The sequence below is a fragment of the Methyloversatilis universalis FAM5 genome (genome assembly GCF_000214035.2).
In the GTDB taxonomy this organism is placed as follows: domain Bacteria; phylum Pseudomonadota; class Gammaproteobacteria; order Burkholderiales; family Rhodocyclaceae; genus Methyloversatilis; species Methyloversatilis universalis.
This window is the reverse complement of sequence record NZ_AFHG01000029.1, coordinates 228,455-284,022: the sequence shown is the minus strand read 5'-3', so window position 1 is coordinate 284,022 and position 55,568 is coordinate 228,455. Positions and strand designations below refer to the sequence as shown.

Sequence of the window (55,568 nt, the reverse complement as noted above, 5' to 3'; positions counted from 1 at the left end):
GTCGATGAGCTCCTGGTCTTCCGGCAGCTCGCCCTTGTATTCCCAGCAGCGGCCGAGCGACGAGTTCCAGAAGGCGATCATTTCGCCCGGGTCGCCAGCTTCCAGCTTTGCCTGGGCTTCCAGGAACTTGCGCGCGAGCACCGGCACACGCGAGCCGACGAAGGTGCTGCACAGCTCGCTCAGCTCATGGAAGCCGGCGATGCCGTTGAAGGGCTTGGTGGCCACCCAGCCGTAATCGGGCCGGCGCGAGGCGGCGAGGATGTTGGCCTCGCGCTGCTCGTCGGTCCAGACCGAGCCGCAGTGCGGGCAGCTGTAGAAGGCGCGCGAGGGGTCGGACCGGCCATAGACCTCGTGCGCGGGCTGGTCGGCCGGGATCTCCGGAATGGTCACGTTCTCCCACTGCGGGGTGTGCGACTCGCCGCAGTCGTGACAGGGGATCATCGGCACCCGGGCATCGCTCACCGCGATCTCGGCTTCGATGTTCGATGCGCCCTTCGCGGTGGGCGTACCGCCGATCAGGATGAGGTGGTCCTCGTAGGTCTTGGCGCGCTCCTCGACCAGCTTGATCACGTCGCCCTGCCCCTTCACGTTCTGGCTGGCGTCGTCCGGCTCTTCGACCACCACGATGCGCGCGCTGGTGGATTTCACGTCCGCCGGGCTGTTGGCGCCCACCAGCTTGATCAGGCCGCCGGCGTAGCGCTTGCGCAGCGTGCTGTTGCCCTTCGCGCGGCTCTTGAGGCTGATGCACGCGGACAGCGCCTTCGTGGCGCGCACCATCGGGTCGAACTTCTCATCCGCGAAGTCGCGGGCCGACTGGGCACGCGGGAACACGGCCACCTGCACGCTGGGCCGGTGCGCAGCGTTGTAGCCCATCACGCTGCACACGACGCCGGCGGTGTAGCCGATCTGGGCAGGCTTCTGGGTGGCGATCTTGCGCACCGCGGGGTCATCGCACGCGGCCAGGATGCCGCGCAGCATCGGGGTGTTGTCGAGCGAGTACGGGCCCGGCAGCGCGCTTTCTTCGGGGCTCAGCTCGCGCTCCGATTCCGCCCACTCGGCGTACGACAGCGGCTTGGGCGGCGCCCAGTTCGCCCAGGCACGCGCCAGCATCTCAGCGAGCGCGGCCGCGGCCTGCTCGAGGTCGAGGAACCCAGCGAGGAAGTCAGGCGCCGGTTGCATCCTCGTCCTCATCCTCTTCGTCGTCGGACACGTCGCCGGCCTGCGCGGTGGCCACGCGACGCAGCGCCGCCTCAACGATCTCGCCGCGCAGCGCTTTCCGGCGCACCGGATCCTGTTCGGCGTCGTGCTCGGCCCAAGTGCGGCCGCGCAGCAGCAGTTCGCGCGTGGCGATGATCCGGGCAGCCAGGGCGCTTTCGACTTGGCCGGCCGGCACCAGCATCTTCTGGTCCTTGGCGATCGCCATGGCCAGCTGCTGCGACTTGAGCCGGTCCAGCTGATCGCGCGGCGACTCTTCGCGCACCCGCTTCAACTCGCGATCGACGCGCCACACGATGGTGTCCGCCAGGCGGTACCGGTTCGGCCGGCCCTGGCCACCGCGCTCGAGCACCGGCATGCCCTCGGACTCCCACGCCTGGATGGTCACATCGGACACCCCGTGCGCCAGGGCCAGCTGCTGCTGCCCGCTGATGTACCCGTCGCTCATCGGACCAACCAACCCCATGAACCGGCCACAACTGGCGAAAAAGCGCGGTCTTCTTCACCGTATTGCGGATTTGCCAGGAAGGACCCGCGCATCACGCGACCCTCCGCCACGGCTGCAGGCGCGCGTTCGCCTCACGCGCAAGGGCGGCGGCCTCGACTTCAAGCCGCCGCACCATGGCACTGCGGTCGCGGGCATGCTGGGCGTAATCGCCGAGCCACGCGGCCCACAGGTCCAGGTGCTGGCCAGCCTTCACGGCCTTGGCCACCGCCTCTCGAAGGTCGGCGATGTCCGCATCGGTCCAGTCATGGACGGCGCGCAGTTCGCGCACCGCGTCCGGGAAGCCCCGGCGCATCTGATCTAGGCTCATGTCCGACCTCCTCTCAGGGTTGGACGAAAGGTTGGACGGCTGAAACCCGCGCCAATCCTTGATCTGTCCAACCTCCCAACGAGGGACAACGTAGCTGCGCGCGTGCACGCGTATGCACGCGCTCGCCCGCCCCTGCGCGCCCTCGTGCGGGCGGCAAGGTTGGCCGACGTTGGGAGGTTGGACGGATGGCGGCGGCAAGCCGTTTGCGCCGTCCAACCTTCGTCGAAAGGTTGGACGAGGTTGGACGTCAGATCGGAACATCGTCGCCCTCCCATGGGTCGCGGGCCGGCTCGTTCGCCTTCACACCCGCCTTCCATGCCTCAGGTCGCATCCAGTAGCGCTCACGCGCACCGGTGGTGTCCCGTCCCTTTGTCCAGCCCAGCCGCTTCATCACGATGCCGATACGTGTCGGCATCTGCCGCGTGTTGTCGATCTTCGACGGCTCGACCTTCAGGCAGTCGAGCAGCACGTCGAGCGCCGTCACCCGGTCCTTCGTGACTTCCTTCAGCCACTTGGCCAGCTGCGCTTCCCACGGATCATCGATCTCGCGCTCACGCTGCTCCGGCTCGAAGAACGCCTCCTGCTCCTCGCGCGTCGGGTGCCATCGCTCGTCCTGCTGCCAGCGCCAGAAGGCCTCAGCGAAGAGCTGGTCGCGGTCGCGGGCCAGCGCCTCCAGGTTGATCCGGCCGACCGCCTGGGTGCGCCACGGCCAGTACCGTGTGTTCCCGGTGCTGTCCTTGAAGTACTCGTCCTGGTTCGTCGTGCCCATGAACACGGTCTGACGCAGATGGTCGGCCGGCTCGCGGTCATAGGGCGCCCGGAAGCGGTCCCGCAGCGACGAGATGAATGCCTTGATGCGTGTGCTCTCGGCCTTATTGAAGGCGTCCAGCTCGGCGATCTCATAGACCAGCACGCCCTGGATGTTCTGATAGACGTCCTTGCTGTTCAGATCGAGCGGCGTGTCGCTGTACCACTGGCCACCGATGATGCGCACCACCGTCGACTTGCCCTGGAACTGCGGCCCTTCAAGGATCGGCATCGAGCGCACCACCGCACCCGGCTGCATGATCCGGGCGATCAGCGACACCCAGAAATACGTGCCCGACAGCGTCGCGTACGTCGACGGCGCCACGCCCAGGTAGTCGGTCAGGAAGCTCGGCAGGCGCTCCTGCCTGTCCCATTCCACCGCTTGGACGAAATCCTGCACCGGGTTGAAGGGCGCTTCGCGCGCAACCCAGCCTGCGGCGAGGGCCAGCGTATCCACGCTGCGGATGACGAGCGACTGCGTCTCGCCCAGCCACATGCCCAGCCGGTAGTTGTGATCCTCGCGCCACTCCTCGCCGGGCACGAACGGCCCCGAGTGCCACGGCGGCGGCCGCATGATGCGGATCTTCCGCGCAAACGTATCCGCCGCCAGCATGCCCGCCAGTTGCGGGTGGTGGTTCAGGAACAGATACACGTTCTCGCGGCAGTCCATCAGGAACCTGCCGCGGAAGAACAGCCGGTCAGCCCACGGCTTCGGGCTGTCGGGCACCTCGATGTCAGGCGGCGGGCCATCCTCACCACCGCCCCCACCTGCGGCCTGCGCAGCGGGTTCGGGGTCTGGCGCCGTCCCGGCCGATTCATCCACCGCCGGTGCCGGCGGTGGATCCGCCATCGGGCGCTGCTTGCGCGGCGGCTGCCAGCCGCCCAGCATCGCCAGGCGGAAGATCACGCCATCACCACCGGGCGCGCGCCCGCCGAATGACCGCCAGTGCGGGATCAGCGAGTCAGCGCCTTGGTACTTGCCCCCCTTGCTGCTCCAGTAGTCCCACACCGAGAAGCCCGCCTGCTCACCCAGCGCGTCATACAGCGCCATGCCGATGGCCAGCCAGTCGTTGTAGCCGATGTCCGCATCCACGTACGCCAGCGCGCTCTCGATGCGCGCACGGTCCGCGTACCCGCTGCCCGCCGGTGCCGGTGTGGCCGCCCGCTCACGCGCGGGTGCCGCTGCGCGCTCAGGCTTCGCCTTCGCCTGGGCAATCGTCGCGTGCAGGCGCCCGAGCACCTCGGGCGATATCGGCTGCGCGTCGGGTGGCGTGTCACTCAGCCGCCGGCCCGTCACCGTGAAGAACTGGCGACCGCAGAAGACCTCCACACCGATGTCGTTGCTCTTCGCGCTCTGCGTCTCGCCCAGCACATAGATGTGCAGGCCGGTGCCTGACGGTGAGTACTCCGTGAACGACGCACACGCCTGCACGATGGCCAGCGCGCGGTCCTGCATCTCGCCCGTCTCGGGGTCGATCACCTTGTCCAGGTCGATGCCAATCAACCCATCGCCCGGCAGGAAGGCGAAGCCGATGCCCGCCCAGCGATCCGGCGCCGTCAAGAGTGCGCTGACCACGTCATCCAGCTGCACCAACTGCGCGCGGTCCGCCTCGTTACCCTGTTTGCCGGTGCGCCGCTTGCCGTTCGCGTAATACGGCACCTTGCGCGGCTTCTTGTCACCCGGCTTCTCTTCGAAACGCCACAGCAGCCACTGCCGCCGCTCCGCCAGGGCATACGGAATGTTGTCCCACTCGATCGCCGCGCTCATGAGCCCTTCCGCGCGCGCCGTGCTGTCCAGTCTTCCTGGCACTCGATGCAGCACCAGCGGTCGGCAATCGCCTCGCCGGCCGCGTCAGCTTCCGCGATGTCGTCACCGCAGTTCAGGCATCCGCCCGTCGCATCGGGCAGGGTCGGCACCGGCCGGCGCGCCGCGGCGATCGCCAGCTCGCGGTCGTGCTCTTCGCGCTCGGTCGCCTGGTCGTAGAGATCAGCCACGCGACACCCCACGAAGCCCCACCACACGCGCCCGCTCCACCACCATGCTGCGCGCCTGCTCCAGCAGCTCCAGGTGCGCGGCGATGCTCTCGTTCACCTGCACCTGCAGCCGCTCGAACTCATGCGCCCGCAGCTTGCCGTCGCGCATGTCTTCCTGCAGCTCCGCGAAGACATCCGCGAATTCCTTGTTGCAGGTCAGCACGTGCTGCAGCAGGTCTTGCCGCGAGCACTCAGGCACCTCGGGCAGGCGCACCACCACCGCGCCCTGCTCCGCCGCCAGCGCCTCGATCACCCGCAGATCGCCGGTCAGCGCCGTCACCTTGCGCACATCCGACAGCGTCGGCTCATGCCCCAGCTCATTCGGGTTCGCCTTGTTGAGCAAGGCCTTGTATCGCCGGCCCATCGCATCGGCCAGCGCCTTCGCGCCCGGCGCGTAGTCCGACACCACGTTGTAGAACGCCTGTTCAGGAGTCATCTGGGAATCCTCGGTCACTGTCCCGTGGAAGGCCCCGCCCCGCTGCGCGAGACTGAAGGCAAAGAAAAGCCGACCGGCCAGGCCGGTCGGAAACCCGCCGCCTGCTGTCCGGTTCCAGGCGGTGAGGAGGAGACGAAAAGGGAGGCGCGCCCCATGCGGATAGAATCAGGGTTCCAGACCATCATCATCACCACAGGAGCGCACCATGATCGAGAAGCCCGTCGAGTTCGACCCCGACAACATGGACGATTTCGACAAGAAGCTGACCGCGTCGAAGTACATGAACGTCGTGATGCAAGAGTTCGCCCTTGCGCATGCCGAAGCCATATCACTCGTTATTTCAGCACTTGGCCGTCAAGTCGATCTGCCACGGCTCTCAAAAGACCTGCGAGCTGCGATCGAAATCGGACAGCAGCACCAGGCCTTCCATCCGGTTGCGCTGAAGATGGCCGCGAGCGTGTACAAGACGATCGACGCGCAAGCTCGAGTGCAAACAACCGATCGCGCTCCTCGCGACCGGGGACACTGAGAAATGCCGACGCCATCACCACGCGGACGTTTTCGCGCATCTCCGCACTGGCTTCACGCGTTGCCACCTTGGCCAGCTCATCCTGCTCAACGAGGCGGTCGATATCGGCCGGCATCAGCCTTTGAATACACGCGCATCCGTGCTTTTGCGCCGCACCGCATGTGCAGTCGATCCAGACGCGGGTGTACGGAATACGGACGCGCCTCGGCGTCGCGGACACAGGTGTGCTCACGGCTCTCTCCTCATGGGTGAATCGGACTGGTTTGCCGAGGCCAGGCACGCGTCCACACGAGGTGCGCTGTCCCTTACGGCGGTTTCGAGATGCGCCCGCGCGCTCTCAACTTCGGCGCTCGCCAGCAGCATCGCCGGCGTGTCGTACCACTCAGGCCGCGTCACGGGTCACCTCGCCTTCCATCAAAGAAAGGACATCAACATGAAGTGGATCTTGATTCTGGGCATTCCGTGGGGCAGCGCCCTCAGCGTCGACGGCGTGTCGCTCACTACGGCCACGTTCGACGACCAGCGTGCTTGCGAAGCAGCGCTCGACAAGGCCAAGGCCGTGCGCCGCTGGAAAGATCGAGCGACGCCGGACGGCCTGTGTGTGCCGAGTGCAAGCGAAGAGAAGAAGAGCAGCTGACTTCATGAGGCGCGTTCCTGCTGAACGGCATCGACCGCCGTGACGCCCGGGAACCACCCAAAGTAGCTCGCGAGATGCGCGACTTTCGAGTAACCGGGGTCGCCCTCGCCGTTCTTGATCCGCAACAGCGTGTCGTAGGCGATGCCGGTTTCCTCGGCAATGCGCCGAAGCGACCCGTTTCGCCCTGCCAACTCTCTCCTGACGAAGGAAATCATGTCCATGCGCACCACTTTAGGCTTTTTTGCCTCGTTTGAAAAGGCACAAATGCCTTTCGCGCGGTTGCACACTAGCCACATGAAGAAAGATGCAGCGACCGTACTGGCGGAGAACCTCGACCGCTTGATGAATTCCAGACCACCGCGCCCCAGCCAGAAGGCCGTTGCGCAGAAGGCTGGCATCGACCAGAAGACGGTAAGCCGCATCCTCAGCAAGTCTGTTTCGACCTCCATTTCAGCCGTGGAAGCCCTCGCCCGAATATGGGAGCTGGAGCCTTGGCAGATGCTTTTCCCGGACTTGGACCCGAAGGCGCCGCCCGTCGTGCCGCGGACAACTGCCGAGCGGCGCCTGTACGCCCAGGTACGCGACGCCGCTCTTGAGTTCGCCGCCGAGCCACCCGCCGACTACCATGACCGATAGCGTTGCTCGCCGACTCACCGAGGCATCCGAAACCGGTGAAGTACTCATCGTCGCCTATGACGGCGGACTCGAGCCCGGCACATTGCGGCAAATCTATGTCATCGCCGTTTCGGGTGACCGAGCTCGCGTTCGCGAAGCCAACGAGCAAGGACCACGGACATACCTGATAGATCGCATCAGCCTGGTCACCGACACAACCGGTTACGACTGGAAGCACCGAAGCGAGGCCCCCAAGGCCAAGAAGGGCCGGCGAAGAGCCCAGGATCTGGAGCCAGCCAAACTGTTCCGATACTGGGCATATGCGGTCGAGCCCCACCACTGGCCAATATTCGGAATCGCCTTGCGCGAGTACATCAACCCCGAGCGAACGAAGATCGCCCGGAACTTGGCCGCGCTTTCCGGCACCCCGCCGGGCGACGTATCGCGGATCGCCATCCGCGACCGACTGTGGACGCGACCTCAGCAGCCTATCGACGTCTGCGAAGGCGACCTCTTCTGGGCGCGTGATCGATCATCTGCTATCGAAGTTGTTGCCGTCCGCGACACGATCGAGATTCACATCGTTACGCGAGACCCACGCCGCCGATTTGCATACCTCCTCACTGAAGCCCAATTCACACACTGTCTAGAGCACGGCGAAGTCGAAGAAGAGCTGCGAATACCTCCCGCCCTAAGCTACAGCGACACCCTTCGTTTCCTGATCACCCAACCCTAGAAGACCCGCACGCAATCACCCTTTTGGATGACCCGGCACCAGTAAGGCACTTTTGCCTTGCGAGAAAGGCATAAATGCCTTATCTTGGATTTCAAGGCGACATTTCTGCCTTGCCAAGGAGGTCACCATGCCCGAAGCAGCACCCACCACCTCGATCACGCTCGACGAGCTGCTGCTCATCGCGCACGAGGCCAATTCCGCCGCACCCGGCGACAGTAGCCAAGCGCGGAACGACCGCGCCCGCAGCTTCTTCGCCCGCCTGTTCGTCCTCCTGCCCGACGAGGCCGCCGTCCAGCTCGCCCGCGCCATGAACTACCCGCATCTGGTGAAGATCGCCGAGCGCCTGCGCGACGAGGTGATGGCATGAGCGCGCTGCTGGTCATCCTCGAAGGTCCGCAGGGCTGCGGCAAGACGACGGCCGCACCCTTCATCGCGCAGGCCTTCGGCTGCACGGATATCTATGCCGATGAGCCGAGCCGTCGTGCCGTCGAAACCGCCCTGTATGAAGGCCGGCGCGTGCTGGCGTGCGTAAGCGGCAACTTCTTCTTCGCGCCGACCGACGAAGCCGCGCCCGTGATTCGCATCAGCATCGAAGGCGATCGCCCGACACCCACGCTGATGACCTTGCTCGCGGCGCTGGAGCAGCCCGCTGGATGCATGGCCTTGCAGACAATTGCGGAGCGCCACGCATGAAGCCCCGCGACACCCTCACCCGCCGCGAGCTCGCGTTCTACCTGCTCGTCATCCTCTGCGGCCTGCTCATTGTCGGCCGGCTCGACTACGCCGACGCCGTCATGGTCGAGAACGAGCGCCTGCAGTCCGCCCTGGTCGCTGAACGCGCCGCGCTGGCCGCCGAGTGCAGCGCCGACATCGAGCACCTCGACCGCACCGTCACCCCCCGCCCCACCCAACTGGAGATGTGACCCATGCGCGAGCTGCTCTTCACCCCCATCCCCATCACCGTCTGGCAGATGCTCTGCCTGCTGGCCTTCGCCGGCTTCATCGGCTGGGTCGTCGCCGTCACCCTGCACTACGACCGCGTCGACGAAACGCTCTGCCAGCTGCACGCGACCGACCCGGCGCCCAACACGGCGCCCGCGCTGACCGTGGTGCTCGACACCCTCAGCGGCCTGTTCACCGCCCACCGTGAGCTCATGTGGCGGCACGCCGTGCTCAAGGGCAAGCCGCGCGACGGCAGCGTGAGCCTCACCAGCACCGCCGCCCTCGCCCGCGCCTACACCGTGCTGCGCGCGCACGGCCGCACGCCCAGCACCGCCGAATGGCCGGCCGACCTGCGCGAGCGCGCCACCGACGAACCGCTGCGGAGCGCCGCCCGATGAACGCCCCCGGCACCCTGCACAACCCCTTCCTGTTCGAGCCGGACAACCGCACGCCGGTCACCGTGATGCTCGACCCCGCCACCGCCACGCGTCTCGAAGCGGCCATGGCCGAGCACCGCGAAACCCACCCGCACGCCGATGACGACGCCCTGTGCGACCTCATCTTCAGCACCGGCCTGCACTGCTTCGAGCAGGCGCTGAAGGGCATGCGCACCGCCACCACTTGCCCGGAGGGCAGCACCCATGCCGAGCACCCGTGATCCGCGCCAGGTGCTGAAAGAGGCGCGACAGATCGCCCACGACCACGGTTGTTTCGTGAGCGAGAAGAAGGAAGGCAACGGCACAACCTACCTGCTCTACCGCAAGACCGAGCCGCCGACCTACGTCGGCAAGCGCTCATCCATCCAGGGCCTGCACTCGATGGTGTGCAAGGCCTGCAACTTCCACTGAACGAGGACCGCAACATGTCGCTCATCAACGACCTGCTGACCTCGATCAGCAAGAACCCCGGAATCACCGCGCAGGAGCTGGCCGACGAGTTGAAGCAAGACCTCAACCGCGTGCGCAACAACCTGTACGTGAACACAAACCTCGTCACCAAGAAGCGAGACGACGTCACCCGCCGGCCCGGCTATCACCTCACGGCCGAAGGCAAGGCGAAGCTGAAGACCGGCGGCGCAGACCTGGCTGATGCGCCCGAGCCGACCACGGCCGCGGCGGCGGTGGTCACGACTGAGCCCGCCACTGCGTCCGCGGTGGAAACGATCCCGCCCAAGGCCGAGGTCTCGCCCATCACCACGTTGCAAACCCGCATCGAAGAGCTGCAGGAACAGCTCAGCACGATGCACGCCGAGAACGTGCGCCTGCAGGCTCAGCTGCGTGCCGCAGAAGCTGCACGCCACGCGCCCGCCGCCACGGTGGCCACCCATGCCCCGGCCGGCTACCTCATCACCGCGCCCAAGCGCACACCCCGCCGCTTCACGTCAGACGCCACCGCTCGCGCCACCGCCCTCAAGGCCGTGCGCGCCGGCGCTGCCCGGGCAGACGTGTTCGCCCTCATCCCCGTCGGCACCGCGCGTCGCGGCGTCGAATGGGCCGACCCGCAGGAGCCCTGACATGATCACCGATCTCTCCCGCCCCCTCGACTACGACACCAAGTCGCCCGAGTACCGCGCCTGCATCACCCAGGCGCTGGGCGTGCGCACGCTGCACGCCTCGCCCACCAACCCGCGCAAGCACTTCGACGAAGCTGCGCTCGCCGAGTTGGCCGAGAACGTGCGTCAGCACGGCGTGATGCAGCCCATCCTGGTGCGGCCGTGGCCCGCCAATCAGCCGATATCGGCCGACTTCACCGGCGGCTTCCCGCTGTACGAGGTGGTGGCCGGCGAGCGCCGGTACCGGGCCGCACTGCGTGCCGGGCTCGACCTCATACCCGGCCTCGTCCGGCACCTCACCGACCGCGAAGTGCTCGAGCTGCAGATCATCGAGAACCTGCAGCGCCGCGACCTCACCGAGTTCGAAGAGGCCGACGGCTACCGCCTCATGATGAAGGACCACGGCTACACCGCCGACGAGCTCGCCGCCCGCATCAACAAGAGCAAGGCCTACATCTACGCCCGGCTCAAGCTGTGTGACCTCGACTTCCGCGCCCGCAAGATCATCGACGAAGCAGGGCTTTCGGCGTCCATCGCGCTGCTCATTGCCCGCATCCCGGTATCGCCGCTGCAGAAGCAGGCGGCCGAGGAGATTACCCGGCGCAACATGAGCCACCGCCAGGCGCAACAGCACATACACGAGCAGTACATGCTGGATCTGCGCAAAGCCCCCTTCGACCGCAAGGACGCCAGCCTCACCGACGCAGGCAGCTGCACCGACTGCCCCAAGCGCACCGGCAACCTCGCCGACCTCTTCACCGACGTGGCCAGTGCAGACGTGTGCACAGACCCGCACTGCTACCGCGACAAGAAGGTCGCCAACATGCGCGCCACACAGCGCAAGCTCGAAGAGAAGGGAAAGACCGTCGTCACCGGCGACGACGCGAAGAAGATCCTTCCCAGCGACTACCACGACCGCCCGACCGACGGCTACGTCAGGCTCGACCAGCAGGACTGGCGCGCCCGCGACGAAGACGGCAAGGCCCCGACCTACGGCCAGCTGGCGAAGCAGGCCGGCATCGAGCCCATTCACGTCGTGCATCAGGCCACGCAGACCGTCGTGGCGGTGGTGAAGGAAGCCGACCTGAAGAAAGCGCTCAAGCAGACCGGCGACAACAGCCTGAGCAAGGCCGACGACGCCGCCCGCGCCGAAGAACGCAAGCGCAAGGAAGCCGCCGAGTTCCGCCAGCGGCTCTATGCCGAAGTGCGGCAGGAAATCGTCGCGCACCTGGGCGCCGGCAACCCGCTCGACTCATGGCACCTGCGCACCATCGCCCGCCAGACCTACTGGGGCGCCGGTTTCGAAGCTTGCCACCGCATCACGCAGAACTGGATCCCGCGCGAAGAGATCGGCGACGGCCACGAGCGTCACCGCGCGCTCGGCGAGCGCATCGCATCGATGAGCGACGCCGACCTCATGCTGCTCATGATCGACTGCTGCGTAGGTGGCCACCTGCATGTCGCGGGCTACTCCACCGGCTACGCCGAAACCCCGCCCGTGCTTGCCGAGCTCGCCGTGCGCTGGGGTGTCGATGCCGACGCGCTGAAGAAAGACCTGAAGGCCGCCGCACGCGAGAAGTCCAAGGGCACCAAGGCCGGTACCGCCCGAAAAGTGGCGGGAAGAACCGCCGAAAAGGCCCCTGACCCCGAACCCGCTGCGCGTGCGAACGAGCCTAAGCCGGCGCCGAAGCGCAAGGCCAAGGCCACCGCCCCCGAGGGCGGTGGCGAAGCCGGCTCGATGATGACCGAATGGCCCTTCCCGGCTGCGGGCGCAGACCCCAACCCGGCTGCGCCCGCAGCCGCTGGCCAACCCAATGAACAGGCCGCTGGCGCGGCGAAGAAACCCCGGGGAAAGACAAAAGCAGCTGCCGGGCAAGCCCGGCAGGAGGAAGGAAACACCCCCGCGACTGACGACGCCGGCGAAGGCGCGATCGAGCGCTGCACGCGCACGATCGACATGCTCAGCGGCCAAGCGGCGTGCGAAGAAGGAGCGGCGGCATGAGCGCAATCTGCATCTACCACGGTAACTGTGCTGACGGTTTCACGGCCGCCTGGTGCGTGCGCCGCGCACTCGGTGATGGCATCGAGTTCCACGCCGGCACCTACGGCAAGGCGCCGCCCGACGTGCGCGGCCGCGATGTATTCATCGTCGATTTCAGCTACCCGCGCGCGGTGCTCGAACAGATGGTGAGCCAGGCGCGCAACATCACCGTCCTCGACCATCACAAGACCGCCCGCGAAGACCTCGAAGGCCTGCAGGGCGCCCTCACCGTGTTCGACATGGAGCGGTCCGGCGCCCGCATCGCATGGGATCACTTCTTTCCGTTCGAAGTACCGCCCAAGCTGCTGCTGCACGTCGAAGACCGCGATCTGTGGCGCTTCGCGCTGCCCGACACCCGCGAGATTCAAGCGAACGTGTTCAGCCACGCATATGACTTTGCGGTGTGGGACCAGCTCATGGCCACCGATCCGGCCGTGCTGGCGGCCGAGGGCCGCGCGCTCGAGCGCAAGCACCACAAGGACATCGCCGAGCTGCTCGGCGTGGTCACGCGCCGCATGTTCATCGGCGGCTACCTGGTGGAATCGGCCAATCTCCCCTACACCATGTCGAGCGACGCCGGGCAGGCTCTGATCGCCCGAGGCAACGCCTTCGGCGCATGCTACTTCGACACGCCCGACGGCCGGTGCTTCAGCCTGCGATCGACCGAGGCCGGCCCGGACGTGGGCGCGATTGCTGCGCACTACGGCGGTGGCGGCCACCGCAACGCGTCCGGCTTTCGGCTGCGGTATGACCAGCTTCACCTGGTCGAGATACCCGAAGGCGGTGCCTGATGGCCAGCGTCAACAAAGTCATCCTCGTCGGCAACCTCGGCCGCGACCCCGAGACGCGCTACGCCCCCAACGGCGACGCCATCTGCAACATCACCGTGGCCACCACCGATACCTGGAAGGACAAGCAGACCGGCGAGAAGAAAGAGCTCACCGAGTGGCACCGCGTCAGCTTCTACGGCCGCCTGGCCGAGATCGCCGGCCAGTACCTGAAGAAGGGCTCACCCGTGTATGTCGAGGGCAGCCTGCGCACCCGCAAGTGGCAGGACAAGGAAGGCATCGACCGCTACACCACCGAGATCCGCGCCGAGCAAATACAGATGCTCGGCACCCGCCCCGCTGGCGGCGACACCGCCCCCGCACGCCAGGCGCCCGCCACGCGGCCCGGCTCGGGTGCGAGCGCAGGCGGCCACCCCGATGACGACATCCCGTTCTGAGGCCGCCATGCGAAAGCTCACCGAAGCCCAGATGCACGACCTCGCGCACAAGCTCACCCGCCTGCGCGCGATCGACGACGAAGTGCGCCGCCACGCCGACGCCGCCATCACCACCGGCATCCGCCTGCAGGACGCCCGCAACCGTTACCACGCCCTGCACCAGGTCATCACCGGCAACTACGGCCGCGAGAACGCTCCCGCGCCCGACCTCGCCATCCATGGCCCGCGCCCCGGCCGCCCCAGCACCCGCCCGTCCGTCACCGTGCTCGACCCGTACGAGCAGACCGACGCCACCGCGCGGCACACCGACCCGACCAGCCAGGAGCGATGAGATGAAGGAACGCCCGATGCTCATGAGCGCGCCGATGGTGCGCGCGATCCTGGCCGGCACGAAGACGCAGACGCGGCGGGTGGTGAAGCCGCAGCCGCAGATGGTCACCGACCGCACGATCAAGCCGTGGGACGGCGATGCTGACGCGCTGCTGAGCCTGCTGACGAAGACTGGAAAATCCTGCCCCTACGGACAGCCCGGTGACCGGCTGTGGGTGCGCGAGGCCTTCTGCGACGCCAGAAAGGCTTTGCTCGGCCGAGTTCTTTATCGCGCAAGCGGTGATGTGGCCTGCGGCTGGCAGCCCAGCATCCACATGCCCCGGTGCGCCAGTCGCATCACCCTGGAAGTGACCGCCGTCCGCGTCGAGCGGCTGCAGGACATCAGCATCGAGGACGCCAAAGCGGAGGGCGCTTGGCCTGACTCATCCGTCGTTGGCAGATGCATGGCGTACTTCGGTATTGATGCACTGGCGGTCAACCCGCGCCTTGCGTTCCGCATGGTATGGGAGCAGATCAACGGCCCCGGCTCTTGGGACGCCAACCCCTGGGTGTGGGTCGTCGAGTTCAAGCGGGTGACGCCATGACATACCGCGCCGCCACCGACCCGCTCTACGACATCTGTCTCGTCTGCCTGCAGCGCGGCCACTGCTCGGGCAGCTGCCCGAGCTGGAAACGGAAGGACACCGAGCTTTGACCCACGTCATTGAACACACAATGGACGCCGTGACGTCAGCTATCAATTCACCGGCACTGCGCTACCACGGCGGCAAGTTCCGCCTGGCGCAGTGGGTGATGCAGTTCTTCCCTCCGCACCAACGCTACACCGAGGCCTTCGGCGGCGCCGCTGGCGTGCTGCTTCAAAAGCCGCGGGCATACGCAGAGATCTACAACGACCTCGACGACGAGATCGTCAATTTCTTCCGCGTGCTGCGCGACCCAGTCCAGTGCGCCCAGCTGCTGCAGGCCCTCCATTTCACACCCTACGCGCGCGCCGAGTTTGATATGTCGTGGACGCCGGCGGCCGACCCGGTCGAACAGGCCCGCCGCACGGCTGTGCGCGCCGCTATGGGCTTCGGGAGCGCAGGCGCGACCAAGGGCTCCACCGGCTTCCGCATCGACAGCAAGCGGGCACACGGAACGGCGCAGATGCTCTGGACGCGCTACCCGGAATCGGTCATGGCAGCAGCCGAGCGGATGCGCGGCGTGCTGATCGAGCACCGTCCGGCGATCGAGGTGCTGACCCAGCACGATGGCCTGGATGCCCTGCATTTCGTCGATCCGCCCTACGTGCTCGACACCCGGAACATGCGTGCATCGACGCGCTGCTACCGCTACGAAATGAGCGACGACGATCACCTCCAGCTGCTGCATACCCTGCGGCAACTGAAAGGTGCGGTCGTGCTGTCCGGCTATCCGCACGCCCTGTACGACGACACGCTCCACGACTGGGCGCGCCACACCACCAGCGCCCGCATCTCCGCCGGTCGTGGAACTGGGTTGCGCACCGAATGCGTGTGGCTCAACCCTCAGTGTGCGCGGGCGCTGGCCGGCAAGACGGGAGGACTCTTCGCATGACCACGCCGATCTACCTGGACCGCGCCGGCGCTGCGGCGTGCGTGAGCCTGTCGGAATCGACGATCGAGCGGATGGTGCGCGAGGGCAAGTTCCCGAAGCCGCGGCAACTGTCTGGCGCGCGCGTGGGCTGGCTCTACCGCGAGCTGCTGGAATGGGCCGAGGCGCGCCCGGTCTCCGAACTGCCACCGCCGGAGAACACCGGCGCCCGCAAAGGCCGCCGCGCTGCTCAAGACGACGCCGCGAGCTGCTCCCAGTAGTCAGCCACTCTGGTCAGCCACTCGCGTCGCTCGTTGTCGTACTGGTGCAGGTTATAGACACCCTTGACCCCTTCCTGCATGTGCCCCAGCACCGCCTCGGCCACGCTGTCGGGGCACCCGAGCGAGGCCAGCGTCGTGCGCACCGTGCGGCGCAGATCGTGAGGCGCCCAGTGCGTCACCGTCAGCCTGGGCTGCGTCGGCGACGTGAATGTGCAGTAGGGCTGGCGGTAATACACGCCCTCGGTGATCACCTTCTGCTGCACGTGGCCAGCAACGCCGCGCACCGGCCGGAACAGCCAGCCGGTCGGGTACATCTTCAGCCGCCGCCGCACCACCCGCTCAGCACGCCCGATCAGCGGCACGCGCAAGTCACCGGCGCCGGGGTGGCGCGCGTTCTTCGTCTTGGCCTTCGGCACCGTCCACCACAGACCCGTCGGCTCGTCGGTGATCTCCTCGGCTTCCATGGCCACGATCTCCGCACCGCGGGTGCCCGTCCATAGATAGACCGTCAGCACGTCGTCGAGCAGCTGGCTGAAGTTCGGCAGCCAGTTGATCAGCTCGCCAACCTCGCCCGGCTTCAGCACACGTTTCGACGTGCCCACCGCCTCGCCGGCGATCTGCTTGCCCTTCGACCGGAGCTTGCCGCGCATGATCTGCCGCCACCAGTTCGGCGTGTCTTCGGGTAGTTCGCCGGCGTCGATCGCGTAGTCCCACGCCGCACCCAGCTCGCTCCGCAGCTTCGACGCCTGGACGGGCGCACCGGCCCAGCGCTCGATCAGCGCAAAGGCCTGCCGGCGCGAGTAGCTGGCGGCATCGCACTGGCCATCGTCACCGAGCATGGTGTCGAACATGCGCCGCACCTCGGTCGCGCCCTTCGCCTTGCGATGGCGATCGACGTGGCCATCGAGGTACAGATCCGCCACACGCCGCACGGTGAGCGGCCCGCGCCGCTCGACCACCAGGCGCGCATGCGTCTGCACCCGCTCCGCCCGCCGCTCTGCCGCCGGGTCGCGACCCGCGTCCCGAACGGCGCGCGCCTCTTCCCACGCGGCCAGGGCTGCGGCGTACGACATCGCCGGCCAGGCGCCCAGCTTCACCTGGCGCATCTGCCCGCTGGCGTTCTTGTACCGGTAGATCCACGCGCGCCGCGTGGCCGTGGCTTCGAGCCTCAGCCCCGGCGCGCCGGCAATGGTAAGGTGCTCGCCTGGCGCGAGCAGCCGAGCTGTACGAGCATCGAACATCTGGCGTAGGTTTTCCCGCTGCAGCCGCAAGCGAGCGGCGTAGGTTTTCGAAAAGCTGCGCCGAAATCCTACGCCAAAACCTGAAGTGCAGTGCATTCCGATGACGTGCCGTGACAAAACACGCGCGGTCTAGCACTGCCGATAAGCCACTGATTCAGCAGATGGAAGTTAGAAAAGACACACCAAAACAAGCGCCTGCGGACGGTCCGGATTCAGGACATACGCCGATGATGCAGCAGTATCTGGGGTTCAAGAGACAGTACCCCGATCTGCTGGTGTTCTACCGGATGGGGGATTTCTACGAGCTGTTCTTCGAGGACGCAATCCGCGTCGCGCGGCTGCTCGACATCACCCAGACCCACCGCGGCCAGTCCGCCGGCCAGCCGATTCCGATGGCCGGTGTGCCCTTCCACGCGGTCGAGCAGTATCTGGCCCGGCTGGTGAAGATGGGCGAGTCGGTGGTCATCGTCGAACAGGTCGGCGACCCCGCCACCTCCAAGGGCCCGGTCGAGCGCGCGATTTCGCGCATCGTCACCCCAGGCACCCTGACCGACGCCAGCCTGCTGGACGAACGCTCGGATTCGCTGCTGATGGCGCTGCACGTCGAGCGCGCACGCGCCGGCGTGGCCTGGCTCAATCTGGCCAGCGGCGAACTGAAGCTGACCGAAGTCGCGGCCAATGTGCTGCCGTCGCTGCTCGACCGGCTGCGCCCGGCCGAACTGCTGGTCGCCGACACCGAGGGCGCGCCGGAAGGCAGCTGGGCGCTCACGCCGCGCAGCGCCTGGCAGTTCGATGCGCTCGAAGCCACCCGCCTGCTCACCGCCCATTTCGGCAGCCGCGACCTGTCGGCCTTCGACGTGGCCGAGGTGCCGATCGCGCTGGCCGCCTGCGGCGCGCTGTTCAGCTATGCACAGGCCACCCAGCAGCGCGCACTGGCCCACGTCACCACGCTGGCGGTCGAGCACGATTCGAACTGGCTGCGCATGGACGCCGCCACCCGGCGCAACCTCGAACTGACCGAAACCCTGCGCGGCGAAGCCGCGCCCACGCTGCTGTCGCTGCTCGACACCTGCGCCAGTTCGATGGGCTCGCGCTGGCTGCGCCGCGCGCTGCACCACCCGCTGCGCGACCGCGCGCGGGCGGACGCCCGTCAGGAAGCGGTGGCCGCGCTGCGCGACACTGACCGCGCCGACCTCGTGCATGAGGCGCTGCGCGGCATCGCCGACATCGAACGCATCGCCGCCCGGGTGGCGCTGCGCACCGCCCGGCCGCGCGACCTGTCCAGCCTGCGCGACTCGCTGGCGAAGCTGCCGGCCATCGCCGACGCGATTCCGCTGGACCGCGGTCTGCTCGACCAGGCACGCGCCACGCTCGCGCAGCCGCCGGCTGCCGCCGCACTGCTGGCACAGGCGGTGATGGACGAACCGGCGGCCCAGCTGCGCGACGGCCGGGTGATCCGCGCCGGCTTCGACGCAGAGCTGGACGAGCTGCGCGGCCTGCAGGACAACTGCGGTGAATTCCTGCTGGCGCTGGAAGCGCGCGAACGCGAACGCACCGGCATCGCCAATCTGAAGGTCGAGTACAACCGGGTGCATGGCTTCTACATCGAAGTCACCAACGCCAACGCCGGCCGCGTGCCGGACGACTACCGCCGCCGGCAGACGCTGAAGAACGCCGAACGCTACATCACGCCCGAACTGAAGGCCTTCGAGGACCGCGCGCTGTCCGCCGCCGAGCGCGCCACCTCGCGCGAGAAATTCCTGTACGAACAGCTGCTCGACGCGCTGGCACCGGAGCTGCCGCAGCTGGGCGACATTGCGCGCGCACTGTCCGAACTGGACGGCCTGATCGCCTTCGCGCGCGCCGCCCAGCGCCACGACTACTGCCGGCCGCAGTTCGTCGACGAACCGGTAATCACGATAGAGCGCGGCCGCCATCCGGTGGTCGAACAGCAGGTGGACAGCTTCATCGCCAACGACACGGTGATGCACGACGCACGCCGCATGCTGCTCATCACCGGCCCGAACATGGGCGGCAAATCGACCTATATGCGGCAGGTGGCGCTGATCGCGCTGATGGCCCACTGCGGCTGCCCGGTGCCGGCGCGCGCGGTGCGGCTGGGTCCGCTGGATGCCATCCATACCCGCATCGGCGCCTCCGACGACCTGGCGTCCGGCCGCTCAACCTTCATGGTCGAAATGACCGAGGCGGCGGCCATCCTGCACGGCGCGACCGAGCGCAGCCTGGTGCTGATGGACGAAATCGGCCGCGGCACCTCGACCTTCGACGGCGTGGCGCTGGCGCAGTCCATCGCCCGCCACCTGCTGACGCGCAACCGCAGCTGGACGCTGTTCGCCACCCACTACTTCGAACTGACCCAGCTCGCCGCGACGCATCCGGTGTGCGCCAACATGCATCTGGACGCGGTCGAGCACGGCAACCGCATCGTATTCCTGCACGCGATCGAAGAAGGCCCGGCTTCGCAGTCCTACGGTATCGAAGTGGCGGCGCTGGCCGGCGTGCCGGGCACGGTGATCCGCGACGCACGGCGCGCGCTGCAGCAGCTCGAAGCCAGCCGCGTCAATGCCGGCCCGCAGGCCGACCTGTTCGCGCCGCCCCCGCCGCCGCCCGAACCGGTGACGCATGCGGCGGTCGACGCGCTCGGCGCGCTCGACCCCGACAGTCTCAGTCCGCGCGAGGCGCTGGACGCCCTGTACGCGCTGAAAAAGCTGCTCTGAGGAGACCGTGATGGCTCACGCCGTGATCTGGATCATCGTTGCGCTGATGTTCGGCCTGTGGACGCTGATCGCCTGGACCGCCGACAGCGTGCTCGGCTGGCCGGGCTGGAGTGCGCACACGCTCGCGGAATGGCCGCTGTGGCTGGACAGCCTGCATCCGCCGGTCTGGCTGGCGCCCTGGCTGCCCGAAGCATGGCTGGATGATGCCCGCGCCTGGCTGCTGGACGCCGGACCGGAAATCGAGGAGGCGCTGCGCGCCGCACCTGACCTGCGCGGCATCGCCGGCTTCATCGTCTGGAGCGCCTGGGCCATCGGCACCGGCTCGCTGCTGCTGATGGGCATCGCCGGCAGCGCGGTGGTGAAGATGTTCGGACCGAAGAAGGCCGCCTGAGCCCCTGCCGCTGGTCGCAGTTTTCGCCTGCAACGCACGCCCTGGCGGGCCATCGCGCCTGATGCGCGGCCCCTGCGCATGGCGCGCGCCCGCTGACCCGTGCGGACCTCCCCGCGCCCTTCCGAGTCGTCCGGTCACCGCGGGTTAAAGGGCAGCCGGCACCTTACGGCCGCCCCTTCCCGGACCTGCGGCCCTGCCCCGGCAATCAGGCCGGCATCAGCTTGCGGTTGCCCGCGCCCGGCAGCACCTTCAGTGCCGGACCGTTCTGCAGCACGTAGCTGCGGCTTTTCACCGTGCTGACAAAGCGCCAGTCGCAGCGGCAGGCGTCTTCGGTCACCGTCACCACCATGAAGCCGCGGCGGGCGGTATCGGCGTACTGCAGCGGGCCGATGATCTGGGTCAGGCCGGCGGCCACCGCCAGCGGGTTCTCGCTCGGGAAATACTCTTCCAGGCCGGGCGAGGTGACGCCGGGCGTCGCGAATTCAACGCCCACCTGGCGGCCGGCGTAATCGGCGAGGTCGCTGGCCCAGGCGTTGTGCGTATCGCCGGCCAGCACCACCAGATTCCTGTCCAGTGCGCGGGCGGTGCCGAGCAGCGTTTCACGCGCGGCGGCGTAGCCGTCCCAGGCATCGAGGTTGTACGGGATGGCCGGCTGCGCGAGCACCGCGCGCTCCTGCGGCGTCAGCGTGGCCGGCGCGGTCTGCGCCTTCACCACCAGCGCGCTGTAGGCCGAGAAGCTGATCTGGCCCAGCACCAGCGGCGCCGGAATGTTCATGCGGCCCATCAGCACCTGCTGGCCCAGCACATCCCAGGTGGTGTCCGACTGCGCCAGCTGCAGACCCAGCCAGTCCTGCTGTTCGGCACCCAGCAGCGTGCGGTTCGGGTCGGCCATGTCGGCGGCGAAACGGGCGGCGTCGAAACCGCTGGCGCCGAAGTAGTTCGCGTAGTCCAGCTGCAGGTCGCGGCCGATCACGCGGGTGTCCAGCATGTGCAGCGACAGCAGGCTGCCGAAACGGAAGCTGCGGTAGATGCGCTCCGGGTGGGCCGGATCGGCGACCCGGGTGGGCATCCACTCGTGGTAGGCGCGGACGGCCGCGGCGCGGCGGTCGGCGAATGCACCTTCCACGCCTTCGCTGTGGTTTTCCGCGCCCTCGCGCCAGGTGTCGTTGGCGATTTCGTGGTCGTCCCACACCGCGATCACCGGCAGCGCCGCGTGCAGCGCCTGCAGATCGGCGTCGCTGCGGTACTGCGCGTAGCGGGTGCGGTAGTCGTCCAGCGTCAGGATTTCGCCGGCAGGCTCCGACAGCCGGCCCATCGCCGCCGCGTCGCCCGAGGCATAGCCGCCGCGCGGGTATTCGTAGAGGTAGTCGCCGAGATGGATGGCGACATCGAGGTCGCCCATCTTCGCCGCCTCGGCATACACGTTGAAATAGCCGGCCGGGTAGTTGGAACAGGAGAACACCGCCAGCTTCACCTGGCCGACCGCGCCGGCGGCCAGCGTGCGGGTACGGCCGACCGGCGACAGCTGGCCGTCGGCGCGGAAGCGGTAATAGAGCCGCGCCGACGCCGGCAGGCCCAGCACGTCGGCCTTCACCGTGTAGTCGATGTCCTCGCCGGTGAGCACGCGGCCGCGCCGGATGATGCGGCTGAAGCGCTCGTCCAGCGCCACTTCCCACAGCACCGCCACGGTGCCCGGCCGGGTCGGCGACACGCGGGTCCAGATGATGACGCGGTCGGCCAGCGGATCGCCGCTGGCCACGCCGTGACGGAACAGACCGTCGGTCGCCGCCAGCGCACTGGCCGAGCGCACCACGGCGGAACCCGCCAGCGCGCCGGCACCGACGGTGCGGATGAATTCGCGACGTGAAAAGAGGGGGCGGGACATGACAGGCTCCGTGCAGTCGTTGAACTGGCCGGGAGTGTGGTCAGTGCCGGTGACAGATGGATGACGGATTGTTGAAGCGACGGTCGTCCGGCCGACATGCGGACGTCACACGGGCCGCCTATCGTGCGGCGCAATACCTGCATTCCGGAGTCCGCCATGAAAAACATTCTGCTTGCGCTGGGCGCCGCGGCCGGCGCGCTGTGCACCACCCTGCCCGCTCACGCGATCACGCTGGAATCGGCCTCGCTGAACGGCAATCTGCTGGACAGCTCGTTCAGCACGCCCTCGCTGATCGCGCTGGATCTGACGCTGCTCAATCACGCGCCGCTGCGCTTCAGCTTCGTGGTCGATGCCGACGACGTGGGCCGCGGTTGGGCGGATTTCAATGCCATCGTCCGCGACGTCGGCGGGCTGGGCATCGGCTCGCTCACGCTGGCCGGCGTCCGCTTCGAAGCGCTGTCCGACCCGCTTGCGGCCACCCTCGGCGGCAGCCTGCTGCCGGCCACGGTGTTCGCGAGCACCCCCACCACCCTCAACGTCGGCACCCTCACGCTGGCAGGCGATCCGGCAACCGAGCTCTACCTCGGCAATCCTTTTCTGGAGGCCGGACGCCTCGATTGGCGCATCGGCTTCGCCGGCCTGAACGCCGGCGACCGCCTCACGCTGGACCTGAGCACCACGCCCGCGGTGCCGGAACCGGACGACTGGGCCATGATGCTGGCCGGTCTGGGCATGATCGCGCTGAGTGCGGCCCGCCGCATCGGCCGCTGAAAGACCTCCGACTATCCTGAGCGCGGCGGGAAAGCCGCCACCACCGAAATCGGCGCGGCATGTCACCGGCGCGGTGGGAGCGGCGCACTCGCCGCGATGGAGGTGCTGGCAGAACCGGTCAGCCGCGGCCCAGCCACTGCTTCAGCAGGTCGCGGGCGGCGGGGCTGGTACGCGTGGCCGCGGTCACCTTCGCCTGATCGGCCGACGGCGCATCGAGCCGCAGGCGGAACTTCATCAGTTCGTCCCGGCGGAAGGCGTGCACCTTCACCTCGTCGCCCGGCTGGCGGCGCTTGAGCAGCGCGTCCAGCGAAGCCGGGGTGACCCGCAGTCCGTCGAAAGCCACCAGCACGTCGCCGGCCGACAGGCCGGCGCGCTGGGCGGCACCGTGGTCCAGCACCTGGGTGAGCTTCACGCTGTCGCCGTCGTTTGCGGTCTTCGCACCCAGCACCGGCGCGCTGCCGGCCGCCTCGAACCTGAGGTCGAGGCCGACCGCATGCAGCAGCCGCTCCAGCGGCAGGTCCTCGGTGCCTTCGGTCGCCTCGTCGAAGAAGCGCTTCAGCTTGAGCCCGCTGACCGCTTCGGCGGCACGCCGCACGCCATCCTCCGGCACGCCCTGACCGGTCTGGCCGTAATCCGCCCACAGCCGGCGCATCACGTCGTCCAGCGTGACCGTGCCACGGGTTTTCGTGCGCAGCGTGAGATCCAGCGCCAGCGCCACCAGCGCGCCCTTGGCGTAGTAGCTCACGATGGCGTTCGGTGCGTTCTCGTCCTGCCGGTAGTACTTGATCCAGGCGTCGAAGGACGATTCGGCCACGCTCTGCTTCAGCCGTCCGCTGCCGCGCATCACCTGGGTGACGGTCTTGCCCAGCAGCTTCAGGTAATCGTCCTGGGCAATGACGCCTGAGCGCACCAGCGCCAGGTCGTCGTAATAGGAGGTGAAGCCTTCGAAGGCCCACAGCAGCCGCGTGTAGTTCTCGACCGTCAGATCGTAGGGCACGAAGGCGGCGGGCTTGATGCGCTTCACGTTCCACGAGTGGAAATACTCGTGGCTGCACAGGCCGAGGAAGCCACGGTAGGCGTCGCTCATCGCGGTCGCCCCGGGCGCCGGCAGGTCGTTGCGCGAGCACAGCAGCGCGGTGCTGGAGCGGTGTTCCAGCCCGCCGTAACCGTCGCCGACCGCCATCACCAGAAATACGTAGCGCTCGAACGGTGCCGGTTCGCCGAACAGCCGGATCTGCCATTCGCACACCCGCTTCAGGTCGGCGCACAGGCGGGCGGCATCCAGATCGTGGCGGCCGGTCACCACCACTTCGTGCGGCACGCCGCAGGCCTTGAATTCGTACAGTGCGAATTCGCCCATCTCGACCGGGTGGTCGATCAGTTCGTCGTAGTCCGCCGCGCGATAGATGCCGAAGCCGTGACGCTTCGCGCCCTGCTTGCCCGGACCCTCCGGCAGCGTGGTCGCGACGCGCCACGCCTTGTAGGCGCGGCCGGCCGGCGGGCGGATGTCGACCTCGCACGGCGTCTGTTCGCAGCCATGCACCTTCAGGAACACGCTGCTGCCGTTGAAGAAGCCGTGCGAGGTGTCGAGGTGGGCGGCGCGTACCGACAGGTCCCAGGCATAGACCTCGTAGCGCACCCGCAGCGCGCCGTCGCAGGGCGCGGCGCGCCAGGTGTGCTTGTCCAGCTTGGTGAGCGGCACCGCGCGTACCCCGTCGCGCGCGTCGATGCGCACGATGTGGCGGGCGAACTCGCGAATCATGTAGCTGCCGGGTATCCAGGCCGGCAGCGACAGCAGCTGGCCGTCGGCCGCCGGCTTCGCGATGTCGATCTCGACCTCGAACAGATGGGCTTCGGGATGGATGGGCGTGATGCGGTAGCGGACGGCGCTCATGTCGGTGACGGGCGTGATGGCAGCGTGGAGACAGCCGCGATTTCACCACAGGCCGGGGCCTGCGCGTCACCGCATCCGGTCCGTCCTGTCCTACATGCGACACGGACGGCACTGACATCGACTGTCATGCGGAATGCCTACAGTGTGCACATGGCCATCGCGCCCCCACATCCGAACAGGAGCCCGATCATGCGACACACCCCGCTGCCCCGTCCTTTCATTCTCGCCTCGGCCGCTGCGCTGGGCCTGCTGCTGGCCGCCTGCAACGACACGCCGCCGCCGCAGGACGCCACGCTGGGCCAGAAGCTGGACAGCGCCATTGCCCGCACCGAACGCAAGGCGGACGAACTGGGCGCCCGCGCCGAAAACGCGCTGGACAGCGCCCAGGTCCGCGCCGAAAGCGCGACCGCCGATGCGAAGGCGGCGGTCGAATCGGCCGCCGGCAAGATGGCCGACCGGATCGACGACGCCACCATCACCGCCCATGTGTCGGCACGTCTGGCCGGCGACCCCGAACTGAGCGCGCTGAAGATCGAAGTGAGCACGCACGACGGCAAGGTGACGCTCAGCGGCCCGGCACCGTCCGAGGCGGCACGCGCCCGCGCGGCCGAGCTGGCGGTATCGGTCAAGGGCGTGACCGGCATCGACAACCAGCTTCAGGTGAAGGCAGGCTGACGACGGTTTCCGATGAAAGGCGGGGCGGTCCGGCGGGCGGATATATAATCCCGCCTGATGAAAGGACCGCCATGCCAAACAAAGATACTGATCAATTATTCGAAGCCAACCGCAAGTGGGCCGAGCGCATGCGCGCCGACGACCCGCAGTTTTTCGAGCGACTCGCCACACTGCAGTCGCCGGAATATCTCTGGATAGGCTGTTCCGACAGCCGGGTACCGGCCAACCAGATCGTCGGCCTCATTCCCGGTGAGGTGTTCGTACACCGCAACGTCGCCAACGTGGTGGTGCAGACCGACCTGAACTGTCTGTCGGTCATGCAGTACGCGGTGGACGTGCTCAAGGTGAAGCACATCCTGGTGGTCGGTCACTACGGTTGTGGCGGCGTGCGCGCCGCGCTGCACGACATGCGCTTCGGTCTGATCGACAACTGGCTGCGCAACGTGCAGGACGTGCGCAACAAGCATCGCGGCCTGCTCGATGCGGTCGCCGAGGGCGAAATGCAGGAAGACCGGCTGTGCGAACTGAACGTGATCGAGCAGGCGATGAATGTCTGCGAAACCACGGTCATCCGCGAAGCCTGGGCCCGCGGCCAGCAGATCCGGGTGCACGGCTGGATCTACGGCCTCAAGGACGGCCTGGTGCGCAATCTGCGCATGGAAGCCGGCAGCGAGGACGAGCTGGAACAGGCTTACGACACCGCCCTGGGTTCGCTCACCTGAACCTGCCCGCCCCCCGGCGCTCGCGCGGCTGACTGCTGCCGAGCGACCCGACATCACCGCGCCCGCTCCCTTTCGGGCGCGTTTTCCGCCGCCTCCCGCCCGCCGATAGTCCGTTCGGACTATCGGTGCAGCGCATTCCGCTTCTTATCCCTGTCAGAAACGCATCGCAGACTGCGCGCGAACGATTGGCGTGCAAACCTTGGCGCCGACGTCCCCGACCACGTCCCTGCAAGGAGCTTCCATGTCTTCGATGCTGCACCCCGACAACGACCAGACGATCAATCCGTCCGGCAACGAATCCATCCGCGACGTGATGGAACAGTTCACCGGCCGCCGCAATTTCATGAAGGGCTCGCTGGCCACCGCCACGCTGGCCACGCTGGGCGGCTTCAGCCTGGAATCGCTGGCCGGCGGCTACCCCGGCTACGCCGGCAGCCCGGCCCCGACCGGCAGCATCGGCTTCACCGGCGTACCGGCCAACGTGGTGCCGATGACCGACGGCATCACCGTGCCGGCCGGCTACACCGCCCGCGTGCTGATCGCCTGGGGCGACGCCATCGGCAAGACCGGCCCCGAGGCGAACACGCACTGGGACCCGGCCACCGAAATGACCGCTGCCCGCCAGCTCACCACCTGGGGCGCTCACAACGACGGCATGCACCTGTTCCCCTTCCCGGGCAACGGTGCCGGCAATCTGGCCAATGACCGCGGCCTGCTGGTGTCCAACCACGAGTACGTCGATCCGGCCCAGTTCGTGAACATCACCACGCCCTACACCGGCATCACGATGACCAAGGCCATCGTGGACGCCCAGGTGGCCGGCCACGGCGTCAGCGTGGTCGAAGTGCGCAAGGTGAATGGCGAAATGAAGGTGCAGCGTCCGTCCGCCTTCGCCCGCCGCATCACCGGCGCCACCCCGTGCAAGCTGAGCGGCCCGGCCGCTGGCCACGCGCTGGTGAAGACCGCCGCCGACCCGTCCGGCACCACCGTGCTCGGCACGCTGAACAACTGCGCCAACGGCTACACCCCGTGGGGCACCTACCTCACCTGTGAAGAGAACTTCAACGGCTACTTCGGCTCCACCGCCGCCAAGCTGGCCGCCCAGCCGCTGACCGCGCACGAGAACCGCTACGGTCTGGCCGCGGCGGGCTTCGGCTACCGCTGGCACGAAGCCGACGCGCGCTTCGACTTCCGCGATAACCCGAACGAGCCGAACCGCTTTGGCTGGGTGGTCGAGATCGACCCGTGGAACCCGAACTCGGTGCCGGTCAAGCGCACCGCGCTCGGCCGCTTCAAGCACGAAAGCGCGGAAACCGTGGTCGGCGCCGACAACAAGGTCGCGGTCTACATGGGCGACGACGAGCGCAACGACTACGTCTACAAGTTCGTGTGCGCGAAGAAGCTGGACACGAAGAACCGCGCCGCCAACCGCGACCTGCTGGACGCCGGCACGCTGTACGTCGCGAAGTTCAACGCAGACGGCACCGGCACCTGGCTGCCGCTGGTGTGGGGCCAGAACGGCCTGACGCCGGAAAACGGCTTCGCCGACCAGGGCGAAGTGCTGATCAAGACCCGCCAGGCCGCCGACCGCCTGGGCGCCACGATGATGGACCGCCCGGAGTGGATCACCCACCACCCGGTCACCCGCGAAATCTATCTGACGCTGACCAATAACAACCGCCGTGGCACCACGCCGGCCTCGTCGAACAAGGCCGATGGCACGACGGTCGCCGCGTCCGCCCGCCCGCCGGTCGATGCCGCCAACCCGCGCCGCGACAACCGTTACGGCCACATCATCCGCTGGACCGAGAACGGCAACGACGTGGCCGCCACCGGCTTCCAGTGGGACATCTTCGTCGAGTGCGGCGACAAGCTGAACGCCAACGCCCACCTGCAGGGCAACATCATCGGTGACGACCTGGGCGCACCGGACGGCCTGTGGTTCGACAAGGACGGCCGCCTGTGGATCCAGACCGACCAGGTCGGCAACGCCACCGGCGACTTCGCCAACATCGGCGGCAACGCCATGTTCTGCGCCGACCCGGCCAGCCGCCGCATCACCCGCTTCCTGACCAGCCCGCGGAACTGCGAAGTCACCGGCATCACCACCACGCCGGACGGCAAGACGATGTTCATCAACATCCAGCACCCGGGCGAGGACTGGACCGGCAGCTTCACCGCCAACAGCACCTGGCCGGACAGCGGCTTCAACGGCCCGACCACCCAGAGCGGCAAGGCCGTGGTCAAGCCGCGCTCGGCCACCGTGGTCATCACCAAGGACGACGGCGGCGTGATCGGCAGCTGATCGCCCGCTCCGCATCCTTCACTCCGTCACGGGCACGCCACCGTCGTGCCCGTGACAGCCCTCTACGGAAAGGATTCATGATGAAACTGAAACTCGCCGCACTGACCCTGGCGCTCGCCGCCGCCCTGCCGGCCCAGGCCGCGCTGACCCACAACGAAGCCGACATCACCAACGCCCTGGTGGCCGACTTCGAGAACTTCGACGGCCTGCTGAGCACCGGCCCGGAAACCGTGGCCCCCGGCATCACCTTCACCGGCGACGCCGGCTCGGAACTGGGCGCCTACATCCGCGATCTGGGCAGCAATGGCGTGTGGGGCGTAGGCAACCACTTCGCCGCCTCCGGCGCGATCGGCGAACTGCGCTTCACCTTCGCCGACCTCACCGCCGGTGCCGGGGCGTTCGTGAACCACTTCGCCGCCAACGTGTTCCCGTTCTCGGTGGTGGTGTCGGTCTATGGCGACAACAACCAGATCCTGGAATCGCACACGCTGGCCATCGCCACCGACGAATACGGCTACAACGAAGGCCGCTTCCTCGGCATTACCCGCGATGTCGCAGACATCCGCTCGATCTCGTTCAAGGGCAATGGCGTGGTGGTGGACAATCTGGCGGTGTCGCAGCCGGTGCCGGAACCGGAAACCTATGCCCTGCTGCTGGCCGGTCTCGGCCTGATCGGCATGGCGGCCCGCCGTCGCGGCTGATCCGCTCCGCTGCACGCGCATCGGGCAAGCCCGGCCCCGGCCGGGCTTTTTTTCGTCCCTGCGGTGACGGTCCGCGAGCAGGCCCGCCGCCGCAGCACGCGATCAGGCGGTCAGCGGTCGCGCCAGTCGGCGCACCGCATACAGCGGCAGCAGCGTGGCCAGACCGGCGGCGCAGGCGGCCAGCCAGTGGCCGGCCGGCAGCGGCGCAAAGCCGAACCAGGCGGCCGGCGCCGGCAACACGGTCACCGCCAGCAGCGCCGCCAGCGTGCCGCCGATCACCGCGAGCGCCACCCGGTTACGCGCCGTGCCGCCGGTACCCGGCGTGCGCGCGACGAACACCAGCGCGATGCCGCTCGCCACCAGCGCGACGAATACCGCGCTGCGCGCCGCATCGGCCGGTTGCCCGGACCTGAGCAGTGCGACATGCAGCGCCACCAGCAGCAGCGACACCACCGCCCCGTAGAGCAGGCTCAGCGCGAGCCGCGCCGGCGGCAGCAGCACCGCGCCGCGTGGCCGCGGCGGCTCGCGCATCAGGCCAGCGTCGGCTTCGTCCGCCTCGAACACGATGGAACAGGTCGGATCGATCACCAGTTCCAGGAAGGCGATGTGCACCGGCGCCAGCAGCACCGGCAGGCCGAACAGCACCGGTGCGCCGACCAGCGCGATGATGGGCACATGCACCGCCAGCGTGTAGATCATGGCGTGACGCAGATTGCGGAAGATGCGCCGGCCCAGCCGGATCGCCTCGACGATGGACGCGAAGTCGTCCTCCACCAGCACCAGATCGGCCGCCTCGCGCGCCACGTCGGTACCGCGCCGTCCCATCGCGATGCCGATGTGGGCGGCTTTAAGCGCCGGCGCGTCATTCACGCCATCGCCGGTCATCGCCACGATGTCGCCGCGCGCCTTCAGCGCCTCGACGATGTCCAGCTTCTGCTGCGGACTCACCCGCGCGAACACGCAGCAGGCGGCCACCTCGCGCCGGAAGGTGGCGTCGTCCATCGCCGCCAGTTCCGGGCCGGTCAATACCCGCCCGCCGTCGATGCCGGCCTGGGCCGCGATCGCCCGCGCGGTGCGCGGGTGGTCGCCGGTGATCATGACGATGCGTACGCCGGCGGCCCGGCACTCGGCCACCGCCGCCGGCACGTCGGCGCGCAGCGGATCGGCCAGGCCGATCAGGCCGATGAAGCGGAAGGCGAAATCGTGCTGGATGTCGGGCCAGGCGCTGTCGCCCGGGTGCGACGCGTGGGCCACCGCCAGCACGCGCAGCCCGCGGTCGGCCAGTTCGGCGGCGCGCGCGCTGACCCGGGCCAGCGCCTCCGGTGACAGGTGGCAGAGGTCGGCGATCGCTTCCGGCGCCCCCTTGGCGGCCACCTCCTGGTGGCTGCGATCCGGCGCCCGCCAAAGGTGCGACATCGCCAGCAGGTCGGACGACAGTTCGTATTCGCGTGCGAGCTGCCAGTCCGGGTGCAGGTGTTCGGTATTCGCCAGATGGTCGCCGGCCAGCCGCAGGAAGGCCTGCTCCATCGGATCGTGCGGATCGGTTTCGCTGGCCAGCACCGCGTACTCGAGCAGGCGGTGATAGGTTTCCGGCAGGGCGTCCAGCTTCACGCCGCCGCCCAGCATAAGCACTTCGTCGCCTACCGCGAGAGCCGCCACTTCCATCCGGTTGCGGGTCAGCGTGCCGGTCTTGTCGGTGCACAGCACCGTGGTCTGGCCCAGCGTTTCGATTGCCGCCAGCCGCCGGGTGAGCACCTTCCGCGCGGCGATGCGGCGTGCGCCGAAGGCGAGGAACACGATGAGGATGACCGGAAATTCCTGCGGCAGGATGCTCATCGCCAGCGTGATGCCGTACAGCACGCCTTCCAGCCAGCCGCCGCGCAGCGTCGCGTAGGCCACCGCCAGCAGCACGCACAGCGTGATGCCCACCACCGCCAGCCGGCGCGCCAGCCGGCCCAGTTCGCGCTGCAGCGGCGAAGGGCCGCTGCCGGTACCGGCCAGCGACTTGCCGATGCGCCCCAGTTCGGTCGCCTCGCCCACCGCGCTCACCTCGACCGTGGCGCGACCGCGCACGACCAGGGTACCGGAATACACCCGCAGCGGCTCGCCGCCTGCCACCGGCAGCTTGCTCACCGGTTCGGACTCGCCGCTCAGCATGGACTCATCCACCGCGAAGTCGTTGGCGCTCAGCATCACGCCGTCGGCCGGTACCCGGTCCCCCTCGGTCAGCAGCAGCAGGTCACCGCACACCACCTCGCGGCCGGCGATGCGTTGCACCACCCCGTCGCGGATCACCAGGGCGCGCGGACTGGACAGGTCGCGCAGCGCCGCCAGCGCGTGCTCGGTGCGGCGCTCCTGGAAAACGGTGACCGCGATGATGAGCATGACGAAGCCGAGCAGCACCAGCGCCTCGTGCAGATCACCCATCAGCAGATAGATGGTGCCGGCCCCGAGCAGCAGCAGGAACATCGGCTCCCGCACCACCTCCAGCACGGTGGCCAGCAGCGTATGCGGCTTCTCGGCGGCGATCTCGTTCCAGCCGTCACGGGCGCGCCGCGCCGCCACCTCTGCCTGACTCAGCCCGCCCTCGCCCTGCGATCCGTTCATGCGCTCCATCCGTCATCCGGCCGCTGCGTCGGGCCGGTGCGAAGTCTGGCACGAAAGCTGCGGTGCTGCGGTCTCACCCGTCGCATGACGGGCCAAACGGCAATAACAGGACGCAGTACAGGCAGAAGTTGCCGGCAGCGCGCGGCAAATACCGACCGACCACACGAGAGGAATACACCATGTCACGGATGGAACATGCAGCCCACCTCGGCCGGGCGGCCGCCGGCGCCAGCCTGCCGATGAGCGATGCCGACGACGAGCCCAGTCATCTCGGCCAGTTCATCCCGCTGCACTACCACCACAACATGCTGCTCGACGCCAACCGCATGCGCAATTTCAAGGCTGCGATCGACGCCGTGGTGTTCAAGGGCGCACGGGTACTCGAACTGGGCGGCGGTACCGGCGTGCTGTCCTGCTTCGCGGCTGCGCATGCGAGCAAGGTGTGGTGCGTCGAATTCAATCCGGACATGGTCGCCGAATCGCGCCGCCTGCTGGCGATGAACGCGCAAGGACACAAGGTGGAAGTGGTGCATGCCGACGCCTTCGAATACCTGCCGCCGGAGCCGGTCGATGTGGTGATCTGCGAAATGATCCACGTCGGCATGCTGCGCGAGAAGCAGATCGACGTGATCGAGAACTTCAAGGCGCGCTACCGCGCGCGATTCGGCGACCGCCTGCCGGTATTCCTGCCGACCGCCGCGCTGATGGCGGTGCAGCCGCTGAACCAGGACTACGACTTCTACGGTTTCAACGCCCCCATCATCCAGTTCCAGCGCGTCGGCGCCGAGCACCCGGGCGCGACCGAACTGGCGGCACCGGTGCTGTATGGCGTGATGGATTTCGACGAAACCTGCAGTCGCGACATCGCATGGGAAGGCGACATCACGATCGGCGCCGACGGCACGGTGAACGCGCTGCGCTTCATCACGAAGAACATCTTGGCGCTGCTCGGCAACAAGGGCCGCACGCAGGACTGGCTGAACGACTATCTGGTGCTGCCTCTGGGCACGCCGGTGCAGGTGCGCGCCGGCGACACGCTGCACGTGAGCTTCAGCTATCGCGCCGGCGGTTCGCTGCAGTCGCTGGCCCGCACCATGCGGGCGCGGGTGACCGAACGGACCTGCGACAGCGGCAAGTGAATCGCTGCGGCGCTCAGCCGCCCAGCATCCACTTGATCACGCCCTTGGCGACGAAACCCATCATGCCGAGGCCGAGGCCGATCAGGATGACGAAGGTGCCGAAGCGGCCCGCCTTGGATTCGCGGGCCAGCTGCAGCAGGATGAACAGCATGTAGAGCATGAAGGCGGCCACGCCGAAGGTAAGACCGAATTCGGCGAACTGTTCTTCAGTGATGCCACCCATGGACGAATCCTGCTCCTGCCGTGTTCAAGAAATAGGTCGAAACCGCTTCAGTGCGCCCGCACCAGGTCGCGGTAGGCGTGCCAGCTCGCGTGTCCGAGCAGCGGCACCACCACCAGCATGCCGATCAGGCCGGTCGCCATGCCGAACAGCGTGAAACCGGCGATCGCCACACCCCACAGCGCAAGCGGCGCCGGGTTTTCCATCACCACGCGCCAGCTGGTGAGCACCGCGCCCCACACGCTGATCTCGCGGTCCAGCAGCATCGGAATCGCCACCACGCTGGACGCGAACACCGGCGCCGCCAGCAGTCCCCCCAGTGCCAGCCAGGCTTCGAACAGCCAGCCCTGCTCCGCCAGCACCACCACCCGCAGGAAGTCCTGCGGCGTGGACACCGGTGCCGGCGCGAACTTCCAGATCAGCGCGGCCGAGGTCATCACCCATCCGGTGCCGGCCAGCGCCAGCAGCAGACCGAACACCACCAGCCGCCGGTCGCGCGGCTTCCACGCGCGCAGTGCGGTCGCGAAATCTGCGCGCTGCCCGCGCTCCAGCGCCCGGCTGATCGCGTAGAGACCGGTCGCCACCACCGGCGCCACCAGCAGGAAGCCGGTGAAGGCACCGTTGAGCAGCCAGAACTGGTCAGGAATCCGCCAGCACAGCAGCACGCCGAACAGCGCCACCGCCGCCCCGTGCATCAGGCCGGGCAGCGGACAGCGCAGGAAATCGCGCCAGCCCTCGATCAGCCAGCCTATCGGTCGGCCGAGCGGAACGGGACGTGTGTCGAAGCGGCGGGATTCGATGATGGCGTGGCTGTCGTTCATGTCGTTCGGGGTGTCCGGGTCGATCGACGACGCGGCGGGCCGGGCCTGTAGGCCGCCCTGTGCGTCACGGAGTATGGCGGCACGCGGCAGTCTGCGTCTTGACGCAGCTCATGCGGTGCGCGAGCGCGCCAAGTATCCGGCAAAGCGGGCCAAAGCGGTGCTTCGATCACCGGACACCGGCGGAAACGCACCAGCGATGTGCCGTTTCCGCACCCGTATTGTGCAAAGCAACAAAGTTCTCAAGCCCGCGCCGGGCGGGCCGATGAGGCGGCAAACATGCCTGCCGGGGAGCATGCCGGACAGGCGCATACAGCATTCATGACCCCGGGACCGCCATCATGCACACCCTGCCCTGCCGCACGCCCTTGCCACGCCGATGCGCATCGCTGCGCCCGCGTGGAGCCCGGTCTTCGCAGCCGCGCTGACGCGCCCCCGCTTCACGGACACCACGACGCGACCGCAGTGCCCATGCACGGCCCGGCCCGTGCGCAGACCGGTCGCCTGACGCCTTTCCCCTCCCCAAGGAGCTTCCCATGCTCAAGAGCCACTCGATGGACCTGTCCGCCGGCGAACGCAGCTGGCTGCCGCTGGCCGGCCGAACCGGCAAGATCGCGATGCGCTGGGCCACGCTGGTGAACCGTCACCGCTACGCCGCGATCGAACAGACTTTCGACTCCTTCGCCCGCACCCGCGTGCGCATCCTCAACGACTGGGCGGAACAGCAGTGGGGCTGCCTGGAAAGCCTGTCGCGCGAACTGGCGGCCGGCTGGCCGCGCACGCCGCGTGCCCCGCTGCAGCACCTGCGCCGGCGCGCCACCGATTTCAGCGAACTGTTCGTGACCGACTGCGAAGGGCGCGTGCTGGCCTCGTCAGCGGACGGGCGGGAGGGCGCGCTACCGGCGTGCGGCCGTGCGCTGGCCGCCGGGCTGAAGGCGCCCTTCCTGCACGGTCCGTACAGCGACCCGGTCACGCTGGCGCTGGGCCCCTCCAGTTCGCGCTTCCACGACGCGATGACCCTCATGTTCATCCAGCCGGTGCGGGTCGATGGCCGCACCGTGGGCACGGTGTGCGGCCGGGTGCCGAACGACGTGCTGGGCGACCTGATACAGCGCGAAGCCGGCCACATCTTCCATGAGTCCGGCGACAACTACCTGTTCATGGTGAAGCCGGAATTCGACCGCGGCATCCGCCCGGGCACCGCGCTGTCGCGTTCGCGCTTCGAGGACAACGCCTTCACCCACGGCGACAACCTGAAGGACGGCGTGCGCACCGATTACGGCACGGTGCGGGTGCAGGCGCATACCGAACTGGAACTGGTATTCAACGACCCGGCCACCGGCGAGCTGCATCCGGGCGTGCGCGAAACGATACGCAAGGGCGAGAACCTGTTCGTCACCTACCCGGGCTATCCGGACTACCGCCACATTCCGGTCATCGGCAAGGGTGTCACCTTCCGCCTGCCGGGCTCGCCGGACACCTGGGGCATGATGTGCGAAGCCGATCTGGAAGAGGTGTACCGCTACCGCAGCCTGGGCTACCGGCTGCAGAAGCTCTATCTGCTGCTGGTCAGCGCGAGCTGGGGCAGCGCCTTCGCGCTGTCGGCGCTGGCCGGCCTGCCCGGGCTGTTCGCCTGGGCGCTCGGTCTGGTGCTGCTGGCGGCCGGCATGCCCATCCTGCAGCGCGCCGGCTGCCAGCCGGTGTCAGACCGCCTGCGCGAAGCCACCCGGGTGCTGCGCAGCACCGCCGAGGGCGGCAACCTGACGCAGCGGCTACCGCGTGAAAGCGTGCGCATCGACGAAACCACGGTGCTGGCGCAATGGACCAACAGCCTGATCGACAACCTGGACCAGACGCTGCGACAGATCGGGCGCACATCGGGCGAAATCAGCGAAACCAACCGCGGCCTGCAGGCGCGCAGCGAACATGCCGGCCGGGTGTCGGACGACATGCAGCGCGCGGTCGAGGACATGGTGAGCGCGGTACGCCAGCAGACGGTGGAAATCGACCAGGCCAGCGCCAGCACCCGGGCCATGCGCGACGTGGTGCAGCAGGTGAGCGACAGCGCGCAGGCGCAGTTCGCGCAGATCAGCGAACGCAGTCGTGGGATACGCGGCTCGGTGCTTCATTCCACCGACACCATACGCCAGCTCGAACGGCGCACGCTGGACATCGGCAGCATCGCCACGCTGATCAAGGAAATCGCGGAACAGACCAATCTGCTGGCGCTGAACGCCGCCATCGAGGCGGCCCGCGCCGGTGAAGCCGGCCGCGGCTTTGCGGTGGTGGCCGACGAAGTGCGCAAGCTGGCCGAGCGCACACGCGGCGCCACCGCGGACATCGGCCGCATGATCGAAGGCGTGCAGTCGCAGGCCGAACAGGCGGTGCGCACGGTCGAAAGCGGCATGGCCGACATGGAAGACGGCCTGAAGCTGGCGATCGAAGCCGCGTCCGACCGGCAGGAAATCGAACAGGTGGTCGAGCGGCTGTTCGTCACCATAGGCCAGATCGCCAGCACCACCCACGCCTATGGCGACCGCATCGGCTCGATTTCGGAGGCGGTGGACGCGATGCGAGACGCCACCGTGGCGTCGGCCCGCAGCGCCGAACTGACCGGTCTGGCGACCGCCCAGCTGGAAAAGACCGTGGGGCAGTTCAACGCGAAGGCGGCGTGAGCCGGGTCGGCGGCCCGCTCGCCGAAGTCATGGCGGCGAGGCGCAACTTCTGCAGGATTTCGCACCGTCCACCGCGGTGGCCCGTGGGAGCGGCGCCCTCGCCGCGATGGGGCTTTCAATCAGACGCCGTTGCCGTTTCAAGGCTGCAATCGCGGCGAGGCGCCGCTCCCACGGAATCTGAAAAGGCCTTCGCCATCGCAGCGATGCTGGCTGTCAGGCCTGCGGCGGACCGCCCGCCTCGGCCAGTCCGTCCAGTATCGGACAATCAGGCCGGTGGTCGCCGTGGCAACAGTGCACCAGGGTTTCCAGCGTGCGCTTCATCGCCGTCATTTCGTCGATGCGCCGGTCGAGGTCGGCGATGTGCGCTTCGGCGATGCGCTTCACGTCGCCGCTGGCGCGGTCCGGCTTCTGCCACAGCGCGAGCAGACCGGCGATCTCCGCCATCGAGAAACCGAGGTCGCGCGCACGACGGATGAAGCGCAGCGTATGCACCTCGCGCTCGCCGTACTGCCGGTAGCCGGCGTCGGTGCGCGCCACCGCCGGCAGCAGGCCCAGCGACTCGTAATGCCGCACCATCTTGGCCGACACGCCGGAGCGTGCCGCCGCCTCACCGATGTTCATCGCGCACCTCCCTCGGGTTTCCAGCGCCGCAGCAGCAGCGCGTTGCTGACCACGCTGAAGCTGGAGAAGGCCATCGCCGCGCCGGCGATCACCGGATTCAGCATGCCGGCAGCGGCCAGCGGTATGCCGACCACGTTGTAGGCGAAGGCCCAGAACAGGTTCTGCCGGATCTTTGCCCAGGTCCGCCGCGAAATGTCAAGCGCGTCGGCCACGCGTGCCGGGTCACCCTGCATCAGCGTGATGCCGGCGGCGTGCATGGCGACGTCGGTGCCGGTGGACATCGCGATGCCGACGTCGGCCGCGGCCAGCGCCGGCGCGTCGTTGATGCCGTCGCCCACCATGGCCACCACCGCCCCGCCCTGCTTCAGTTCGGCGACCACCTCGGCCTTGTGTTCCGGCAGCACCTCGGCGCGCACGTCGTCGATGGCGAGCTGCGCCGCCACCGCCGCTGCAGCGCCGCGGTTGTCGCCGCTGACCAGCACGGTGCGCACGCCGGCGGCCTGAAGCCTGCGCACCGCGTCCGCCGCGGAGGGCTTCAGCGTGTCGCCGAAGGCCAGCAGGCCGAGCAGGCGCGGTGAGTCGCCGAGGTCGCCCAGGTCGGCCAGCCAGGACACGGTGCGCCCGTCCGCCTGAAGCTGTGCTGCGCGGTCGGCGAGCGGCGACAGATCGACGCCCAGCTCGTCCATGAAGCGCGAACTGCCCAGCTTCAGCGCGCGGCCCTCCACGGTGGCCGCGATGCCACGGCCGGCGACCGCGGTCAGCGCGTCCGCCGGCGGTACGGTCACGCCTTCGCGCACCGCCGCTGCGGTCACCGCACGCGCCAGCGGGTGTTCGCTGCCGGCCTGCAGCGCGGCGGCCCGCGCCAGCAGTTGGCTGCGCGCACCGTCGGCCGGCTCGGCCGCCACCAGTTCCGGCCGCCCTTCGGTCAGCGTGCCGGTCTTGTCAAACGCGACCACCGACACCCGGTGCGCGATTTCCAGCGCTTCGGCGTCCTTGATCAGGATGCCGTGGCGCGCCGCCGCGCCGGTGCCCACCATGATGGCGGTCGGCGTCGCCAGCCCGAGCGCGCACGGGCAGGCGATCACCAGCACTGCGACCGCGTTCAGCAGCGCCGTTTCGGCGCTCGCCCCCGCGATCATCCAGCCGCCGAAGGTGAGCAGCGCAAGGCCGATCACCACCGGCACGAACACCGCGCTCACCCGGTCGACCAGGCGCTGTATCGGTGCCTTCTTCGCCTGCGCGCTCTCGACCAGCCGCACGATGCGCGCCAGCACGGTTTCGGCGCCGATGGCCCGCGTACGCACCATCAGCCGCCCCTCGCCATTGACCGCGCCGCCAGTCACCCGGTCGCCCACCTGCCGGGCAACCGGCAGGCTTTCGCCGGTGATCAGCGATTCGTCCACCTGGCTGGCGCCGTCCACGATGTCGCCATCCACCGGCACCCGCTCGCCCGGACGGATGACCACCTCGTCACCCACCACGATCTGCGCCAGCGGCAGTTCGATCTCGATGCCGTCGCGGCGCACCCGCGCGGTGTCCGGACGCAGCGCATTGAGCGCGCGGATGGCGTCGGTGGTCTGCCGCTTGGCGCGGGTTTCCAGCCACTTGCCGAGCAGCACCAGCGTGATCACCACCGCCGAGGCCTCGAAATACAGGTGCGGCATCGTGCCCGGCGCAGCGGTGAGCCACAGCCATACGCTGAGGCCCCAGGCGGCGGAGGTGCCGAGTGCGACCAGCAGGTCCATGTTCCCGCTGCCGGCGCGCAGCGCCTTCCAGCCGGCGACGTAGAAGCGGGCGCCGAGCCAGAACTGCACCGGTGTCGCGAGCAGGAACTGCAGTCCACCGGGCAGCATCCAGTGCGCGCCCCACAGCATGCCCACCATGGGCAGGGCCAGCGGCAGCGACAGCGCGATGGCCAGCGCCACTGGCCACCATTCGGGCAGCGCGCCGCGCGGCGCGACCTCGGGCGTGACCGCTGGCAGCGTGGCGCGGTAGCCAGCACGCTCGACCGCCGCCTGCAGCGCGACCAGATTGTCGGCCGCGCTGACGATGTCGGCGCTTTCGGTGGCCAGATTGACGCTGGCCGACAGCACGCCCGGCACCCTGTTCAGCGCCTTCTCGACGCGCGCCACGCAGGACGCGCAGGTCATGCCTTCGATGTTCAGGCGCAGCGCCTGCGGCTTCATCGCATAGCCGGCCTTCTCGACTGCCGCCTGCAGCGCGGCCGCGTCGACCGTGGCGTCGGCCTCGACCGCGGCGCGCTCGGTCGCCAGATTCACGCTGGCCGACGCCACGCCGGGCAGGCGGGCGAGCGCCTTCTCGACGCGGGTCGAGCAGGAGGCGCAGGTCATGCCTTCGACGCCGAAGTCCCAGCGGGTGAGCGGACCCGCAGCGGCGGGCAGATCGGAGGTGTTCATCGGACAATCCTGTATCGGGAGAACGCACCCAGTGTCGACCTTCCCATGATGGCAAGGTCAAGCGGAAAATTCAGCCGCCGACGCCGGGTATCGCGAAACGAAATGAAAGCGACTGGACGCTTGACCTTCCCATCGTGGCAAGGTCCATCATCCTTCCATCCCCACCCGACAGCGGAGCCCCGCCATGAACACGACCATCGAATTCACCGTTCCCGACATGACCTGCGGTCACTGCGCCGGCCGCATCAAGGCGCTGGTCGCCGGCATCGACGCCGACGCCAAGGTCGACATCGACCTGCCGACCCACCGCGTGCGCATCGAATCGACCGTCGACGCGGACACCTACCGCAGCGCACTGGCCGAGGCGGACTACCCACCGGCGTAAATGCATCCCTCTTGAGCAGGCGGCCGATCGCGACGGGGCGTCGCTCCCACGACATTCCCCGCGGCGACCGCGCCACCCTCGTTGGAGCGGGGCCCCGCCACGATTCCGGCGGCGGGGACAGGACAGGCGGACTGCTCAGCGATAGCTGCGATACACGCTGGCGTTGCCGTCCGCCTGCACCAGCAGCACGTCGTACGGGTCCTTGCGGCCCTTGTACTCCGGGCCGTCCATGCCGGGCGAACCGACCGGCATCGCCGGCACTGCCAGGCCGAGCGCCTTCGGCTTCTCCTTCAGCAGCTTATGCACCTCGCTCGCCGGCACATGGCCTTCGAGCAGATAGCCGTCGACCCGCGCCGTGTGGCAGGAGCCGAACTTCGCCGGCATGCCCAGCCGTGCGCGCGCCTCGTTGTTGCCGGTCTCATACACCTTGACCGCGAAGCCGTTCGCTTCGAGATGGGCCACCCAGTCCTTGCAGCAGCCGCAGGTCGGGCTTTTCCACACCTCGACCAGCGGCTTCGGGGCTGCCATCAGCATGGCGGCGCGCGGCAGCAGTACCGCGGTGGCAAGCGCGCCGATCAGCGCGCGACGTGTCGTGTTCATGTCCGGTCCTTTCAATGGTGGTCGTGCGCGCCGGCGGCCGGCTTGCGCACCTGCACTTCGATGTCCTGCGGCTGCACGAGCGGCATGCTGGAGGCGCCGTGGTCGTGGCCGGCCGGCGGCGGCGCGGCCGGCGGAGCCGCGCCCACTTCGTGCGCGACGGTGCCCGGCGGGTGGCGGAACCAGCCCGGGTCGGAGTAGTCGCCCGGTTTCTGGTCGCGCCGCACCTTGAACACCGAAAACATGCCGCCCATCTCGACCGAGCCGAAGGGGCCGTCGCCAGTCATCATCGGCGCGGTGTTCTCGGGCAAAGGCATTTTCATGTCGGCCATGTCGCCCATGCCGCGTTCGCCCATCGCCATATAGCCCGGCACGAGCTTCGATATGCGCTCGGCCAGCCCGCTGTGATCGACGCCGATCAGATTGGGCACGTCATGGCCCATCGCGTTCATCGTGTGGTGGCTCTTGTGGCAGTGGAAAGCCCAGTCACCCTCCTCGTCAGCGATGAATTCGATCTGCCGCATCTGGCCGACCGCGATGTCGGTGGTCACCTCCGGCCAGCGCGCCGACTTCGGCACCGGGCCGCCGTCGGTACCGGTGACCTCGAATTCGTGGCCGTGGATGTGCATCGGGTGATTGGTCATCGTCAGGTTGCCGATGCGGATGCGCACGCGGTCGTTCTTCCGCGCCACCAGCGGCGCGATGCCGGGGAAGATGCGGCTGTTCCACGACCACAGGTTGAAATCCAGCATGGTCATGGTTTTCGGCGTGTAGCTGCCGGGATCGATGTCGTAGGCGTTGAGCAGGAACACGTAGTCGCGGTCCACGGTCGCGATCAGCGGGTGACGGCCCTTGGGGTGAGTGACCCAGAAACCCATCATGCCCATCGCCATCTGCGTCATTTCGTCGGCGTGCGGGTGATACATGAAGGTGCCGGGTCGGCGCGCGACGAATTCATAGACGAAGGTCTTGCCGGGCGGGATCGCCGGCTGGGTCAGCCCGCTCACGCCGTCCATGCCGTTGGGCAGACGCTGGCCGTGCCAGTGCACGCTGGTGCGCTCGGGCAGCCGGTTGGTCACGTAGATGCGCACGCGGTCGCCCTCGACCACCTCGATGGTGGGCCCCGGCGACTGGCCGTTGTAGCCCCACAGGTGGGCCTTGAAGCCGGGCGCCATTTCGCGCACCACCGGCTCGGCCACCAGATGGAACTCCTTGACGCCGTCCTTCATGCGCCAGGGCAGCGTCCAGCCATTCAGCGTCACCACCGGGTTGTAGGGCCGCCCGGTCGGCGGCGTGAGCGGGCCGCGCGTATCGGCCGTGGTTTCGATCACCGGCTCGGGAATCGCGGCCAGCGCGACCCGGCTCACCGTGGTGGCCGCGACGGCCGCACCGGCGATGCCGGCACTGCGGAAGAAATCTCTGCGGGAAGTCATGTCATGTCCTCAATCCTGTCCGGAGTACGACCGTGCGGCCGTAGGAGCGGCAACCTCGCCGCGATACGTGACTGAGCGGCGGACGGCGCTCGGTCCGGGCAATGCATCGCGGCGAGGGCGCCGCTCCCACAGAAACACGCACACGGGTCGCATCCGGATGCACTCAGTGGGCGGCGTCGGCCGCTGCCGTGGAAAGCGCTGCGCCGGGGGGCGGCGCGAGATCGGGGCGACCGACCAGCGCCATGTCGAGGTCGGCCTGGGCGATCCAGAAGTCGCGCAGTGCCTCGATATAGCCATTCACGCCGGCCACTTGCGCGCGCGCGTCGGCCAGCAGTTCGAACACGCCGATCAGCATGCCGTTGTAGCGCAGCAGGTTTTCGTCGGACACCCGCTTCCTGAGCGGCACCACCTCGTCGCGGTAGTGGCGGGCGATGTCGAAGGCGGTGCGGTAGCCGGTATAGGCTTCGCGGACTTCGGAGCGGGCATTGACCGCCGCCTCCGCCGCACGCTCGACCGACTGCATGTAGATCGCCTCGGCGCGCGCCACTTTCGAGCCGCCCCAGTCAAACAGCGGCAGTTCGAAACTGATTTCATAGCCCTTCTTGTAGGACTCGCTGCGCCGGCCTTCGAGCACGCGCGCCGGCCCGACCTCGAGCACGTCGATGAAGCGCGTGGTCTTGGTGAGTCCGAGGTTGCGCGCGGTCGCTTCGGCGTCGAGCTTCGCGATCTGCAGGTCGATGCGCGAACCCATCGCCTGGCGCTCGATGTCCGGCGCGTCCAGCGGTGCGGCCGGCAGATCGGGCAGGCGGTCCGGCAGCGCGAAGGCGGTCTGTTCGCCCCACAGGCCGAGCAGCCGGGTCAGCCGCTCGCGGGCTGCGACATGCGCCTGCTGCGCGCGCGCCAGGTTGAGCGCGGCATCGGCCCGGAAGCCCTGCTCGCGCGCTTCGGCCAGCGCGCTGTGATTGCCGGCGGCGCGCATGCGCTTCGCCAGTTCGGCGCCGGCGTCGGCGGCGTCCATCACCTGTTCGGTGTAGCGCAGCGTCTGTCCGGCCGCCACCGCCTGCACCCAGGCGCGGCGCACGTCCGCCGCCAGCCGCAGCACCTGCAGCGATACGGCACGCTGCGACTGCTCGAAGACGCGCCGGTTCACCTCGACCGACTGCGGCATCGTCAGCAGCGAAAAGATGTTGAAGGTGAGCGCCTGCTCGATCTTGTAGTCGCGCACGCCGTTCTCGCGCTTGCTGGCGTGGAACATCGAGAAGGTCGGATTGGGCAGGCGCCCGGCGCGCACCACCTCGGCCTCGCGGATGCCCAGTTCGTGGAAGCCGGCCTGCAGGCCGCGGTTGTTCAGCAGCGCGATCTGCACCGCGTCATCGGCCGACAGCGGTTGCGCCAGCAGTTCGGCGACGCGGCCGGCGACCGCCTGCCGGTCTTCGTCGCTGCGCACGCGCTGCACGTCCTTGCCCAGCCGGTCGCGCGCGGTCTGCTCGACTGCGCCGAAACCGCCATCCGGGCTGAAGCTGGCGCAGCCGGCCAGCAGCGCGAGCGCCGCCGCCAGCGGCACGAGTTTCAGCCGGCCCTGTTCAGTGCGTGTGCGCATCGCCACCCTCCTTCACCTGATCGGCCGACTGCCCGGATGTCATGGCCCCGTGTCCGCCGTGTCCGCCGTGTCCGCCGTGTCCGCCGTGTCCGCCGTGTCCGCCGTGTCCGCCGTGTCCGCCGTGGTGATCGGCGTGGTGCGGACAGTGCTGCGGTGTGGCTTCCGGGGCGGCGTGGTCGTGCGCGCCGGCCGCCGGCGCAGCGGCTCGATGACCGGCGTGGGGATCAGCGGCCGCGGCAGCGGTGTGCTCCGCATGGGGGTCGGGGGCGGACCCCGCGTGGTCGTGCGTGCGGCCTGACTGGCCGGCCACCGCTTGGTTGGCGGCGCGCCAGTCGCCGACAGGCGTGGCGGCATCGCGGCGCGCGCTGTCCAGCGGTGAGCGGTAATGCAGCGGCGGCACTTCGGCCAGCGGGTCGGCAGGGTCGGCCGCGCGCAGCGGCGCAGCCGCGAACGCTGCGGCAATCAGCAGCGTCCGGGAAAGAATCCGGTACATGGTGTCCTCGCAAAGACGGATTGAAACGACGTCCGCGCGGGAGGCGCGGACGCAGGTCGTCATGCGGGGAGGTGTCTGGGCGGGCGTTCCGGCCCGTCGGTGATGAAGGCCGCAGCGGGCTGGGGCACGGGCAGCGGACGCTCGTGCAGGTGGGCCGGCGCCGGCAGCAGCGGCGCCGGTGAGGCGAGCGCGCCGCCGATGCAGCAGGCCGCGCAGGCGCTGCAGCCGTACTTGCCATGAGCCGGTGCGTGATCGGAGCCATGGACCGGCGCGCCGTCGTCGGTCGGGTGCGCCGCGTGCATGGACGGATCGTGGTGATGTCCTTCGCCCGCGTGCGCCGACGCCTCCATCTGCGTGCCGCCATGGTGAGACGGCGCGCAACTCAGCATGGACGCAGCAGCAAAGCCCTGCAGCGGCAGGGCGCACAGCAGCATCAGGATCAGCAGGAATCGGGCCGGGGACGACATCGTGAGCGCAAGGATATCAGCGGATGGCCGGACAGCGCATGACCGCGGTCAAGCGGTGCTCGGATCCACAGTCCAGCGCCGCCCGACACCGCCCTGCCCGTCGATGCTTTCCAGATGTACCGGGAAGCCCCACAGCCGCGCGACGTGCTTGAGCACCTCGTAGGCACCGTCGTGCAGCGGCCGGTTGTTGTGCTGGGTGTGACGCAGCATCAGCGACCGGTCGCCCCGGGTATTCACGCTCCACACCTGGATGTTGGGTTCGCGCGAACCGAGGTCGTACTGTCGCGACATCGCCTCGCGCAGATTGCGGTAGCCGGATTCGTCGTGGATGGCGGACACCTCCAGCGTCGGTTCGGTGTCGTCGTCGGTGATCGCGAACAGCCGGAAGGCGCGCATCACGCGCGGCGACAGGTACTGGCCGATGAAGCTTTCGTCCTTGAAATTGCGCATCGCGTGATCCAGCGTTTCCAGCCAGCTGCTGCCGGCCATGTCCGGGAACCAGGCGCGGTCCTCGTCGGTGGGCGCTTCGCAGATGCGCTTGATGTCGGTGTACATCGCGAAGCCCAGCGCGTACGGGTTCATGCCGCTGTAGGCCGGGTGGCCGACCGGCGGCTGATAGACCACATTGGTGTGCGACTTCAGGCACTCGATCATGATGCCGTCTTCGAGGAAGCCGTCGTCGTACATCGTGTTCAGCAGGTGGTGGTGCCAGAAGGTGGCCCAGCCTTCGTTCATGACCTGAGTCTGGCGCTGCGGGTAGAAGTACTGCGCCACCTTGCGCACAATGCGCACGATTTCGCGCTGCCAGGGTTCGAGCAGCGGCGCGTTCTTCTCGATGAAATACAGCAGGTTTTCCTGCGGCTCGGCCGGAAAGCGCGGCGCTTCGCGCTCGGTCTCGTCGCGGCCAGGCTTGCGCGGCAGCGTGCGCCACAGTTCGTTCACCTGCTGCTGCGCATAGGCTTCGCGGTCCTTGGCGCGCGCCAGCTCCTGCGTGAGGCTGAGCTTGCTCGGCCGGCGGTAGCGGTCGACGCCGTAGTTCATCAGCGCGTGACAGCTGTCGAGCAGCAGTTCGACCGCGTCGATGCCGTAACGCTCTTCGCAGCCCGCCACGTAATTCTTGGCATAGACTAGGTAGTCGATGATGGACGACGCGTCGGTCCACATCCGGAACAGGTAGTTGCCCTTGAAGAAGCTGTTGTGGCCGTAGGCGGCGTGCGCGATCACCAGCGCCTGCATGGCCATGGTGTTCTCCTCCATCAGGTAGCTGATGCAGGGATTGCTGTTGATCACGATTTCGTAGGCCAGACCCATCTGGCCACGCCGGTAGTTCTTTTCGGTGGCGATGAATTCCTTGCCGTAGCTCCAGTGCCGGTAGTTCACAGGCATGCCGACGCTGGCGTAGGCATCCATCATCTGTTCGGCGGTGATGATCTCGAGCTGGTTCGGGTAGGTGTCCAGACCGAAGCGCTCGGCGGTGGCGCGGATCACGTCGTGATACTGCTCGATCAGTTCGAAGGTCCAGTCGCTGGGCGCCGGCAGCCGCGAGGCGGGACGCTCCTTCAGCGGCAGCGGCGCACGCAGCGGCGGTGCCGGGCGGCGACCGCCGTACTCGTCCGGCGAGGCCGCGCGACCGTGGTTGCGGCGGTCGTAGGTATCGCTCATTTGGCGGCTCCTTCCTTCCTGAACAGGTCGCGGAATACCGGATAGATCTGGTCGACCTCGGCCGCCTTGCGGATGGCGAAGTTCGGTGTATCGGCCGCCAGATCCGAATACTCGTGCCACAGGTTCTGTTCCTGCTCGACCACCTGGATGTAGGCGAAGTAACGGACCAGCGGCAGGATCTTCTGCTCGAGGATTTCCCGGCAGCGCGGGCTGTCGTCGTGCCAGTTGTCGCCGTCGCTGGCCTGCGCGCCGTAGATGTTCCACTCGCCACGCGGATAGCGCGCCTGGATGATGTCCTCCATCAGCACCAGCGCGCTCGACACCACGGTGCCGCCGGTTTCGGTGGCGTGGAAGAAGTCGTGCTCGTTCACCTCCTGCGCCTGCGTGTGGTGGCGGATGAACACGATCTCGATCTTCTCGTAGTGCCGGGTCAGGAACAGGTAGAGCAGGATGAAGAAGCGCTTGGCCAGATCCTTGCGCGCCTCGTCCATCGAACCCGATACATCCATCAGGCAGAACATGACCGCCTTCGCGGTCGGCACCGGCGTGCGCACGCGGCTGCGGTAGCGCAGGTCGATCGGATCAAGGTAGGGAATGCGGTCGATGCGTGCGCGCAGCGCCGCGATGTCGGCTTCGATCTGTTCGATCTCGTGCAGCCGCGCCGGGGTGCCCGGCTGCGCGCGCAGATCCTCGAGCAGCGCCTCCAGCCGATGCAGTTCGCGCCGCGACTCGCTGCCGAGCGCGATGCGCCGGCCGATGGCGCCGCGCATCGAACGCACGACGTGCAGGTTGTTCGGGGTGCCGTCGCTGGAAAAGCCGGCGCGGTGCGTCTTGTACTCGGGCGTTTCGGCCAGCGTGGTGCGGATCAGGTTGGGCAGGGCCAGGTCATCGAAGAAGACCTGCATGAACTCTTCCTTGGTGAGGTGAAAGACGAAGTCGTCCTCGCCCTCGCCGGAATCGCTGGCCTGCCCCGAACTCGATCCGCGGCCGCCGCCTCCGCCCTGCGGCCGTTCGATGCGGTCGCCCTGCACGAAGTCCTTGTTGCCCGGATGGACCATTTCGCGCTTGCCACCCTGGCCGTGGCCGAACACCGGCTCGCTGATGTCGCGCTTCGGGATGTGGATGTCCTCACCCTGCGCGATGTCCCGTATGCCGCGGCCCTCGACCGCCCGCCGCACCGCCTCGCGGATCTGCTCCTTGTGGCGGCGCAGGAAGCGCTCGCGGTTGCCGATGGACTTGTTCTTGCCCGCCAGTCTGCGATCGATGATCTGCTGCAAGATGTGTCCCCTTCCCGCCGGGGCGCGCACGCCCCGGCCTTCATGTCAGTGCCGCACGCTCACGAACTCTTGCGCACGCGCAGGTACCACTCGCACAGCAGGCGCACCTGCTTCGGCGTGTAGCCCTTGCCCACCATGCGATTGACGAAGTCCTCGTGCTTCTTGGCGTCGTCGGCACTGGCCTTGGCGTTGAAGCTGATGACCGGCAGCAGTTCCTCGGTGTTGGAGAACATCTTCTTCTCGATCACCGTGCGCAGCTTTTCGTAGCTGGTCCACACCGGGTTCTTGCCGGCGTTGTTGGCGCGGGCCCGCAGCACGAAGTTCACGATCTCGTTGCGGAAGTCCTTCGGGTTGGCGATGCCGGCCGGCTTCTCGATCTTCTCCAGTTCGGCATTCAGCGAAGCGCGGTCGAACACTTCGCCGGTGTCGGTGTCGCGGTACTCCTGGTCCTGTATCCAGTAGTCGGCGTAGGTGACATAGCGGTCGAAGATGTTCTGGCCGTATTCGCTGTAGCTCTCCAGATAGGCGGTCTGGATTTCCTTGCCGATGAATTCGGCGTAGCGCGGCGACAGGTGTTCCTTGATGAAGGCGATGTACTTCTGTTCCACGTCCTGCGGGAACTGTTCGCGCTCGATCTGCTGTTCGAGCACGTACATCAGGTGCACCGGATTGGCTGCCACCTCGGTCGAATCGAAGTTGAACACCTTGGACAGGATCTTGAACGCGAAGCGGGTCGAAATGCCGCTCATGCCTTCATCAACGCCGGCGTAGTCCCGGTATTCCTGGTAGCTCTTGGCGCGCGGATCGGTGTCCTTCAGGTTCTCGCCGTCATACACCTGCATCTTCGAATACAGGCTGGAGTTCTCCGGCTCCTTGAGCCGGGTGAGTACCGCGAACTGCGCCATCATCTTCAGCGTGCCCGGCGCGCAGACGGCCTCGGCCAGCGAAGAACCGCGCAGCAGCTTTTCGTAGATGTGCACTTCCTCGGACACGCGCAGGCAGTACGGCACCTTGACGATATAGATGCGGTCGAGGAAGGCCTCGTTGTTCTTGTTGTTGCGGAAGGCCTTCCACTCGCTCTCGTTCGAGTGCGCCAGCACCACGCCGTCGAAAGGAATCGCGCCGAAGCCTTCGGTGCCCTTGAAGTTGCCTTCCTGGGTCGCGGTCAGCAAGGGGTGCAGCACCTTGATCGGCGCCTTGAACATTTCGACGAATTCGAGCAGACCCTGGTTGGCCAGGCACAGGCCGCCGGAGAAGCTGTAGGCATCCGGATCGTCCTGCGCATAGCTTTCGAGCTTGCGAATGTCGACCTTGCCCACCAGCGAGGAAATGTCCTGGTTGTTCTCGTCGCCCGGCTCGGTCTTGGCGATGCCCACCTGCTTGAGCACGCTGGGGTAGCGCTTGACCACGCGGAACTTGCGGATGTCGCCGCCGAATTCCTCCAGCCGCTTGACTGCCCACGGGCTCAGGATGCGATTGAGGTAACGACTCGGGATGCCGTATTCCTTCTCCAGGATGGCGCCGTCCTCGGACGGATCGAACAGGCCCAGCGGCGATTCGTTCACCGGCGAACCCTTGATCGAATAGAAAGGCACTTCCTGCATCAGCGCCTTCAGCCGCTCGGCGATCGACGACTTGCCGCCGCCGACCGGACCCAGCAGATAGAGGATCTGCTTCTTTTCCTCCAGCCCCTGGGCGGCGTGGCGGAAGTAGCTCACCACCTGCTCGATCGCGTCCTCCATGCCGTAGAACTCGGCGAAGGCGGGATAGATCTTGATCACCTTGTTGGCGAAGATGCGCGACAGCCGCGGATCGTTGCGGGTGTCCACCGTCTGCGGCTCGCCGATCGCCTTCAGCATGCGTTCGGCCGCGCTCGCGTAGGCCAGCGGGTCGCGCTTGCACTCCGCGAGATAGTCCTCCAGCGAAAGTTCCTCTTCGCGGGTGCGTTCGAAACGCGCGGCGAAATGACTGACGATGTCCATGCTGATCTCCAAGTCTCCGTTGACCTTCATACAAGGTGGTCCGGAAAACCCGCGCGGTACGCGCGATTCCACCGCACCCCCACATGTTCAGCTTGGTTCACCCGCGCCCTCGTCGAAAGCCCGATAAGCACCGTGATCACCATCCTGCTCCGAAGCGTGTGCGTCGTGTCGAGACATCGGGCACAAGATGCGCGGATGCAACACTCACGCAACACATCATCACAACTTCAGTGTCCAGTCGATACGGCGGCCGTCACCGAAGTTCCCGTCCTTTTTTCCATCGCGTCGCTTTTCGCATGGGGTCGTTCACGTCCATGCACGACACGGCGTTGACCGGATCACAGCAAGTTGCGGTCCATGCCTGACGATCTGCTGCCCGCCCTCGCCTTCTGCCCCGATGTGCGCGGTGCAAACGCCGTGCCGACGTTCTGTCCAGCGTGGGTGCGTCACGCGGATCCCGGGGCATCCGCGCACCGCGGAGGGGCGTGACGCACGGCGCGCACCGCCAGCGCGCCGCTCGCTCGGGAGCGGTGCCTGATGCCGGACAGACTGCTGCGCCGATGTGCGCACCGACATGACAGGACAGCAGCCGGAGATTGAAAGCGGCGACCGCTGCATGTACTGTATAAAAAAACAGCTATTGCACCATGGTCGCCTACGCCGAACTTCACTGCCTCAGTCACTTCAGCTTCCAGCGCGGCGCCTCGTCGCCGGAAGAACTGGTGACGCGCGCCGCGGCACTCGGCTACCAGGCCCTCGCACTGACCGACGAATGTTCGGTGGCCGGCGTGGTACGCGCGCACGCCGCGCTGCGCGCGCTGCCCGAGCCCCGTCCGGCGCTCATCATCGGCAGCGAATTCCGACTCGCCGACGGCCCGAAACTGGTGCTGCTGGCTTGCGACCGTGCCGGCTACGGCCAGCTGTGCGAACTGATCACGCGGGGCCGGCGTGCCAGCGAAAAGGGGCGCTACGACCTGCGCCGCGCTGACCTCGACGAGGGCCTGCCGGCGTGCATTGCGCTGCTGCTGCCGGACTGTGCGCAGACACTCGATCCGGCGGCGTTGCAGGCGGATGCGCAATGGCTGATGCAGCGCTTCAGCGGACGCGCCTGGCTGGCGATGGAGCGGCATCTGCAGGCGGACGACAGCGAGCGGCTGGCCACGCTGCAGTCGGTGTCCGCCGCCTGCGGCATTCCGCTGTGCGCGGCCGGCGACGTGCACATGCATGTGCGCGCACGCCGCCGGCTGCAGGACACGCTGACCGCGATCCGGCTGCACCGCGCGCTGAACGAATGCGACGGTGCGCTGTTCCCGAACGGCGAGCGCCATCTGCGCCCGCTGCACCGGCTGGCCACGCTGTACCCGCCGGCACTGCTGGACGCCACCGTGCGGATCGCACGGGAGTGCCGCTTCTCGCTCGATGAACTGAAGTACGAATACCCGGAGGAAATCGTGCCGGCCGGCCACACCCCCGGGTCCTGGCTGCGCCATCTGGCGGAACGCGGCTACGTAGAACGCTGCCGGCAGATCCGTCGCGTGATCCGCATGAGCGACGAGGCCTTCGCACGCAAGGCCGAGTGGCTGCGCGACACGATCGAGGAAGAACTCGCGCTGATCGCGGAACTGGAATACGAGCCCTATTTCCTGACCGTGTACGACGTGGTGGCCTGGGCCCGCAGCCAGGGCATCCTGTGCCAGGGCCGCGGCTCGGCCGCCAATTCGGCGGTGTGCTACTGCATCGGCGTGACCGAGGTCGACCCGTGGCGCGCGCACATGCTGACCGGCCGCTTCATGTCGCGCGAGCGCAAGGAAGAACCGGACATCGACGTCGATTTCGAGCACGAGCGGCGCGAGGAAGTGATCCAGTACATCTACCGCAAGTACGGCCGCGAGCGCGCCGCACTGGCGGCCAGTCTGGCCTGCTACCGGCCGCGTTCGGCGCTGCGCGACGTCGGCCGCGCACTGGGGTTCAGCGACGACGCACTGGACCGCCTCACCCGTGGCCACATGTGGTGGGACGGCGGCACGGTGCGCGAGGACAGGCTGCGTGAGGCCGGCTTCAGCCCCGACTCCCCGCGGGTGCAGCGGCTGATGGAACTGGCCAACGAACTGATCGGCGCGCCGCGTCACCTGTCGCAGCACGTGGGCGGTTTCGTCATCGCGCGCGGCCGGCTGTCCAGCCTGGTGCCGATCGAGAACGCACGCATGCCCGAACGCTGCGTCATCCAGTGGGACAAGGACGACCTGGAAGCGGTCGGCCTGATGAAGGTGGACGTGCTGGCACTGGGCATGCTGACCGCGATACGCAAGACCCTGCAGGCGCTGGCGGCCTGGGAGGACGGCCCCGCCGCCGGCGGCCCGGCTTCCCGCCCCGCGCCGCGCACGCTGGCCGACATTCCGCCTGAAGACGACGCCACCTACGACATGCTGTGCCGCGGCGCATCGGTGGGCGTGTTCCAGGTCGAATCGCGCGCGCAGATGAGCATGCTGCCGCGGCTGAAGCCCCGGCGCTATTACGACCTGGTCATCCAGGTCGCCATCGTGCGCCCGGGGCCGATACAGGGCGGCATGGTCCATCCCTACCTGCAGCGCAGGCAGCTATCACCGGGAGCACTCGACTATCCATCGGAAGAACTGCGCCCGGTGCTGGAGCGCACGCTGGGCGTGCCCATCTTCCAGGAACAGGTGATGCAGCTGGCGGTGGTCGCCGCCGGCTTCACCCCGGGCGAAGCGGACCAGATGCGCCGTTCCATGGCCTCCTGGCGGCACCAGGGCACGCTGGACAGGTTCCAGCAGAAACTGACCGACGGCCTGCTGAAGAACGGCTACATGCCGGAATTCGCCGAACAGATCTACCGCCAGATCGAGGGCTTTTCCGGCTACGGCTTTCCTGAATCGCACGCCGCCAGCTTCGCGCTGCTGGTGTATGCCTCGTCCTGGCTCAAGTGCCACCACCCGGCCGCCTTTCTGTGCGGCCTGCTGAACAGCCAGCCGATGGGCTTCTACGCCCCGGCCCAGCTGATCGCGGACGCGCGGGCGCACGGCGTCGAGGTGCGGCCGGCGGACGTGACGGTGAGCGGCTGGGACTGCGTGCTCGAAGCGGTACCGGCCGCCGGCACAGGCACGCCCCAGGCCGCCGTGCGCCTGGGGCTGCGCATGCTCAAGGGCGCGTCGGCCGAAGTCGTGCAGCGCATCGTCCAGGCACGTGCACAGGCGGCGTTCGACAGCGTGGACGACCTGGCCCGCCGCAGCCGGCTCGACCGCGGCGCACTGCGCGTGCTGGCGGCCGGCGGTGCGCTGGCCACGCTGGCCGGCCACCGGCGCCAGGCCCACTGGCAGGCGGCGGTGCGCCGCCCGGCCGCGCTGCTGCACGACGCCGCACTGAACGAAACGCCGCTGGCGCTGCCTGCACCGCGTGAGGGCGAGGATATCGTGGCCGACTACGCCAGCCAGGGCTTCACGCTGGGGCGGCACCCGCTGGCGCTGCTGCGCCGACGGCTGGCGGCGGAACGTTTCATCACGGCGGCCGAGCTGCGCACCCTGCCCGACCGCGCGCTCGCCCGCGCCGCCGGCATCGTGACCGGCCGTCAGCGGCCGGGCACCGCGAAGGAAGTGATGTTCGTGACCGTGGAAGACGAAACCGGGCTGGCCAACATCATCGTGCACAAGGACGTGCAGACCCGGCAGCGGCGCGAGGTGCTCGACGCCACCCTGCTCGGCATCTACGGCCAGGTGTCACGCGAGGGCGAAGTGATCCATCTGGTCGCACGCCGGCTGGTCGACCGTTCCGCACTGCTCGGCGATCTCACGCCGCGCAGCCGGGACTTTCACTGAACACCGCAGTACCGGAATCACACCGCATCCATCGATCGAGGACCTGACATGACCGCTGCACCCGACTTCGACGCGCTCGACCAGAACGGCATACGCCACCGCCTCTCCGACTACCGCGGCCGCTGGCTGGCGCTCTACTTCTATCCGCGCGACGATACGCCGCACTGCACGCAGCAGGCCTGCTCGGTGCGCGACCACCGAGAGGCGCTGGCCGAACACGGCATCGCGGTACTCGGCGTATCGGCGCAGGACGGCACCGCCCATCGCGCCTTCGCCGCGAAGCACCGGCTGAACTTTCCGCTGCTGGTCGACGCCGGCCAGACCCTGGGTCGCGCCTATGGGGCGCTGGGCGACGGCGTCGGCGGCTGGCTGCGCAGCCGGCTCGGCGCCTACCGGCGCATCACCGTGCTGATCTCGCCGGACGGCCGCATCGCGAAGGTGATCGATGCGCCGGACGTGCAGGACCACGCCGGCGAAATCCTGCGCAGCGTGGCGGCCGGGCAGGCGGCCGCGCTGCCCGGCGAGGCGCTCAGTTCTTGATCGAGAAGTCGGCGCGCGACGGCGCTGCCTTGCTGTCCTTGGCCTTGTCCTCGGTCTTTTCCGCCGCCCTGTCAGCTTCGCCGGCCTTGGGGGCCAGCACGAACAGCCGGGCGTCATCGATCTTGGCGTTGCGGCTCAGGTAGTCCTTCACCGCCTGTGCGCGGGCCAGACCGAGCAGGCGCAGGTCCTCTTCGCTCACTTCGGTATTGGTCAGGATGAGCTTTTCCATCTCCGGCACCGGCAGGTCCTTGGCCATGCCCACCACATTGCGCGGTTTGGGGAAATCCGAGGCCTTGTACACCGCCTTCAGCAGTTCCGGGTACTCGTCCGGCGACACCGTGACACCTTCGACCGACGTCTTGGCCCGCGCCGCCTTGGCCGCGCGCACCTTCTGGTCGAGCAGCGCACGGCGGTAACCTTCGATGTCGGTCGCACGGTCGGTGCGGCCGGTCACCTCCAGTTTCAGTGCCGGCCGGTCGGTCAGCGCCTTGCCCAGCGTGTCCAGCTTGCCGCGCGCCTCGTCGTTCAGCACCGCGCGGCCCGGCTCGAACGCCACGTGATCGAGATCGGCGTCGGAGCCGAACAGCGAACCGAGCAGCGCGAACGGCGAGGTGACCGCCTTCACGATGAGGTTCACGATCACCTTCACCACGATGCCGCCGATCGAGAACTGCGGATCGGACAGCGAACCGCTGATCGGCAGATTGATGTCGATCACGCCATTGCGGTCCTTCAGCAGCGAAACCGCCAGCAGCACCGGCGCCTTGATCGCGTCCGGGCTGTCCACCGGGCTGCCGAAGGTGAGTTGGTCCAGGATCACGTTGTTCTGTGCGGTCAGCTGGTCCTTGTCGATCTTGTAGGCGATGTTCACGCTCAGCTTGCCCTTCTCGATGCCGTAGCCGACGTACTTGCCGGAATACGGCGACAGCGGCGCCAGTTCGATGCCGCGCGCACTGGCCTTGATGTCGAGGAAGAGCGATTCGGCCAGCGGATTGATGCGGCCGGTGATGCTGATCGGTGCCGACCCTTCGACCACGCCGCGCAGTTCGACCTCACCGGCCGTGCCCGACGCGGAACTGAGGCCGGACACCCGGCCGCCCAGCTCCGACAGCTGGGCGCGGTAGTTGGGCTTGATGAAGAAGTCGCTGAAATCGACGCGGCCGCCCTGCATCACGACCGTCTTCACATCGATCGGCGGACGCGCCGCATTGATCATCTGCGCCAGCGCCGCACTCTGGCTGCCCGCCGGGGCGGCGGTGCCCTTCGCGGGCGGGGGCGCGGCCGGGGCCGGCGCAGGCTTCGCGGCGGCGACCGGTGCGGGCGTCGGCGCGGACTGTGCGGCCGCGTCCTTGCGCACCACGTCCTGCAGATTGAGCCGGCCCTGCGGCGACACGATGATGCGGGCGAAGTAGTCCGACAGCGCCACCTCATTGATCGACAGGCCGGCCAGCAGATCCGGCTTGCGGCTGTCCAGCTTCAGCGCGATGCCGCCGGCGAACAGCGAGCGCCACTTCAGCAGGTCGGCCGCGCTGGTCTTTTCGGTCAGGTGAATGTTCTCGACATTGGTTTCACCGTTCCACGCCAGCGCCCAGTCCGCGCCCTCGGTCTTCACGCCCAGATCGCCGCGCAGGCTGAGTACGCCGGCCAGCAGTTCGGCGTTGAGCTTCTGCGCCAGCCAGGGCTGGGCCACCATCAGGTCGAGCCGGCGCGCATCCAGTTTGAGATCGGCCTGC

At 68.0% G+C, this 55,568-nt stretch carries 54 protein-coding genes (2 of these 54 running past the window's edge); 30 read left to right on the top strand and 24 right to left on the bottom strand.

Going from position 1 to position 55,568, the window contains the following annotated elements; translation table 11 throughout:
- The 6 genes from METUNV1_RS02590 to METUNV1_RS02565 form a co-directional block, all read right to left on the bottom strand.
- A protein-coding gene (locus tag METUNV1_RS02590) for a phage terminase large subunit family protein (protein WP_139026266.1) crosses the window boundary here: on the bottom strand, positions 1–1,179 show its 5' portion. Its footprint begins 1,059 nt before the window's first position; 1,179 of the gene's 2,238 nt are visible here — the first part of the coding sequence; the start codon lies at positions 1,177–1,179; its stop codon lies off the left edge, out of view.
- Complete coding sequence (locus tag METUNV1_RS02585; RefSeq protein ID WP_008058549.1) at positions 1,163–1,663, bottom strand: terminase small subunit; 501 nt, start codon at positions 1,661–1,663, stop codon at positions 1,163–1,165. Before METUNV1_RS02585 ends, METUNV1_RS02590 begins: the two co-directional genes overlap by 17 nt.
- A 91-nt stretch (positions 1,664–1,754) precedes the next feature.
- Positions 1,755–2,030 carry a hypothetical protein gene (locus tag METUNV1_RS02580; protein WP_008058547.1) on the bottom strand — a complete coding sequence of 92 codons (276 nt, stop codon included), beginning with the start codon at positions 2,028–2,030 and terminating at the stop codon, positions 1,755–1,757.
- 247 nt (positions 2,031–2,277) lie between these two features.
- Complete coding sequence (locus METUNV1_RS02575; RefSeq protein ID WP_008058545.1) at positions 2,278–4,605, bottom strand: VapE domain-containing protein; 2,328 nt, start codon at positions 4,603–4,605, stop codon at positions 2,278–2,280.
- Positions 4,602–4,832: a TraR/DksA C4-type zinc finger protein gene (locus tag METUNV1_RS02570; RefSeq protein ID WP_008058543.1), complete on the bottom strand. Its 231-nt coding sequence runs from the start codon at positions 4,830–4,832 to the stop codon at positions 4,602–4,604. The genes METUNV1_RS02575 and METUNV1_RS02570 overlap by 4 nt, the downstream gene beginning before the upstream one ends.
- Positions 4,825–5,307 carry a phage regulatory CII family protein gene (locus tag METUNV1_RS02565; protein ID WP_008058541.1) on the bottom strand — a complete coding sequence of 161 codons (483 nt, stop codon included), beginning with the start codon at positions 5,305–5,307 and terminating at the stop codon, positions 4,825–4,827. The genes METUNV1_RS02570 and METUNV1_RS02565 overlap by 8 nt, the downstream gene beginning before the upstream one ends.
- Positions 5,308–5,512: 205 nt before the next feature.
- Here METUNV1_RS02565 and METUNV1_RS02560 point away from each other — a divergent pair, with 205 nt between their 5' ends.
- Positions 5,513–5,836 carry a hypothetical protein gene (locus METUNV1_RS02560; protein ID WP_008058539.1) on the top strand — a complete coding sequence of 108 codons (324 nt, stop codon included), beginning with the start codon at positions 5,513–5,515 and terminating at the stop codon, positions 5,834–5,836.
- 244 nt (positions 5,837–6,080) lie between these two features.
- A complete protein-coding gene (locus METUNV1_RS02555; protein ID WP_043358847.1) occupies positions 6,081–6,473 on the top strand; it encodes a hypothetical protein in 393 nt (130 codons plus the stop codon).
- A gap of 2 nt (positions 6,474–6,475) precedes the next feature.
- Here the strand turns inward: METUNV1_RS02555 and METUNV1_RS02550 are convergent, their stop codons facing one another.
- A complete protein-coding gene (locus METUNV1_RS02550) occupies positions 6,476–6,694 on the bottom strand; it encodes a helix-turn-helix domain-containing protein (RefSeq protein WP_043358845.1) in 219 nt (72 codons plus the stop codon).
- On the opposite strand from METUNV1_RS02550, the gene METUNV1_RS02545 reads away from it, so the two are divergent.
- From METUNV1_RS02545 to METUNV1_RS02470, 16 genes are all read left to right on the top strand, one after another.
- Positions 6,687–7,109 carry a helix-turn-helix domain-containing protein gene (locus METUNV1_RS02545; RefSeq protein ID WP_139026265.1) on the top strand — a complete coding sequence of 141 codons (423 nt, stop codon included), beginning with the start codon at positions 6,687–6,689 and terminating at the stop codon, positions 7,107–7,109. The genes METUNV1_RS02550 and METUNV1_RS02545 overlap by 8 nt on opposite strands.
- Positions 7,099–7,824: a hypothetical protein gene (locus METUNV1_RS02540; RefSeq protein ID WP_008058529.1), complete on the top strand. Its 726-nt coding sequence runs from the start codon at positions 7,099–7,101 to the stop codon at positions 7,822–7,824. The genes METUNV1_RS02545 and METUNV1_RS02540 overlap by 11 nt, the downstream gene beginning before the upstream one ends.
- A 127-nt stretch (positions 7,825–7,951) precedes the next feature.
- Complete coding sequence (locus METUNV1_RS02535) at positions 7,952–8,191, top strand: hypothetical protein (protein ID WP_008058527.1); 240 nt, start codon at positions 7,952–7,954, stop codon at positions 8,189–8,191.
- Positions 8,188–8,517 (top strand): DEAD/DEAH box helicase family protein, encoded by a 330-nt coding sequence (locus tag METUNV1_RS02530; protein WP_008058526.1) that lies wholly within the window; start codon positions 8,188–8,190, stop codon positions 8,515–8,517. Before METUNV1_RS02535 ends, METUNV1_RS02530 begins: the two co-directional genes overlap by 4 nt.
- Positions 8,514–8,747, top strand: coding sequence for a hypothetical protein (locus METUNV1_RS02525; RefSeq protein ID WP_008058523.1), 234 nt, complete (start codon positions 8,514–8,516; stop codon positions 8,745–8,747). The genes METUNV1_RS02530 and METUNV1_RS02525 overlap by 4 nt, the downstream gene beginning before the upstream one ends.
- A 3-nt stretch (positions 8,748–8,750) precedes the next feature.
- The gene (locus METUNV1_RS02520) at positions 8,751–9,164 is read left to right on the top strand and encodes a hypothetical protein (protein WP_008058522.1); all 414 of its coding nucleotides are present in this window, start codon (positions 8,751–8,753) and stop codon (positions 9,162–9,164) included.
- On the top strand, positions 9,161–9,424 hold the full coding sequence (locus METUNV1_RS02515) for a hypothetical protein (protein WP_008058521.1): 264 nt from the start codon (positions 9,161–9,163) through the stop codon (positions 9,422–9,424). Before METUNV1_RS02520 ends, METUNV1_RS02515 begins: the two co-directional genes overlap by 4 nt.
- Entirely contained in the window at positions 9,408–9,614 is a 207-nt protein-coding gene (locus tag METUNV1_RS02510) for a hypothetical protein (RefSeq protein WP_008058520.1), read from the top strand. The genes METUNV1_RS02515 and METUNV1_RS02510 overlap by 17 nt, the downstream gene beginning before the upstream one ends.
- A gap of 14 nt (positions 9,615–9,628) precedes the next feature.
- The gene (locus METUNV1_RS02505; protein WP_008058519.1) at positions 9,629–10,279 is read left to right on the top strand and encodes a MarR family transcriptional regulator; all 651 of its coding nucleotides are present in this window, start codon (positions 9,629–9,631) and stop codon (positions 10,277–10,279) included.
- A gap of 1 nt (position 10,280) precedes the next feature.
- Complete coding sequence (locus METUNV1_RS02500; protein WP_008058518.1) at positions 10,281–12,320, top strand: ParB/RepB/Spo0J family partition protein; 2,040 nt, start codon at positions 10,281–10,283, stop codon at positions 12,318–12,320.
- Positions 12,317–13,150 carry a hypothetical protein gene (locus tag METUNV1_RS02495; RefSeq protein ID WP_008058517.1) on the top strand — a complete coding sequence of 278 codons (834 nt, stop codon included), beginning with the start codon at positions 12,317–12,319 and terminating at the stop codon, positions 13,148–13,150. Before METUNV1_RS02500 ends, METUNV1_RS02495 begins: the two co-directional genes overlap by 4 nt.
- Entirely contained in the window at positions 13,150–13,584 is a 435-nt protein-coding gene (gene ssb, locus METUNV1_RS02490) for a single-stranded DNA-binding protein (RefSeq protein ID WP_008058516.1), read from the top strand. Before METUNV1_RS02495 ends, ssb begins: the two co-directional genes overlap by 1 nt.
- A gap of 7 nt (positions 13,585–13,591) precedes the next feature.
- Positions 13,592–13,915, top strand: coding sequence for a hypothetical protein (locus tag METUNV1_RS02485; protein ID WP_008058515.1), 324 nt, complete (start codon positions 13,592–13,594; stop codon positions 13,913–13,915).
- A 1-nt stretch (position 13,916) separates the two neighbouring features.
- Positions 13,917–14,498, top strand: coding sequence for an ASCH domain-containing protein (locus METUNV1_RS02480; RefSeq protein WP_008058513.1), 582 nt, complete (start codon positions 13,917–13,919; stop codon positions 14,496–14,498).
- Positions 14,499–14,604: 106 nt separating this feature from the next.
- On the top strand, positions 14,605–15,489 hold the full coding sequence (locus METUNV1_RS02475) for a DNA adenine methylase (protein ID WP_197315190.1): 885 nt from the start codon (positions 14,605–14,607) through the stop codon (positions 15,487–15,489).
- A complete protein-coding gene (locus tag METUNV1_RS02470; RefSeq protein ID WP_008058507.1) occupies positions 15,486–15,746 on the top strand; it encodes a helix-turn-helix transcriptional regulator in 261 nt (86 codons plus the stop codon). The genes METUNV1_RS02475 and METUNV1_RS02470 overlap by 4 nt, the downstream gene beginning before the upstream one ends.
- On the opposite strand, the gene METUNV1_RS02465 is transcribed toward METUNV1_RS02470, so the two are convergent.
- Positions 15,716–17,083 carry a tyrosine-type recombinase/integrase gene (locus METUNV1_RS02465; protein ID WP_197315189.1) on the bottom strand — a complete coding sequence of 456 codons (1,368 nt, stop codon included), beginning with the start codon at positions 17,081–17,083 and terminating at the stop codon, positions 15,716–15,718. The genes METUNV1_RS02470 and METUNV1_RS02465 overlap by 31 nt on opposite strands.
- Positions 17,084–17,214: 131 nt before the next feature.
- Here METUNV1_RS02465 and mutS point away from each other — a divergent pair, with 131 nt between their 5' ends.
- Complete coding sequence (gene mutS, locus METUNV1_RS02460; protein WP_008058496.1) at positions 17,215–19,725, top strand: DNA mismatch repair protein MutS; 2,511 nt, start codon at positions 17,215–17,217, stop codon at positions 19,723–19,725.
- Positions 19,726–19,735: 10 nt separating this feature from the next.
- A complete protein-coding gene (locus tag METUNV1_RS02455; RefSeq protein WP_008058494.1) occupies positions 19,736–20,116 on the top strand; it encodes a hypothetical protein in 381 nt (126 codons plus the stop codon).
- Between the two features lie 205 nt (positions 20,117–20,321).
- Here METUNV1_RS02455 and METUNV1_RS02450 read toward each other — a convergent pair whose 3' ends face one another.
- Positions 20,322–22,001, bottom strand: coding sequence for an alkaline phosphatase D family protein (locus METUNV1_RS02450; protein WP_008058492.1), 1,680 nt, complete (start codon positions 21,999–22,001; stop codon positions 20,322–20,324).
- Positions 22,002–22,157: 156 nt separating this feature from the next.
- Between METUNV1_RS02450 and METUNV1_RS02445 the strand changes: the two genes are divergently transcribed.
- A complete protein-coding gene (locus METUNV1_RS02445) occupies positions 22,158–22,772 on the top strand; it encodes a PEP-CTERM domain protein (RefSeq protein WP_008058490.1) in 615 nt (204 codons plus the stop codon).
- Positions 22,773–22,890: 118 nt separating this feature from the next.
- Here METUNV1_RS02445 and METUNV1_RS02440 read toward each other — a convergent pair whose 3' ends face one another.
- Positions 22,891–24,666: a M61 family metallopeptidase gene (locus METUNV1_RS02440; protein ID WP_008058489.1), complete on the bottom strand. Its 1,776-nt coding sequence runs from the start codon at positions 24,664–24,666 to the stop codon at positions 22,891–22,893.
- A gap of 189 nt (positions 24,667–24,855) precedes the next feature.
- On the opposite strand from METUNV1_RS02440, the gene METUNV1_RS02435 reads away from it, so the two are divergent.
- The 4 genes from METUNV1_RS02435 to METUNV1_RS02420 all read left to right on the top strand — a co-directional run bounded on the left by METUNV1_RS02435 (position 24,856) and on the right by METUNV1_RS02420 (position 29,069).
- Positions 24,856–25,341: a BON domain-containing protein gene (locus METUNV1_RS02435; RefSeq protein ID WP_008058488.1), complete on the top strand. Its 486-nt coding sequence runs from the start codon at positions 24,856–24,858 to the stop codon at positions 25,339–25,341.
- Between the two features lie 71 nt (positions 25,342–25,412).
- Positions 25,413–26,063: a carbonate dehydratase gene (gene can / locus METUNV1_RS02430; RefSeq protein WP_008058487.1), complete on the top strand. Its 651-nt coding sequence runs from the start codon at positions 25,413–25,415 to the stop codon at positions 26,061–26,063.
- A gap of 241 nt (positions 26,064–26,304) precedes the next feature.
- The gene (locus METUNV1_RS02425) at positions 26,305–28,368 is read left to right on the top strand and encodes a PhoX family protein (RefSeq protein ID WP_008058486.1); all 2,064 of its coding nucleotides are present in this window, start codon (positions 26,305–26,307) and stop codon (positions 28,366–28,368) included.
- A 77-nt stretch (positions 28,369–28,445) separates the two neighbouring features.
- On the top strand, positions 28,446–29,069 hold the full coding sequence (locus tag METUNV1_RS02420; protein WP_008058479.1) for a PEP-CTERM sorting domain-containing protein: 624 nt from the start codon (positions 28,446–28,448) through the stop codon (positions 29,067–29,069).
- 102 nt (positions 29,070–29,171) lie between these two features.
- Here the strand turns inward: METUNV1_RS02420 and METUNV1_RS02415 are convergent, their stop codons facing one another.
- Entirely contained in the window at positions 29,172–31,676 is a 2,505-nt protein-coding gene (locus tag METUNV1_RS02415) for a cation-translocating P-type ATPase (RefSeq protein ID WP_008058477.1), read from the bottom strand.
- Between the two features lie 179 nt (positions 31,677–31,855).
- On the opposite strand from METUNV1_RS02415, the gene METUNV1_RS02410 reads away from it, so the two are divergent.
- Positions 31,856–32,815, top strand: coding sequence for a class I SAM-dependent methyltransferase (locus METUNV1_RS02410; RefSeq protein WP_008058474.1), 960 nt, complete (start codon positions 31,856–31,858; stop codon positions 32,813–32,815).
- 13 nt (positions 32,816–32,828) lie between these two features.
- Here METUNV1_RS02410 and METUNV1_RS02405 read toward each other — a convergent pair whose 3' ends face one another.
- Together METUNV1_RS02405 and METUNV1_RS02400 are read right to left on the bottom strand one after the other, a co-directional pair.
- Complete coding sequence (locus METUNV1_RS02405; protein ID WP_008058471.1) at positions 32,829–33,038, bottom strand: DUF2788 domain-containing protein; 210 nt, start codon at positions 33,036–33,038, stop codon at positions 32,829–32,831.
- 47 nt (positions 33,039–33,085) lie between these two features.
- Positions 33,086–33,856: a DUF2189 domain-containing protein gene (locus METUNV1_RS02400; protein ID WP_008058470.1), complete on the bottom strand. Its 771-nt coding sequence runs from the start codon at positions 33,854–33,856 to the stop codon at positions 33,086–33,088.
- A 533-nt stretch (positions 33,857–34,389) separates the two neighbouring features.
- Between METUNV1_RS02400 and METUNV1_RS02395 the strand changes: the two genes are divergently transcribed.
- Entirely contained in the window at positions 34,390–36,528 is a 2,139-nt protein-coding gene (locus METUNV1_RS02395) for a methyl-accepting chemotaxis protein (RefSeq protein WP_008058468.1), read from the top strand.
- Between the two features lie 213 nt (positions 36,529–36,741).
- Here the strand turns inward: METUNV1_RS02395 and cueR are convergent, their stop codons facing one another.
- Positions 36,742–37,149, bottom strand: coding sequence for a Cu(I)-responsive transcriptional regulator (gene cueR, locus METUNV1_RS02390; protein ID WP_008058466.1), 408 nt, complete (start codon positions 37,147–37,149; stop codon positions 36,742–36,744).
- Positions 37,146–39,566, bottom strand: coding sequence for a heavy metal translocating P-type ATPase (locus METUNV1_RS02385; protein ID WP_008058464.1), 2,421 nt, complete (start codon positions 39,564–39,566; stop codon positions 37,146–37,148). The genes cueR and METUNV1_RS02385 overlap by 4 nt, the downstream gene beginning before the upstream one ends.
- Before the next feature lie 184 nt (positions 39,567–39,750).
- Between METUNV1_RS02385 and METUNV1_RS02380 the strand changes: the two genes are divergently transcribed.
- Complete coding sequence (locus tag METUNV1_RS02380; protein WP_008058456.1) at positions 39,751–39,951, top strand: heavy-metal-associated domain-containing protein; 201 nt, start codon at positions 39,751–39,753, stop codon at positions 39,949–39,951.
- Between the two features lie 135 nt (positions 39,952–40,086).
- Here the strand turns inward: METUNV1_RS02380 and METUNV1_RS02375 are convergent, their stop codons facing one another.
- The 8 genes from METUNV1_RS02375 to METUNV1_RS02340 form a co-directional block, all read right to left on the bottom strand.
- The gene (locus METUNV1_RS02375) at positions 40,087–40,551 is read right to left on the bottom strand and encodes a DUF411 domain-containing protein (protein ID WP_008058453.1); all 465 of its coding nucleotides are present in this window, start codon (positions 40,549–40,551) and stop codon (positions 40,087–40,089) included.
- Positions 40,552–40,562: 11 nt separating this feature from the next.
- Entirely contained in the window at positions 40,563–41,981 is a 1,419-nt protein-coding gene (locus tag METUNV1_RS02370) for a multicopper oxidase family protein (RefSeq protein WP_008058452.1), read from the bottom strand.
- A gap of 163 nt (positions 41,982–42,144) precedes the next feature.
- On the bottom strand, positions 42,145–43,581 hold the full coding sequence (locus METUNV1_RS02365) for a TolC family protein (RefSeq protein ID WP_043358842.1): 1,437 nt from the start codon (positions 43,579–43,581) through the stop codon (positions 42,145–42,147).
- The gene (locus METUNV1_RS02360; protein WP_008058450.1) at positions 43,565–44,074 is read right to left on the bottom strand and encodes a hypothetical protein; all 510 of its coding nucleotides are present in this window, start codon (positions 44,072–44,074) and stop codon (positions 43,565–43,567) included. The genes METUNV1_RS02365 and METUNV1_RS02360 overlap by 17 nt, the downstream gene beginning before the upstream one ends.
- Before the next feature lie 59 nt (positions 44,075–44,133).
- Positions 44,134–44,541 carry a hypothetical protein gene (locus tag METUNV1_RS02355; protein WP_008058449.1) on the bottom strand — a complete coding sequence of 136 codons (408 nt, stop codon included), beginning with the start codon at positions 44,539–44,541 and terminating at the stop codon, positions 44,134–44,136.
- Between the two features lie 48 nt (positions 44,542–44,589).
- Complete coding sequence (locus METUNV1_RS02350; protein WP_008058446.1) at positions 44,590–46,203, bottom strand: SpoVR family protein; 1,614 nt, start codon at positions 46,201–46,203, stop codon at positions 44,590–44,592.
- Entirely contained in the window at positions 46,200–47,480 is a 1,281-nt protein-coding gene (locus tag METUNV1_RS02345) for a YeaH/YhbH family protein (protein ID WP_008058445.1), read from the bottom strand. The genes METUNV1_RS02350 and METUNV1_RS02345 overlap by 4 nt, the downstream gene beginning before the upstream one ends.
- Before the next feature lie 59 nt (positions 47,481–47,539).
- The gene (locus METUNV1_RS02340; RefSeq protein WP_008058443.1) at positions 47,540–49,462 is read right to left on the bottom strand and encodes a PrkA family serine protein kinase; all 1,923 of its coding nucleotides are present in this window, start codon (positions 49,460–49,462) and stop codon (positions 47,540–47,542) included.
- Between the two features lie 647 nt (positions 49,463–50,109).
- On the opposite strand from METUNV1_RS02340, the gene METUNV1_RS02335 reads away from it, so the two are divergent.
- Positions 50,110–53,295: an error-prone DNA polymerase gene (locus METUNV1_RS02335; protein WP_008058440.1), complete on the top strand. Its 3,186-nt coding sequence runs from the start codon at positions 50,110–50,112 to the stop codon at positions 53,293–53,295.
- Between the two features lie 48 nt (positions 53,296–53,343).
- A complete protein-coding gene (locus METUNV1_RS02330) occupies positions 53,344–53,835 on the top strand; it encodes a peroxiredoxin (RefSeq protein WP_008058439.1) in 492 nt (163 codons plus the stop codon).
- Here the strand turns inward: METUNV1_RS02330 and METUNV1_RS02325 are convergent.
- Positions 53,825–55,568 carry the 3' portion of a DUF748 domain-containing protein gene (locus tag METUNV1_RS02325; protein WP_008058438.1) on the bottom strand. 1,958 nt of this gene lie beyond the right edge of the window, so 1,744 of the gene's 3,702 nt are visible here — the last part of the coding sequence; the start codon falls outside the window, past its right edge — the gene reads right to left on this strand; it ends in the stop codon at positions 53,825–53,827. The two genes, METUNV1_RS02330 and METUNV1_RS02325, sit on opposite strands and share 11 nt — an antisense overlap.

Excerpts from the sequence above, each read along its gene's own strand:
- METUNV1_RS02500 (WP_008058518.1), top strand. The coding sequence starts at position 10,281 with ATGATCACCGATCTCTCCCGCCCCCTCGACTACGACACCAAGTCGCCC.
- METUNV1_RS02530 (WP_008058526.1), top strand. The coding sequence starts at position 8,188 with ATGAGCGCGCTGCTGGTCATCCTCGAAGGTCCGCAGGGCTGCGGCAAG.
- METUNV1_RS02330 (WP_008058439.1), top strand. The coding sequence starts at position 53,344 with ATGACCGCTGCACCCGACTTCGACGCGCTCGACCAGAACGGCATACGC.
- METUNV1_RS02465 (WP_197315189.1), bottom strand. The coding sequence starts at position 17,083 with ATGCACTGCACTTCAGGTTTTGGCGTAGGATTTCGGCGCAGCTTTTCG.
- METUNV1_RS02395 (WP_008058468.1), top strand. The coding sequence starts at position 34,390 with ATGCTCAAGAGCCACTCGATGGACCTGTCCGCCGGCGAACGCAGCTGG.
- METUNV1_RS02375 (WP_008058453.1), bottom strand. The coding sequence starts at position 40,551 with ATGAACACGACACGTCGCGCGCTGATCGGCGCGCTTGCCACCGCGGTA.
- mutS (WP_008058496.1), top strand. The coding sequence starts at position 17,215 with ATGATGCAGCAGTATCTGGGGTTCAAGAGACAGTACCCCGATCTGCTG.
- METUNV1_RS02400 (WP_008058470.1), bottom strand. The coding sequence starts at position 33,856 with ATGAACGACAGCCACGCCATCATCGAATCCCGCCGCTTCGACACACGT.
- METUNV1_RS02405 (WP_008058471.1), bottom strand. The coding sequence starts at position 33,038 with ATGGGTGGCATCACTGAAGAACAGTTCGCCGAATTCGGTCTTACCTTC.
- METUNV1_RS02555 (WP_043358847.1), top strand. The coding sequence starts at position 6,081 with ATGGGTGAATCGGACTGGTTTGCCGAGGCCAGGCACGCGTCCACACGA.
- METUNV1_RS02370 (WP_008058452.1), bottom strand. The coding sequence starts at position 41,981 with ATGACTTCCCGCAGAGATTTCTTCCGCAGTGCCGGCATCGCCGGTGCG.
- METUNV1_RS02380 (WP_008058456.1), top strand. The coding sequence starts at position 39,751 with ATGAACACGACCATCGAATTCACCGTTCCCGACATGACCTGCGGTCAC.
- METUNV1_RS02560 (WP_008058539.1), top strand. The coding sequence starts at position 5,513 with ATGATCGAGAAGCCCGTCGAGTTCGACCCCGACAACATGGACGATTTC.
- can (WP_008058487.1), top strand. The coding sequence starts at position 25,413 with ATGCCAAACAAAGATACTGATCAATTATTCGAAGCCAACCGCAAGTGG.
- METUNV1_RS02425 (WP_008058486.1), top strand. The coding sequence starts at position 26,305 with ATGTCTTCGATGCTGCACCCCGACAACGACCAGACGATCAATCCGTCC.
- METUNV1_RS02455 (WP_008058494.1), top strand. The coding sequence starts at position 19,736 with ATGGCTCACGCCGTGATCTGGATCATCGTTGCGCTGATGTTCGGCCTG.
- METUNV1_RS02385 (WP_008058464.1), bottom strand. The coding sequence starts at position 39,566 with ATGAACACCTCCGATCTGCCCGCCGCTGCGGGTCCGCTCACCCGCTGG.
- METUNV1_RS02355 (WP_008058449.1), bottom strand. The coding sequence starts at position 44,541 with ATGTCGTCCCCGGCCCGATTCCTGCTGATCCTGATGCTGCTGTGCGCC.
- METUNV1_RS02410 (WP_008058474.1), top strand. The coding sequence starts at position 31,856 with ATGTCACGGATGGAACATGCAGCCCACCTCGGCCGGGCGGCCGCCGGC.
- METUNV1_RS02415 (WP_008058477.1), bottom strand. The coding sequence starts at position 31,676 with ATGAACGGATCGCAGGGCGAGGGCGGGCTGAGTCAGGCAGAGGTGGCG.
- METUNV1_RS02550 (WP_043358845.1), bottom strand. The coding sequence starts at position 6,694 with ATGGACATGATTTCCTTCGTCAGGAGAGAGTTGGCAGGGCGAAACGGG.
- METUNV1_RS02575 (WP_008058545.1), bottom strand. The coding sequence starts at position 4,605 with ATGAGCGCGGCGATCGAGTGGGACAACATTCCGTATGCCCTGGCGGAG.
- METUNV1_RS02585 (WP_008058549.1), bottom strand. The coding sequence starts at position 1,663 with ATGAGCGACGGGTACATCAGCGGGCAGCAGCAGCTGGCCCTGGCGCAC.
- METUNV1_RS02420 (WP_008058479.1), top strand. The coding sequence starts at position 28,446 with ATGATGAAACTGAAACTCGCCGCACTGACCCTGGCGCTCGCCGCCGCC.
- METUNV1_RS02470 (WP_008058507.1), top strand. The coding sequence starts at position 15,486 with ATGACCACGCCGATCTACCTGGACCGCGCCGGCGCTGCGGCGTGCGTG.
- METUNV1_RS02360 (WP_008058450.1), bottom strand. The coding sequence starts at position 44,074 with ATGTACCGGATTCTTTCCCGGACGCTGCTGATTGCCGCAGCGTTCGCG.
- METUNV1_RS02485 (WP_008058515.1), top strand. The coding sequence starts at position 13,592 with ATGCGAAAGCTCACCGAAGCCCAGATGCACGACCTCGCGCACAAGCTC.
- METUNV1_RS02440 (WP_008058489.1), bottom strand. The coding sequence starts at position 24,666 with ATGAGCGCCGTCCGCTACCGCATCACGCCCATCCATCCCGAAGCCCAT.
- METUNV1_RS02580 (WP_008058547.1), bottom strand. The coding sequence starts at position 2,030 with ATGAGCCTAGATCAGATGCGCCGGGGCTTCCCGGACGCGGTGCGCGAA.
- METUNV1_RS02495 (WP_008058517.1), top strand. The coding sequence starts at position 12,317 with ATGAGCGCAATCTGCATCTACCACGGTAACTGTGCTGACGGTTTCACG.
- METUNV1_RS02545 (WP_139026265.1), top strand. The coding sequence starts at position 6,687 with ATGTCCATGCGCACCACTTTAGGCTTTTTTGCCTCGTTTGAAAAGGCA.
- METUNV1_RS02480 (WP_008058513.1), top strand. The coding sequence starts at position 13,917 with ATGAAGGAACGCCCGATGCTCATGAGCGCGCCGATGGTGCGCGCGATC.
- METUNV1_RS02335 (WP_008058440.1), top strand. The coding sequence starts at position 50,110 with ATGGTCGCCTACGCCGAACTTCACTGCCTCAGTCACTTCAGCTTCCAG.
- METUNV1_RS02505 (WP_008058519.1), top strand. The coding sequence starts at position 9,629 with ATGTCGCTCATCAACGACCTGCTGACCTCGATCAGCAAGAACCCCGGA.
- METUNV1_RS02365 (WP_043358842.1), bottom strand. The coding sequence starts at position 43,581 with ATGCGCACACGCACTGAACAGGGCCGGCTGAAACTCGTGCCGCTGGCG.
- METUNV1_RS02535 (WP_008058527.1), top strand. The coding sequence starts at position 7,952 with ATGCCCGAAGCAGCACCCACCACCTCGATCACGCTCGACGAGCTGCTG.
- METUNV1_RS02510 (WP_008058520.1), top strand. The coding sequence starts at position 9,408 with ATGCCGAGCACCCGTGATCCGCGCCAGGTGCTGAAAGAGGCGCGACAG.
- METUNV1_RS02340 (WP_008058443.1), bottom strand. The coding sequence starts at position 49,462 with ATGGACATCGTCAGTCATTTCGCCGCGCGTTTCGAACGCACCCGCGAA.
- METUNV1_RS02445 (WP_008058490.1), top strand. The coding sequence starts at position 22,158 with ATGAAAAACATTCTGCTTGCGCTGGGCGCCGCGGCCGGCGCGCTGTGC.
- METUNV1_RS02450 (WP_008058492.1), bottom strand. The coding sequence starts at position 22,001 with ATGTCCCGCCCCCTCTTTTCACGTCGCGAATTCATCCGCACCGTCGGT.
- METUNV1_RS02525 (WP_008058523.1), top strand. The coding sequence starts at position 8,514 with ATGAAGCCCCGCGACACCCTCACCCGCCGCGAGCTCGCGTTCTACCTG.
- METUNV1_RS02350 (WP_008058446.1), bottom strand. The coding sequence starts at position 46,203 with ATGAGCGATACCTACGACCGCCGCAACCACGGTCGCGCGGCCTCGCCG.
- METUNV1_RS02520 (WP_008058522.1), top strand. The coding sequence starts at position 8,751 with ATGCGCGAGCTGCTCTTCACCCCCATCCCCATCACCGTCTGGCAGATG.
- ssb (WP_008058516.1), top strand. The coding sequence starts at position 13,150 with ATGGCCAGCGTCAACAAAGTCATCCTCGTCGGCAACCTCGGCCGCGAC.
- METUNV1_RS02565 (WP_008058541.1), bottom strand. The coding sequence starts at position 5,307 with ATGACTCCTGAACAGGCGTTCTACAACGTGGTGTCGGACTACGCGCCG.
- METUNV1_RS02435 (WP_008058488.1), top strand. The coding sequence starts at position 24,856 with ATGCGACACACCCCGCTGCCCCGTCCTTTCATTCTCGCCTCGGCCGCT.
- METUNV1_RS02540 (WP_008058529.1), top strand. The coding sequence starts at position 7,099 with ATGACCGATAGCGTTGCTCGCCGACTCACCGAGGCATCCGAAACCGGT.
- cueR (WP_008058466.1), bottom strand. The coding sequence starts at position 37,149 with ATGAACATCGGTGAGGCGGCGGCACGCTCCGGCGTGTCGGCCAAGATG.
- METUNV1_RS02515 (WP_008058521.1), top strand. The coding sequence starts at position 9,161 with ATGAACGCCCCCGGCACCCTGCACAACCCCTTCCTGTTCGAGCCGGAC.